The organism is Robertmurraya sp. DFI.2.37 (assembly GCF_029211245.1).
Taxonomy (GTDB): Bacteria; Bacillota; Bacilli; order Bacillales; family Cytobacillaceae; genus Robertmurraya; species Robertmurraya methanolica_A.
The window spans coordinates 1-44,503 of record NZ_JARGEJ010000041.1 but is presented as its reverse complement, the minus strand read 5'-3'; the positions used below and the strand labels follow the sequence as shown (position 1 = coordinate 44,503).

The following is a 44,503-nucleotide window of genomic DNA, read 5'->3' as shown; positions in this document are numbered from 1 at the left end:
ATGTCTTGAAGAAAACGAATAAACAAACACAGCAATTACTTAAAAATCAACTATCACAATGGGTTACAGGTTTACCCGGTTATATTAGGGCTTACCTGCCTGATTTGGTCTGCGAAAGTTGAGTAAAGATCTATTAGAATTTTTCTGGTTCATGATTAATGGTTTAATACGAATTAAATAAGAAGGAGGTTATTTGATGTGTTAATTCAAGCGCAAGATCTTGAGCTTGACGAAAATATTTTACATAGTTATTTAAGCATCGCACTGGGCGGCAATTCTTATTTGCATCCTTACATTGACAATTGTTATCGGGAGAGAGAATGGGAGTATTATGAAGCATTTCAAAATAGTGTTTTAAAAAGAAATGCGTTATTCACCATGTATTCAACAAAGAGTGAAGAGAAGATAAGGCAAGTAGCAGCGATTTTAGAATGGAGCATTCAAGTGCAACGATTTGCCCAAATTGAAAAATTGATTAAAAAAGGCTACAAATTTGTCTATCAATATTTTCATTTAAATAAACGAATTGATTTTGAGCATTTCATGAGAAGTTATGCAAAGAGGAAAAAGACAAAAGTAGTTAAGGAAATAGATTTAATTTATCATAATATCGTTCTTTGGTACCTCTGTAAACAATACGGGAAATCATTTAATAAGGAGAACGTTGCCTGGCGGTCTTTTCAGGATGTGTTATTGGCCACCTTCAATGAAGTGGAAATTCAAAAAGTCATGTTTTCCAAAAAAAGTTTGGCTGAGAATAAGAAAGAGATAGAGAGGTTATATAGAGAATACGAGATTTCGCGACATATTCGTTTCGATACGATCGGGACTTTTTTAGACTATCTTATTTCAATTCGATTAAAAAAAATCCAAGAAGCTAACCCAAATATAAGTGTTGAAGAAGCTGAGAAAAAAGTTTTTGAAGTTTCGCCAACTCGGTATATAGGAGCGATTGGAGGGTGGTTAAAGACGCTTCAGATTCACGAAATGGATGCGCTTAATCAAATCCCCTTTTCTAAAATGGAATTAGATACTGTTTTTTTGGAGCTTTTGTATGCGCAAAAATATCATTATATAACAAATGACGATCAAGATTTGTTTTTGATCACATGTCTTTATCAAAAATGTCTTGTTTCTCTTTACCACGAAACAAAGCAAATGTATTTAGAACAATCGAAAAGAGAGTACTATTTGGGATTAAAAGCAAAAGAGGCGCGTATTAAAGAGCAAGAAGCTGAACTTTCGAGGAAAGAAAGGGAATGGAAGTTGAAAAATCAGCAATTGCAGCGAGAGGTTGACGGACTTACAGAGGAACTTCGGCAAAAAAATTATACGATTCGGCAATTAGAGCAGCAAATTGAGAATTTGGAAGATTATTCTGAAGAGGTGTTTGCCCTTAGGACATATGCTTATAAGGTGGAGAGAACAGAAGAAAATGAGGAAGAGAACGTTCCTTCTCTTAATACGATGATTGAATTTATAAAATCAATGAATATTGTCGTAATAGGTGGTTCTCTTAATTGGCAACAAAAATTAAAAGAATGGCTTCCGTCTGTCGAATTGTTTGAAACGGATGAAATTACAAGAGATCTTTCCAGAATAAAAAGAGTAGATGCGGTTTTTATTAATACAGCGGTATTGTCTCATGCATTTTATAAGAAAGTGATGAAAGAGATGGACAAAAAAGGAACACCGCTTTTTTATTTAGGAGGGCATAGTAATATGGAAAAAACATTACTAGAAATCTACAAATGGTTAACGGAGTAAAAGTAAATTTCAATAAATGGTCACATTTACATCAGATTTGTGATTTTATACGGTTGCAACCGTAAAATTATTTTGTACTGATATTTAAACAATTTAATGATTATTTACGAATGAAAACTATTTCGTTTTAAATAATGTTCGTAATTAAACCGAAATAATTTGTCTTAAAGGTGAAATCATTCGTCTTTTGCATAGTCCTAGTAATCAATTCAAGAAACAAGATCATTTCCTTGATATATGTCTGCTGTGACATATGTTATAGAATACTTTTTTATATTCTGCAAAAATGAAAGCGAATTATATATGTCTAAAAAGACATATAAAGTTTTCATAGGGAGGAATGTTTGCTCATGACTTTGCAAAATAATGTTCACGTTGGGGAGGTTAAGGGATGAAGATAAATCGAAGAGAATTCGTAAAGCTTACCGGTGTACTGGGGGTAGGCTTGGCGATAACTGAGCTTGGATTTGATGTAAAGAAAATTAAAGCTTCAACAAAAGAGTTCAAATTGGAAGATTCTAAAGAATTTACATCAGTCTGTACATTTTGTTCAGTTGGTTGCGGAATGATTTGTCATGTGAAAGATGACAAATTAATCAATTTAGAGGGTGACCCTGATCATGTTATTAATGAAGGTTCGCTTTGTAGTAAGGGAGCTTCCATGTCAGTGGTGCCTAACTCTGATCAACGTGTGAAAACTCCATTATATCGCGCTCCTGGAAGTGACAAATGGCAAGAAATTAGCTGGGATGAAGCGATTGACAAAGTGACGAAGAAGATGAAGAAAGTCCGTGATGAAAATTGGATTACGAAGGATAGCGAAGAGGGGATAGAATATCTCGCTAATCGAACTGAAGCGATCAGCTTTGTTGGTGGAGCGCAAAACAATAACGAAGAATGTTATTTGTTAGCAAAAATGGCTCGAGCATTAGGTGTTACCTATATCGAGCATCAAGCCCGATTATGACACAGTCCTACAGTCGGCAGTTTGTCGGCTTCGTTTGGTCGCGGTGCGATGACAAATCATTGGATTGATTTAAAAAATGCTAAAGTTATCTTGATTGAAGGCAGTAATGCCGCTGAAAACCATTCTATGTCTATGAAATGGATTATGAGGGCGAAGGAAAATGGCGCAAAGGTTATTCATGTCGATCCTCGTTATACGAGAACTTCAAAAATAGCAGATATTTATGCACAAATTCGCCCAGGAACGGATATTGCCTTTTTAGGTGCCATCATTAACTATATTTTGGAGAATAAACTATACAATGAGGAAATTTGTAAGAACACATACAAATGCATTGTATTATACGAACGAAGAGTTCTCGTTCGATAATGGCGTATTCTCTGGCTATGATGAGGAAGAAAAAAAATATGCAACAGACTCATGGTCTTATCAGCTTAATGAGGAAGGAACGCCAATTATCGGTACGAGCCTGGATGATCCACAATGTGGATTTACAAAATTAAAGAAGTTTTATAGTCGTTACACTTTTCAAGTAGCTTCAGATATTACCGGCATTCCCGTTGAGACGATCAAATTGATAGCGGATACTTATGTGAATGCTGGACCAGGCACAATTATGTATGCTTTGGGAATGACACAGCATACGGTAGGTGTTCAAAATATTCGTTCGTTTGGCGTACTGCAACTACTTTTAGGAAATGTCGGGAAGCCAGGAACGGGTATTAATGCTTTGCGTGGTGAACCAAATGTTCAAGGTTCAACAGACTTTGCCTTACTTTTTAATTATGCTCCTGGCTATTTTAACTGGCCGAATTCAAATCAGCCTACACTGGATGATTGGACAAAGAAAAATGGAACATTTAGAAGAAGATTTTTTGTAAACCTTCTAAAAGCATGGTTTGGCGAAAATGCAAAACCAGAAAACGATTTTGGCTATGGTTGGCTGCCGAAAAAAGATGCAAATAAGAACTATTCGATTTATAGAATCTTTGAAACAGCGTTAGATAACACGATGAAATTTATGTATATCGTTGGGCAAAATCCGATGGTAACAAGTCCTAACTTGAACCTCGTCCACGAAGGCTTCTGTAAACTCGATATGCTTGTTGTAAATGATTTATTTATGACAGAAACAGCAAGTTTCTGGGAAAAACCAGGTGTTGATCCTTCAGAAATAAAAACGGAGGTTATTTTCCTCCCTGCTGCTTCCTTCCTGGAAAAAGAGGGAACATTAACGAACTCTGGCCGTCTTGTTCAATGGCGATATACGGGAATCAAACCGGTTGGTAAAGCAAAAAGCGATCTCGAAATATTCGATCTAATTTATACAAAAATGAGAGATTTATATAAAAATTCTACCGATCCAAAGGATGAAATATTTAAGAAGTTAACATGGGATTATCCTAAGGAAAATACAAGGATGGCGGATGCTGTATTAAAAGAAATTAATGGCTATGATTTAAAAACAGGCAAATTAGCGACGGGAATTAGCGCCTTAAAGGATGATGGCTCAACAAGCTCAGGTAACTGGTTATACGCAGGTGTATATACAGAAGAAGGAAATCATTCTATGCGTACTGGAAATAGCGATCCAAGTGGATTAGGTGTGTTTCCAGAATTTAAGTGGTGCTGGCCTGGAAATATTAAGATCATTTATAACAGAGCTTCGGCTGACATAAATGGAAAGCCTTTTGACGAAAAGAATAAATACATCTGGTGGGATGCCGCTGAAGGAAAATGGACTGGACATGATATACCGGATGTTGGGAATATCAATGATGGACCTGATCAACCAGGTGGACGAAAGCCGTTCAGAATGACAGGGGAAGGTGTTGGTCGCCTCATTGCCAATACTTATCATGATCCGGACGTTACTTATGAGCCTTTGCCACGTGATGTTTCAAGCGTTCCAGCAGATGGGCCGCTCCCAGAATTTTACGAGCCAGTGGAAAGTCCGACAACAAATATTCTGCATCCTGATGTCGCTATCAACCCTTGCTTAAAATATCCAAGGATAGAAGCGAAACAACCTATCGGGAAGAAAGAAGATTTCCCGTATGTCCTTTGTACCTCAAGTATTGCAGAACATTGGTGTGCAGGTTCAGTGACAAGAAATGTCCCGTGGTTGAATGAATTGGTGAAAGAGACATATATCGAAATGCCGGTGAAGTTAGCTAATAAATTAAGTGTGAAGAATGGTGACCGTGTGGCAGTTAGCTCAGCACGTGGTGAAATTGAGGTAAAAGTGATGGTAACACATCGCATTCAACCGTTGCAGATCAATGGTGAGGAAGTTACGGTGGTTTGGATGCCTTACAATTGGGGTTATAAAGGTTTAAGTACAGCTGCTAGTACAAATTTATTAACGATAGATGCAGGTGATCCAAACACATGGATTCAAGAAACAAAAGCTTGTCTTGTTAATATAAAGAAAGCTTAAAAAAAGCATAGGGGACTCAATATGACTATGACAAAACAACTTACACTTAAAGAAAAATGGTTGCAAGAGCGACCGTTTTTAGAGGAAATTGCCCGTTTTCACGAAGTCATTGAATCGATTCTAGGCCATGTGTCATTTAAGGTGGAGAACATAAAAAATTTAGATGCGGCGAAAGATGAATTTAATAGAGGAATACCCGTTTTAAAGTCTGAACATGTAACTGTCCCAATTTTTGAGCAAGCTTGTCGAGCGTTAAAGGCTTTAACATCATTGGCAGAGTATAAAGAAGTACCTGAACCGTTTCGAGCCAGTTGTTCGAGCTTAGGCAAAGTGATGGAACAGGATGAAGCTTTTATAAGAGCTGTTATTCATTCTTTAATGAATGAAGACTATCAAACTCTCGGTGAAATCATTGATAAACATCAATTGAATGAAGGGATCATTTGGTTTCTCGGCTGGACAGCGCTTTCTTATGTTTTACAACCACATCTATCAGAGCTGCAACAATGGGAAGAGCAGCAATCATGGAATAGGGAATACTGTCCTACTTGTGGGGCACTTCCTAATATGGCTCAATTAAAGCGGAGCAATAAAGGCAGAAAAAGACATTTAGTTTGTGGATGCTGTAGGTCACAATGGCTCTATAAAAGGATGGGGTGTCCTTATTGTAAAAATGAAGATCCGAATTTGCTGCGCATTATGGAAATAAATGAGGAAGAGGATATACGCGTTGATGTATGCAATAGCTGCAATAGTTATATCAAAGTCTATACCAATAAGGGAGAGGAAGAGGCTGCACTTCTTGATTGGATGACTTTACATCTCGATTTATTACTTCAGGAGCGTGGGTATGTAAAAATGGGTACTCACTTAATAAATATATAATGAAAGCTTACTTAGATAATGCAGCCACATCATTTCCAAAACCGCCTCATTCTTTAGAGAGAGTATTTGAAACGATTTCGCGTGGCGTTGGAACACCTGGTCGAGGCATGCATGAAATTTCAGCAAAAGCAAACGATGAGATTGTTGTGATAAGAAAGCAGTTAGCCAAGTTTTTTGGCGTTCTAGAGGATTTTCGCGTCGTATTTACTTATAGTGCAACAGATGCTTTAAACATGGCAATAAAGGGATTTGTTCGAGATGGTGACCATGTCATCATCTCAAGCATGGAGCACAATTCTGTCCTACGTCCGCTACGTGGTCTTGAATCACAAGGGAAAATTGTTCTAGATGTTATTCCTTGTGATAAAAAGGGATATCTCAATACGAAAGCTTTGTATGAAAAAATAAATGAAAAAACCAGATTAGTCGTTGTTAGTCATGCATCAAATGTGACAGGGGCAATTCAACCGATTGAAGAGATTGGGAAAGAAGTACGGAAACGCGGTGCTTTTTTATTAGTGGATGCCGCTCAAACCGCTGGTGTTTTACCTTTGCATCTTGAAAAACAGCATATCGATATGCTTGTTTTTGCAGGGCATAAAGGGCTATTTGCACTGCAGGGAACAGGAGGACTTGTGATTGGCTCTCGTATTGAAGGATTGAAAGCATGGAGAGAAGGAGGAACAGGTTTTGACTCTAAATCTGAATCACAGCCTGTTAATTGGCCGGAAGCTTTTGAGGCTGGAACGCATAATATTCCAGGAATACTGTCCCTTGGAGAAGGGCTTACCTTTATTGAAGATACTGGTATTGAGACCATTGCGGAGACAGAACTTACCCATTTACGTTACCTTTGGGAAAAACTATCGTATAACGAGGAAGTTATCCTCTATGGTCCTTCACCCGATGAAGCGAGAGTAGCCGTACTATCTTTTACAATCAAAGGCTGGGATCCAGAGGATATTGGACATATGCTTAATCAAAATTATGGTATATACGTGAGAACGGGTCTTCATTGTGCCCCGTTAGCTCATAAAACAATCGGCACATACGGTGATGATGGAGAAGGAACGATTCGAGTTAGTCCAGGTTTTTTTACGACTAAATTAGAATTAAAAGAATTTTTAAAGGCGATTAAAAATATAACGTCAACAAAAGTAGGTTGGTATTAAGGAAAGGAGTGAATGTATGGCACAGGAAATAGCAATGCTGCATGATATCTCGAAGTGTACCGCTTGTAGAGCTTGTATGGTTGCTTGTAAACAATGGAAAAACCTCCCATCAGATCCTACACCATTTGTGGGAGAATTCCAATCCCATAGTGATTTAAGCCCGACAACTTATAATTTAATAAAAATGAAAGAAACGTATGAAAATGGACAATTCCGTTGGGATTTCCTTAAGTTTCAGTGTATGCATTGTGGTGACCCAGCATGCGCGAAGGCGTGTCCGGAGGATGCATTAACTAAATTAGATAACGGTGTCGTTTCCTTTGATTATGATAAATGTGTCGGCTGTGGATATTGTGCAACTAACTGCCCATTCGGTGTTCCAAAAATTGATAAAACAACAAATAAGAGCACCAAGTGTGATTTGTGCGAGGATAGAATTGCGAATGGGATGGTGCCGTCTTGTGCACAAACCTGTACTGCAGATGCAATTTTGTATGGGACAAGAGAAGAAATGACAGCGATAGCAGAAAAAAGGCTAGAGGCGCTTAAGAAGGATTACCCAAATGCACAGCTTTATGGCGTCGACCAATCTAATGGTGTTGGCGGGACAACGATGATGTATGTTTTGACTGATCGTCCTTCGACGTTCGGGCTACCTGAAAATCCAAAAGTTCCTACGAGTCTAGCAATTTGGAAAGATGTCGTTCAACCAGCAGGTAAAATGATGTTAGGAGCAACTACAATGGCGGTTGTCGGTTCCATTATCACCCATGCGATGAAAAAAGAAAAAGGAGGAGTAGAAGGAGGAGAGGATCATGAGCAATAGGGGCAATCCGAGAATGGTAAAACGCTTTAATAAAGGTTTTATTATCTCCCATTGGGTAAATGCAGGCTCATTTTTTATACTCTATATTTCTGCCCTACCGATGTATACTGAATTTTTCGACTGGCTTTACCCTATCTTCGGTGGTCCAGCTGGAGCTCGTTTGGTGCACCGTATTGCAGCAGTGACATTTATGCTGCCGCTGCCGATTTTAATTTTCTTTGACCGCCAAGGGTTAAGAAGATGGAGCAAAAATATATTTTCTTGGAAGAAGCATGATTTTCAGTTTTTAACGCAATTTCCTAAAGAATTCTTTGGTTTGAAGGCAAAGACACCGAAGCAAGATTTCTTTAACGCGGGAGAAAAAATAAACTCTTGGTTAATGATTGTGACAGCCATTATGCTAATTGGGTCAGGAATTGTAATGTGGTTCCCGCTATATTTCCCTCATGGTTTTGTGTTGTGGGCATATCCAATCCATAATGTTGGTTTAGGACTTTCAGCCGCTGTGGCTATTGCTCATATTTATATGTCTATAAAACTAGCAAAACCATCATTAAATGGAATTTTTAAAGGTGATGTGACAGAGAAGTATGCAGAGGAACATCATGGCCGTTGGTATGATGAATTGAAGGAAGAAGAAAAAGAAAAACGTAAGCTTGGATAATGAACTGGAAAAGAGAGCTTGTGTCTTGGCACAAGCTCTTAATTATTGGATATGAACAGACTTCTAGATAAAAAATTGAACATTGTTAGGCGCCAATTTTGCTTAAGTTCTTCAGAGAAACAGTCTTTTTTGTAACCATGATCTGCTAGTAAAGAATAGATTGTGCCAATATATGCTGGACGCCATTTGTTCATGCTTGATTTTTTTAGCTACTCAAATTGTACGTGAATATTGACAATTTCAGAACGTGTTCCAATCCGAATTGGAGGCCCCCAAAAGCCAAAGCCGCTCGTAACGATCGAGTGCATTCGTTCCTTTTGCAGATGACCCCAATCATTCTCATACATTGCATTCGTGATAAGGTTACCGGGGAATACTTGTCCACCGTGAGTATGACCGGATACCATTAAATCAATGCCTTCTTGCTCGGCAATATCAAGCTCATATGGCTGATGATCAATTAAAATGGTCGGTCTTGTAAGATCGACCCCATTCATTAGGGCATTTAAAGGAAGCCTGTCGCGATCTGTTTTGTCTTTTCGACCGATAAGCGTCAATTGTTCTTCAATATCCACTGTATCGTCATATAACACATGAATACCACTGCGTTCCAATGCATCGATAAGCTCTTGCATCGTGCCATCATGTTTGTCGTGATTACCGAGTGAAGCGTAGACACCATAAGGTGCTTTGAGTTTCGTTAAGATTTGATCGATCTTCTGATCGAGAAATGGCTGGATATCATCATCAAAAATGTCACCTGGCAGAAGGATTAAATCTGGATGAAGTGCATTCATTTCTTTGACAAACCGCTCTGCGTGAGCTTTTCCGGAGAGCAGACCGAAATGAGTATCAGCTGCCATTGCGATCGTCAGATTATCAAGTGAGGAAGAACCTTTTTCAATTGTAATTTCATAGTTGTTAACAACAGGACTGTATGCGTTGAAGCTCCCATACCCCAAAAAAGATATGAGTAGACCAAGAGTAACGTAACCAGCCCATTTTTGCGTTCTTTTCCTCGGCAAACGGGTGAAACGCAAAAGGATAACCGTAATATGGGCAAGTGGTACTAAAAGTATTAACATATACAAGCAAGCCATCCAATACGCGCCAACAATATTCACAAATGTCAGCCCGGACATGCGGCCGACAATAAATGAACTTGCTGTCAATCCAACGATGATAATATAAAGCACCTTAAAGCGTCGACTTGATGATTCTGGTCGAATCCAGCGATAGCCTACCCTGCCGATATAGTAGACAATCGCGCCATACAACAACATGGCGATGAGTAAAATAAGAATGAACATATGTATTAGCAAACTCCTTTTTGACTATTATCTTTTAATTAGTATAACAGGACAATGGTAGTCAAGTATATTAATAGCTATTCTTCATATTTTCTCTCGGCAAAGTTCTTTTTTTCTAATCAGGAAAGCAAACGTGACCCATTTTTATTGGACGAATTAAGAGCGATCTAAAATATATTTGACAAGAGTTTCATCATATATTAAAATAATGACATAAGTAAGCGCTTCACTTATAATTTAATGATTATCAGGGTGTTACTGAAGAAGGCATAACCTGAATTTGCAAACAAGCAAGGGAACATTTTTTCTTGCATGCAGATTCGGGTTTTTTATTTTATTCTTGATTTGTGGTGGGAACATAAAAATAGGTTATTTTGTCCAAATTAAAAGGGTAAATTTTTTAGAATCAAGTGCAATGTTGAAATGAAAAGGGGGGATGGTGCTGTGATTCTTAAGAGAACACTGAACAATAATGTTGTACTGGCCAAAAACGAAAACCACCAGGAAGTTGTTGTTTTCGGAAATGGGATAGCCTTTAATCGTAAGCCGGGAGATATTATTGATGAGTCGAAGATCAGCAAGGTGTTTACCCTTCAATCCCAGAACCTTTCATTGAAAATGGCAAATCTGCTAAAAGAAGTTCCGGTTGTGTACGCTGAGATTGCCGAAGAAATTATTAAGTATGCAAGGACAAAAATCAAAACGCCAATAGGTGACTATCTTTTCTTGGCTTTGACAGACCATATTTACTATGCTGTTTCACGATATAAGGATGGCCTAGATATCCATAACGTATTGCTATGGGAAGCGAGGAAATTGTACAAGACAGAATTTGAGATTGGCCTGAAAGCACTCGAGATTATCAAGGCTAAAGTCGGTGTCGAATTCAGTGAGGATGAAGCGGGGTTTATCGCCTTTCATTTTGCCAATGCACAAATGGAAGGGGAGGAAGTCAACAGGACGGTGAAAATTACTCAATTCGTTCAAGATATTCTCGGAATTATAAAATACCACTTTGGAATTGAGTTCGATGAGGATTCCTGGAATTATGGAAGACTTGTCACCCATCTTAAATTTTTTGCACAACGAATACTTTCCGGTGATACCGGACATCAGGATGATGACTATTTATACGAGCAAGTTCAGCATAAGTATAAAAAAGCTTTTGAATGTATCAAGAAGATTGAAAAATATGTGGCAAATGGTTATGGGGTTTCTCTTTCAAAAGCAGAAATGGTCTATCTAGTCCTTCATATAAACCGTGTAACGAGCCGAAACGAAGGATAACGATACAAACAACTTAATTATTCAGGGTGTTACTGTAAAAGGCATTACCTGAAATGAAACAGAGAAGGAAACAGCAGCGATCAACAACGGTCGCAAGCTGTGGACTCTGTATTCATTTCAGGTTTTTTTATTGAAAAACTAAGAAAGATGACAGATAGGAGGAAAACTACAATGGCAGATTATAAAAATCTGGCTAAGTCAATTATCGATGGTGTAGGTGGAGAAGAAAATGTACAAAGCTTATATCACTGTATGACACGCCTACGTTTTAAACTTAAAGACGCAAGCAAGTTCAATAAAAAGGAATTGCAAAATACCGATGGTGTTATCACGGTTGTCGAAAGCAACGGTCAATTTCAGGTTGTAATCGGCAATCATGTTGCGGATGTTTTTGAAACGATTAAGAGCATGTACAAAATTGAAGTAGCATCTTCAGAGAAAGCAACAGATGAAAAGAAAGGCAATCCAATTGCCCGCATGTTTAATATCATGTCAAGTATCTTTACCCCGATAGTCCCATTACTGGCAGGTTCAGGTATGCTGAAAGCTCTGCTGGTAATCATGACAACCTATTTCGGGATGTCTGAAGAAGGCAGTACGTATTTGATATTAAGTGCAGCTTCTAACGCAGTATTTTACTTTTTCCCACTTGTGCTCGCTTTTTCAGCAGCGAAGGCATTTGGCACAAACCAATTTGTGTCATTTGCGATTATGGCGGCTCTACTTGAACCAAAGTTTACGGGTCTAATGAGTGAAGTTGGTGATGTCGTTGAATTTGCGAAACTTCCTATCGTTCTAATGGGTTATAGCGGAACCGTCATCCCTGCTATTTTAGCGATTTGGGCATTTTCATATTTAGAGCGTTTCTTGAATCGTTACATTCCTAATTTAATCAAAATGTTTGCGGTCCCAATGTTATCACTTCTAATTATGGTCCCACTCACAGCCGGTGTGATCGGTCCTGTAGGTGTATTCCTTGGGAACTGGATTGGTGATGCGATCTCTTACTTGAGTGGCACTAGTGGTATGGTGACAGGTGCTGTCATAGGAGCCGGCTGGACATTCCTTGTTATGTTTGGTATTCACTGGGGGATTGTACCAGCAATGCTTAACAACCTTAGTACAACCGGTTTTGATACGATTCGCCCACCGGTTGCGAATGCAACGTTTGCCCAAGCTGGTGTTGCATTTGGTGTATTCTTGAAAGCAAAAGATAAAAAGCTAAAATCAACAGCGATATCAGTGTTAATGCCTGCTATTCTTGCTGGTATCACCGAGCCGATTGTGTATGGTTTATCGGTTAAATACAAGCGTCCTATGATCGCGGCAGTAATTGGGGGAATGCTTGGTGGAGGTTTTGCAGGGGCAATGAATACAACGGTAATGGCATATGTTTTCCCTGCGTTAACTACTCTCCCTGCATTTATGACAGGAACGTTTGTGTATTACATTATTAGTATTACGATCGCATTTACTGTAACTGCTGCATTAACTTATATTTTAGGTTTTGATGAAGAAGGGACAGAAGAGCCTTCACCAAAAGAAGAACCGAAAAAAACGAAGCCCGTTGAGCGCTCAACAATTCTTTCTCCAATGACTGGACAAATTGTTCCACTTAACCAAGTAAATGATCCTGTCTTCTCTACTGAAGCGATGGGCAAAGGCATTGCTATCTTGCCAGAGGATGGAAAAGTTTTCTCTCCAGTTTCAGGGAAAGTAACAACCCTGTTTCACACAGGACATGCAATAGGTCTAACTTCAGATCTTAATACTGAAATCTTAATTCATATCGGCCTTGATACTGTCAAACTAGAGGGAGAATTCTTTAAAACACATGTCAACCAAGATGATGATGTTGAGCAAGGTCAACTTTTGATTGAATTTGATCTAGAGAAAATCAAGGAAGCTGGCTATGATGTGACCACTCCTGTTATTATTACGAATTCAAATGATTATACAGATGTCATAGAAACCGAGCAACAATCGGTTAAGAAGCAAGATGTATTGTTGACCGCAGTTGTTTTGTAAGCAATGAGGACCGCTGTGTAAATTCAGCGCAGCGGTTCTTAGTGAAAACTAAGGAGGTTTTAGTATGAAGGAATTTCCAAAAGATTTTTTATGGGGCGGAGCCATTGCCGCGAATCAGGCGGAAGGCGCATGGAATGAAGATGGTAAAGGACCGGCTATATCGGATGTGTATCGAAACGGGATAGTAGGCGGGCATTTTGATGGAGAAGTGCATGAAGAACACTTTTATGCCAGTCATGAAGCGATTGACTTTTATCACCGTTACAAAGAGGATATTGCATTACTTGCAGAAAGCGGGATTAAGTGCTTTAGAACTTCGATTGCGTGGTCAAGAATATTCCCCAATGGTGATGAAGAAGAGCCCAATGAAAAAGGGTTGCAATTTTACGACGATCTATTTAATGAGATTCTGAAATATGGGATTGAACCAGTGATCACTATTTCGCATTTTGAAATCCCTTTGAATTTAATACTCAAATATGATGGTTGGAAGAATCGGCAACTAATCGGTTTTTATGAAAGGTATGCAAGAACGATCATTACCAGATACAAGGATAAAGTTAAATATTGGATGAACTTCAATGAAATAAATCATTTTCATACCATTCCACTTGCAGCAGGGGGAATTTTGATAAAGGATGAAGAACAGAAATTGCAAGATATTTACCAGGCATCACATCATGTATTTGTCGCAAGTGCTCTTGCTAAGAAACTCTGCCATGAAATCTCACCAGATGCCAAAATGGGCTGCATGCTTTCTTTAAGTCCGATATATCCTCACACATGTAATCCGGATGATATTTTCGACTCTTATGAATTGAGAAGGAGATCGCTATTTTATTCAGATGTGATGATTCGAGGTTATTACCCAAGCTATGCGAAGCGGATTTGGAAGGAGCATGGAATCTCAGTAGTGATGGAGAACGGAGATCTGGAACTAATTAAGGAAAACACGGTGGATTATCTTGGCTTCAGTTATTACAGAAGTTCCACCCATAAAGCTGGGATGCCAATCCTAGGAAACACTGGCGGCATTATCGGTCTTGAAAACCCATATTTGGAAAAAACGGAATGGGGATGGCCCATTGATCCAAAAGGCTTAAGGTACGTATGTAATGAACTATATGATCGCTACCAAATACCACTATTCATCGTTGAAAATGGTTATGGTGGACGTGATGAAATTGACGAGAATGGCGAGATTCATGATGACGCAAGAATTGACTATATCCGTAAACACTTAATTCAATTGCAGGAAGCGATCGAGGATGGGTGTGAAGTTATCGGTTATACATGGTGGGGACCAATAGACATTGTCAGTGCTGGAACAGGAGAAATGGAGAAACGCTACGGTTATATTTACGTCGATAAAGATAATGATGGAAATGGGACACTGGAACGTAGAAAAAAGAAGAGCTTCGGATGGTACAAGAATGTGATTGAAACAGATGGCAGAGCGTTGTATGAGAGGAACGTAAAAAAATAACCTCATTTTTTGCCACACAAGAACCGAAAATCAAGATTATTGAAGGAGGGTTTATCTTGGAACATAAAAATAAGGCTGATTTTCCACCTCATTTTTTATGGGGAGCGGCTTCTGCTGCTTATCAAGTTGAAGGTGCATGGAATGTAGATGGTAAAGGTCCATCTGTTTGGGATATTTTTGTTCGAGAGGAAGGGAGAACGTATAAAGGCTCTAATGGAGATGTGGCTGTTGATCATTATCACCGTTTTAAAGAAGATGTAAAGCTGATGGCTGAACAGGGTCTTAAAGCTTACAGGTTCTCGGTCGCATGGAGCCGTATTATTCCTGACGGTAATGGAGAGGTCAATGAACAGGGTTTGCAGTTTTATGATGATTTAATTAACGAGCTTCTGAAATATGAAATTGAGCCCATTCTAACTCTGTATCATTGGGATCTGCCACAAGCACTTCTTGAAGAGTATGGTGGCTGGGAATCAAGAAAGATTATTGAGGATTTCAATCGATATGCGGTCATTCTCTACAAGCGCTACGGTGACCGAGTGAAATACTGGGTATCGCTTAATGAGCAAAATTATTTTGTAGGTTATAGTTATGACTCGGGGCTCCATCCACCTGGGATTCGTGATAAAAAGAGAATGTATGAAGCAAACCATATTGCAAACTTAGCCAACGCTACCGTCATTCATTCGTTTAGAAAATATGTTCCAGATGGCAAAATTGGACCAAGTTTTGCGTATAGACCGTACTATCCAATCAATTCAAACCCGGAAAATATTATGGCGTTTGAAAACGCAGAGGATCTCCTTAATTATTTTTGGATGGATGTTTACGCTTGGGGAACATATCCGACTGCCGCTTGGAAATACCTAGAGGAGAATGGCCTTACTCCGACAGTTGAAGAAGGAGATTTCGAATTATTGAGTTCGGCAAAGCCTGATTTTATGGGTGTAAACTACTACCGTACGACTGCTGTCGAGAAGAATCCATTGGTAGGCGGAGTCGGTGCGGGCGTGAAAAATACAACCGGCAAAAAGGGCTCTACGAAGCATTCTGGAGTACCTGGTATGTACAAAACGACTGACAATCCTTTCGTTGAAACCACGAATTGGGATTGGGAGATTGATCCAATGGGAATTCGTATTGCTCTTAGACGTATCGAAGCACGCTATCATCTTCCAGTATTAATTACAGAAAATGGACTTGGTGAATTTGATACGGTTGAAGAAGGTGATGTCATCAATGATGATTACCGCATTAAATTTTTGGAATCCCACGTATCGGCCATTCAGGATGCAATATCGGACGGAGTGAATGTAATAGGGTATTGTGCTTGGTCGTTCACCGATCTGTTAAGCTGGTTGAATGGTTATCAAAAACGCTACGGCTTTGTTTATGTCAATCGCAATGAAGTGGATGAAAAAGATTTGCGCCGAATTAAAAAGAAAAGTTTCTACTGGTACCAAGATGTGATTAAAAGGAATGGCTTGACGTAAAGGAAGAGTGCCTGTTTGTAACGGAGTCAATTCGTCAGGAATTAAAAACGAACGTTAATAAGTAAATTCGTTTAAATGAATGAACAGTTGTAGATGATGAAATCGATTCAAATGTGAGAAATAAAAAAGTGGAGGTTTATGAAGATGTTTCACTTGAGAACCAAATTCCCAGATAACTTTCTATGGGGAGGAGCCACTTCTGCAATGCAAGTAGAGGGAGCGAGTGATGTTGGTGGTAAGGGCTTATCTGTCTCTGATGTTTATATTTTTGATGAGAGCATGCCGAAAGAAAATTGGACGGATCAATGGCATATGATGACCCACCGACAAGTTGAAGAAGCTCAAGATCCTTCCAGTGATAAATATTATCCGAAGCGACATGGAGTAGACTTTTATCATCACTATAAAGAAGATATCGCTTTATTTGCTGAAATGGGATTTAAAGTATACCGAATGTCGATTGCATGGACAAGGATTTTTCCAAATGGAGACGAGCTGGAACCGAATGAAGCGGGGTTGGCTTTTTATGATCGCGTTTTTGATGAACTAGAGAAATATGGCATTGAACCGCTCGTTTCTTTATCACATTATGAAATGCCCCTATATTTAGCCACTGAGTACGGCGGTTGGGTAAACCGTAAAGTAATCGACTTCTATGTCCGTTTTGCAACGACTGTTTTTAATCGATACAAAGGTAAAGTAAAATATTGGATTCCTTTTAATGAAATAAATTGCGTGAAACATCATCCTTTTGTCAGTATCGGTGTTGTTGAGGAAAATCACCCTCATATTGAACAAGCAAAGTTTCAAGGGGCGCATCATCAATTTGTTGCCAGTGCTTTGGCAACTAAAGCTTGTAAAGAAATTAACCCTGTTGCAAAAGTTGGGTGTATGATTAGTTATCAACTCCTTGTTCCATATAGCTGTGATCCAGATGATATTCAAAAAACAATAGAGAAGCAGCGTGAATCCCTATTTTTTACAGATGTTCTGGCACGAGGTTATTATCCAGCATATACAGCAAGGATGTTTGCTGAAAAGAGTGTTAAACTCGAAACAGAGCCAGAAGATGAACAAATGATTAAAGAGTTTCCGGTTGATTTTATTTCCTTTAGTTATTATATGTCTAGTGCAGTAAGCGCCCATCCTGAAAATCTAGAAGGAGCAGTGGGGAATTTAATAACGGGAGGAATTAAAAATCCATACTTGCCAACTAGTGATTGGGGATGGCAGATTGATCCTAAAGGATTGCGAACCGCATTAAACCAACTATACGATCGTTACCAAAAGCCATTATTTATTGCCGAAAATGGATTGGGCGCAGCAGATGTTGTTGAAGAAGGCGATGTAATTATTGATGATTATCGCATTTCCTACTTAAGGGATCACATCAAGCAAATAAAAGAAGCCATCATAGATGGAGTCGATGTATTTGGCTATACGAGCTGGGGTTGTATTGATATGATAAGTGCTTCAACTAGCCAAATGTCGAAACGATATGGATACATTTATGTAGATCAAGATGATCTGGGCAGAGGAACGAAACGCCGTATTAAAAAGAAATCTTTTGAGTGGTATAAAAACGTAATAGCAAGTAATGGAGAGCAATTAGATTAAAGGTTTATAGGAGGATGAGTAAACATTGATAGAAAAAAATTATACGATCGTTGATGATGCAGGTATTCATGCGAGACCGGCGACATTATTAGTGAATAGTACTTCACCGTTTAAGTCGGAAGTAACTCTTGAATATAACGGTAAACAGGTGAATATGAAGTCCATTATGGGTGTTATGTCGCTCGGAATCCCAAAAGGGGCGAATGTCAAAGTAATGGCAAAAGGTGAAGATGAAAAAGAGGCAATGGCACGTATTGACGAAGTCATTACTAAGGAAGGCCTTGCCGCTGGAAAATAAGAACTAGCTAGATAGAAATGCGAATGCTGATTTTAAGGACCCGTTACTTGAAAGGAATTTTATCAAGTAACCGGTCTTTTCTTTTTTTATGACACGGTGTTTCCTGTCAATTTATTTTTCCTTTTATTTCAAACAAAAGTACTTTCGTAACGGAATTTTGACGTGAAAAGAGATTTGTCCCCTTCACAAAATCGGTCAATCCGTGTATCTTTTTTATAATTACGTTATGTTAAGCAATGTTGTGGCCGATTTTTGCCTCATTTTGTGTGAAGCCTTGTTTTCACACACCATGCAAAAAGTTCCTCTGATTCTATGATAAGAGAAAATTAGCACCGACATTAAACAAAGCCTATAATTATAAACCGATTCGGTCAAAAGAGGTTGGAAATGAATAAACGTTTTTTAACATTACCTGAATTAAAGCAACAGAAAATACTTAACGCAGGTTTTAAAGTATTTTCAAGTCATACTTACAAAAAAGCATCCATGCAACTGATTGCAGATGATGCTGGAATATCTAAATCTTTATTGTTCCACTATTTTCGTAACAAGCAAACATTATATGAATTTTTGTTTCAATCAGCTATGGAAATAATTCAAGGGGAAAAAAGAATCAAAATAGATAGAGGACAAGATTTTTTTGAACTAATAGAAAATGAAGTTAATCAACGTGTAAAATTAGTTGAGACGTTCCCGTTTCAATACAAATTTATTATGAGGGTATACGATGAAAATAATTTAATTAATAATGAAGAAATCAATCGGATTATATTGGAAGATATAAGTAGAAGAAAAACCGAAGTATTAAATCTTGTTGATAAATCTAAATTTAAATTTGAAGAGGACTTAGGGATACTCTATGATATCCTCCTAGATTTATCAAATGGATTTTATGTTAGAGTCTTTGATCAGGGTGAAACGAAGAAAGAAGTGGTATTAGAGGAGTTTCGTTTGTATTTAACAAGTTTAAAACGAAATTATTATCTGGAGGGCTGTTAATGAGGGAAAGAAGAATACAATCATCAAGGGGAGTCGTCTATTATTGGAAGAACGAAATGGTGGCATCAAATAAATTTGCGATTGTATTCTGTCACGGATTAACCGCCGATCATACCCTTTTTGATAAGCAAGTCGATCATCTTAAACCTGAATATCCGTTAATTACTTGGGATTATCCTTTACATGGAAAGTCGAGACCGTATGCAAATTTCAGCTTCAAGAACGTAAACGAAGAGTTATTAGCTATCCTTGAACAGGAGAGGATTGAAAAAATAGTTCTGGTAGGGCAGTCGGCAGGGGGGTATATCGCTCAGTCCTTTATTCAAGAGCATGGAGAGAGAGTGATCGGGTTTTTAGGAATCGGTACAACCCCTTTTGGTAAACATTACTATAAGAGTTCAGAACTTTTTTTTCTAAAACATTATTCGACCATTGCACGTTTATATCCCTATCGTTACTACTGTAAAGCTGTTGCGAAAAGTATTACTGTATCTGATGAAGCGAGAGAAAGTATGTACCGGTCATTAGTAAAATTGGGTAAGGAAGGCATGCTAAATGCTAGTAGTGCAGTATATGGAGAGTTTCTTAAGATAGAAGACGAAGTAAAATTTAATTGTCCTGTTTTGATTACTTATGGAGAATATGATCATACAGGGTATGTTCAAGAATACTGCAATCGATGGACTGAAAAAACAGGATATCCGTTGAAAATAATTTCGAATGCCTCTCATAATGCAAATTATGACAACTATGAGGAGTTTAATCACTTACTTATTCAGTTTGTCCAGTCCATTGAATGAACTTCACAACTGCAAATTAAATAGACGAGCAGCTATTTGATGTCCGCTTTAAAAAATTATTCAGCTTGAAATGTGTAAATAATGAAAAAGTGGAGAGGCAGAAAGCTTATAGGCCGTATAGAAAAAGGGTTTTAAGGATAGTTCCATTTCAAATGCTTAAGCAATCACAAGTCTCTTATTCAATCATGATCGTCTGCACAGGAAAATGGCGATTGAAAATTATTAGGTAAAAAAATAAAACTGCACTCTATATGTTAGGCTAACATTTGGAATGCAGTTTATGAATATCGGTATATTTAAATTGTCATTCTCATGATTTCACATAGCTTATTGTTAAAACAATTCTCCGGCATTCTTAAATACGATATTTCGTGATAATAGTACATTTTTAGTTGTATGCTCTCTAACTATTCCTTTCATTTTTTGTGTATAACCGATACAATCAAGTACAATCGTCTGGATGGAAGATTGTTCGAGATATTTAGTTGCGCGAATAAGTGATTGTTCGTCGAATTGGTAGGGAGAGCTGGCGACTGTTATTGTTTTGAAACCTGCAGTATGCCATTTTTTCTGAATAGAGTCCGCTTGTTCAGGCAAAGGAATGATGACACCTATTTGCTCTTTCTTTCTAAAAATACCTTGAGCTACATAGTTTAATAAATAATCTGGATAGATGATTGGGATTTTCGAGTCAAAAGGGGGAAATTCTCCTGTGCATGCAACAATAATTAATTGGATTTGATTTTGATTAAAATCATCAATGATTTGTTGAATAATCGGAATTACTTTTTCCTTTGCCATTGTGGCGGATGTTCCATCTTTAAGTCTTGAAATAAGTGTTGTTTGGCCGGATTCCGGTTTTATTTTTTGCAATTTTTCCTGATCAAAATCATCGAGAACCCCACGTTGGATAAAATCAACATTTGTTGGAAAGAATCTTTCTATCTCAGGTAATAGATCAGTTCTTGGAGCTTGCCCCATGGTAATCACACCAATTTGTTTTTTCACATTTATTCCTCTCCTTTAATTAAAGAGAAGTAGGAGTTACCCCTACTTCTCTTTCTTGTCATTATTCTTCTATCGAAATGTTGACACCGTTAGGACTAACAACAGAAATCGTTCCGTCTGGAGAAAGGTTGAATCCCTTTACCTTTGGATTGATGCCTGTTGCAATATCTAAGTAATCGAATTCAATTGTAGCGTAGTCATTTAAGATTTCTGTAACTGCCTCTTGATATAACTTAGCTCGCTCTTCTTGATCAACTGTCTCAGATACTGCTCTGTCTAATAATTCATCAACTTTTTCATTGGTGTAAGCTTTTCCATTTCCATTGCTCCCTACTTGGTCTGAGTGAAAGCGTGGGTTTAGGAAGAAATAAGGATCAGGATACCAAGACCATCCACCGATGTTCATTGGCGCGTTATTTTTAGAGATTGTTTCTGTTAATGTTCCCCATTCAGAGACTTTGATATTAACATCAATATTTAAATTTTTCTTCATTTGATTTTGGAATATGGTCGCATAGTTTTGACGTGTTTCTAGTACATATAGATCAATTTCAAATCCACCAGCATATTCAGTTTCATCTAAGATTTTTTTGGCTTCTTCTGGGTTATACTCTGGACGCAATGATTCGAAAGATTGATCATATCCCCAAGAGCTCTTTGGGAGTGGACCATATGCCGGAGTCCCGCCGCCCCATTGGTGAACACCTTGAACAATTTCGTCGATATTTGTAGCTTTTGAAATAGCTTCCCTAACTTTCGGATTTGCAGTAGGACCTTGTTTGTAGTTCATGTCAAGATATGTTATAGAAAGACCTGGAGTTGAAAGCAGTTCAAGGTTTTCATCACGTTCAATGACTTCACGATTTTGTCCCTTAATATCTGTCGCAATATCTATATCACCGGAACGTAAAGCATTCGTCATCATGGACTGGTCAGAAATAAATTTATAGGTTACCCCATCCAAATTAGGTTCTTCACCCCAATAATTTTCATGCTTTACTAAATCCACTTGTTGATCTGTTTTCCACTCTTTAAGCATAAACGGCCCCGTTCCGACTAAGTGCGCACCAAATTGATCACCCCAACCGTCAACCTCTTCTTTTGGTATGATGATATTTCCTTGGTCAGTCAGCATAGCTAGTAAAGCTGAATTAGGAGCTACTAAGTGGATTACGACTTCAAACTCGCCCACAACTTCGACACCTGCGACACCAGATAGACGGTTTTGTGCTGATTTATTAGCGGAGCGTTCTAAGCTATATTTCACATCTTCTGCTGTCATTAGTCTTCCATCTTGATATTCACCTGGTTGGAAGTGTACATCATCTCTCAATTTAAATGTGTAGGACATCATATCGTCAGCTGCTTCCCATTCAGTTGCTAATGATGGTACGAAGCTCTGTAAATCTTTGTCATAGACAATTAATGTGTCCGCAATTGAACGCATGATTTGAGATTCATATACGCCAGTATATAGGGTCGGATCTAAAGTGGCTGCATTAGATGATAGGCCGATATTCAGAACACCGCCACCATTACTTGAACTTTCACTTTCAGTACCTTCATTTTTCGTTGAATTTCCTCCAGAAGAACATGCTGCTAATACCATCGTAATGATCATAGACAATAGTGCTAATCTCCAAATTTTCTTTTTCACTAGTTTTCCCCCTTTTTAATTGATTCACATAGTGACACAAAAGTTCAGATAATGAATATATAAATAATTTACACAAAATTTTTAATAATGTAAATATAAATTGGCTGTTATAGTCGAAAAATTTTTAATTTTACTTAATTACTATTTACGAACAAAAAAAAGGATGATAACATTCTATTAATTCACATAATAAAACAATAGTTCAGATAATGAATCAAGGAGGGGATATTTTGAAAGGTTTTCTCTATAAAAGAATGCTGCAATTAATACCGACTTTATTAATCGTAGCGATTATCGTTTTTTTTATTACTAGGATGTTACCAGGTGATCCAGCTGCCGTTATGCTTGGACCACAGGCAAGTGCGCAAGATATTGCGGAGTACTCTGAAAAACTTGGATTAAATGAGCCACTTCACAAACAGTTTTTTGATTATTTAATAAGTTTGGCCACATTTGATTTTGGAAATTCACTTACGTATAATCGGCCAATTATGGATTTAATTATTGAACGTTTTCCTAACACTATTATTCTAGCAGTCAGTGCTTTATTGATAGCAGTAATGATCGGTGTGCCAGCGGGGATTATTGCAGCAAGAAAACAAAATACCATTATCGATTACTCTGTTACAACTCTCTCTTTAATTGGTGTTTCGATGCCGATATTTTGGTTAGGTGTCATGTTAGTTCTCTATTTTAGTGTTAATTTAGGATGGTTTCCCGCAACAGGAATGGGATCGCTTGAGGAAGGATTCGGGAACTTCATCCGCCATTTAATTTTGCCTAGTGTGGCGTTGGCGACTATCCCTACTGCTGAGTTCGCGAGAATTATTCGCTCAAGTATGCTGGAAACCATTTCACAAGATTATATAAAAACAGCACGTTCAAAAGGTTTAAAAGAATTCAAAGTGATTAATAAACATGCTTTTAAAAATGCGTTAACCCCTTTGTTAACAGTTATCGGATTGCAATTCTCTGGCTTATTAGGCGGGGCAGTATTAACCGAAACTATTTTTAGTTGGCCTGGAATGGGGTTATTGATCGTAGATGCGATAGAAAAGCGAGATTTTGTCGTCGTTCAAAGCACGGTTATTTTCATCGCTGTAATATACGTAGTGATTAACTTAATCGTTGATATCCTCTATAAAGTTGTGAATCCAAAAGTTAATCTTGACTCCAATAGTGGAGGTGGAAAGTAAGAATGAACACTGTTCAAGAAATCGAAGAAGCAAGAGACCTTCAATATAGAAAATCAAAAAAAGAACAATCCTTCATTCGTAAATTGTTGCGGAATCGATTTGCTGCACTTGGCTTATTTGTCATTTTACTGCTAACAGCAACAGCAATTTTTGCCCCCTATTTCGCAACTCATGATCCGTATGAGATGGATGTGACTAAAACGCTATTAGGACCTGGGGAAGAGGGGCATATTTTAGGTACAGACAGCTATGGACGTGATATTTATAGCCGGATTGTGTATGGTGCTCGAATTTCGCTATTAGTTGGGGTTGCCGCTGTATTATTTGGTGCTGTCCTTGGCTCATTACTAGGGTTAGTTTCGGGTTATTTCGGAGGAAGAACAGACGCAATTATTATGCGAATTATTGATGGTATGATGGCTTTTCCGTTCATCTTATTAGCGATTGTCTTGATGACTGTTTTAGGACAAGGGTTAGTGAATGTCATCATTGCGATCGGAATATCGAATATTCCTGGTTTTGCTAGAGTTGTTAGAGGTCAAGTCTTAACTGTTAAGGAATCTGAATTTATAGAAGTTACTCGTTCTTTAGGAGCTAAGCATGGAAGAATTTTATTTAAACATGTTGTTCCCAATAGTGTTGCTCCTTTAATCGTTTATGCAACGATGAGCGTTGCGGGAGCGATCATATCAGAGGCATCACTAAGTTTCTTAGGATTGGGAGTACAACCACCAACAGCATCCTGGGGTAGCATGCTTCAAGAAGGTAAAAACTTTCTCGTGCTAAGTCCAGAACTAGCAACTTTTTCTGGGTTAGTTATTTTAATTACAGTACTAGGTATTAATCTATTTGGGGATGGATTGAGGGACGCTCTTGATCCAAAAATGAAGTTATAGGATGGGGGTGGCAAAAGTATGTCAGAACCAATTTTAAGTGTAAAAGATTTACAAATCGAATTTAAATCTGGATCCATTGTTACGAAAGCGGTAAATGGGGTTACTTTCTCACTAAATGAGAATGAGAGTTTAGGCATTGTTGGAGAGTCTGGTTCTGGTAAAAGTGTGACAGCGACTTCCATCCTGCGTCTTATACCGAATCCTCCAGGGAAAATAACAGGTGGAGAGATTATTTTTAAAGGTAAAAACTTATTAACATTATCAAATCGGGAAATAAGAGAGATCCGCGGTAATGAAATATCAATGATCTTTCAAGACCCTTCAACTAGTTTAAATCCAGTATTTACAGTTGGGAATCAAATTATTGAATCGATTCGAACACATAAGGCTGTTTCGAAAAAAGAAGCAAGAGAATTAGCGATTAAAATGTTAGAGTTGGTCGGTATACCAGCTCCAGAAAAAAGGATTGATATGTATCCGCACGAATTTTCTGGGGGAATGCGTCAACGAGTGATGATTGCCATCGCTTTATCATGTGATCCAAAGCTTTTAATAGCTGATGAACCAACGACTGCATTAGATGTAACCGTACAAGCTCAAATACTGAATCTAATGAAGGAATTACAAGCAAAGTTAAACATGTCGATCATTATGATTACACATGATCTAGGAGTAGTATGGGAAACATGTGACAAAATCATCGTCATGTATGCAGGGAGAGTAGTAGAATCCGGGACGGTAGCGGAGCTATATAACAACTCGTTGCATCCGTATACATGGGGGTTATTAGACTCACAAATTACTGAATCTCAAAATAATTTGAAACCACTGGCTACAATCCCTGGTAGTCCGCCTGACTTGAGCTTTGAGGTCAAAGGATGTCCATTTGTAGAACGTTGTCCGTATGCTCAAACTGTATGTTTTGAGAAGACCCCTCAGTTAATGGAACCAACGAAGGGACATGCGGTTGCTTGTCATTTTCAAACATCAGATCAGAAGCTGGAACGAAAGGAGGATGCATATTTCGATGGAAGCGCTACTTGAAGTTAAGGATTTGAAAAAGCATTTTCCAGTCTCAAACTATATTCCTTTTAAAAAATCAACGCAAAGTGTTAAAGCAGTTGATGGTGTTAATTTTAAAGTCTATCCAGGTGAGACTTTAGGAATCGTCGGTGAATCAGGCTGTGGTAAATCTACGATGGCACGTCTTGTTAATCAATTGATCAAGCCGACGAGCGGTGAGGTTAATTTCAAAAAGAAAAACCTGATTGAAATGGATGCAAAAACATTAAGAGCGACACGCAAGAAGATTCAAATGATCTTTCAAGATCCTTATGCTTCTCTTGATCCACGCTTGAAAATTGGTGAACTAATCGCAGAGCCTCTTGTCATTCACAATGTAGGGAGCAAAGAAAGCAGGAGAGAACGAGTAGAAGAATTGCTTGAAACGGTAGGTTTAAACAAACGATATGCGGACCGATACCCTCATGAATTTTCTGGCGGACAAAGACAGCGTATCAATATAGCTAGGGCATTAGCTTTGCATCCCGAGTTAGTCATATGTGATGAGCCAGTTTCGGCGCTAGATGTATCGGTCCAAGCACAAGTTATTAATTTATTAAAAAAATTGCAAAAAGAATTTAATTTAACATATATTTTTATTTCGCACGATTTGAATGTCGTACGTTATATGTGTGATCGCATTGCCGTGATGTATTTAGGAAAAATTGTAGAAATTGGAACATACGAAGAGATTTACTCAAATCCTCGACATCCATATACAAAGGCTTTATTTTCAGCAATTCCTAAAGAAAATCCTTTTGAAGAAAAAGAGCGTATCATCTTAAAAGGGCAGGTTCCAAGTCCGCTCAATCCGCCTTCTGGATGCAGCTTCCACGAACGTTGCCCATTCGCGGTAGATATTTGTAAAACAACAGTGCCGAAAGTGGTAACACCTGAGAATACACATCAAGTATCATGTCATTTAATTAACTAATTTTGGGGGTATAAAGATGTCATTAAAATATGTAATGGAAATGTACGAAATAATGGATGACCAAACGGTAACAGGAGAAAAAGTGAAAGAGTATTTGTCTAACATTAGTGAAAACGGGCAAATCACTGTTCATACAATTGACGGAAAAGAGGGCTCAACTGATTTCATTAAAGTGGTGATTCCAGGGAAAAATGGAAAATCAAAAGGTGGAAGTGCGCCAACCCTCGGAATAATTGGAAGATTAGGAGGAATTGGAGCACGTCCAGAAATGATAGGCTATGTATCAGATGGTGATGGTGCATTAACGAGTATGTCATCTGCTGCAAAACTTTTGGACATGTCGAATAAAGGTGATCAATTAGAGGGTGATGTCATATTAACTACACATATTTGTCCAAATGCACCAACGAGACCGCATGATCCTGTGCCATTCATGGATTCACCAGTAGATATTTTAACAATGAATGAATATGAAGTGACAGAGGAAATGGATGCCATTCTTTCTGTTGATACGACAAAAGGAAATCAAATTATTAATCATCGAGGTTTTGCGATTACTCCGACTGTAAAAGAAGGCTATATCCTTAAAGTCAGTGATGACCTCCTCCATATTTATTCACAATCAGTAGGGAAATTACCGGTTACAATGCCGATCACTACCCAAGACATTACACCTTATGGGAATGGTGTTTATCATATTAACAGTATTCTTCAACCAGCCGTTGCAACAGACAAACCTGTAGTTGGTGTTGCAATAACGGCTGAAACTGCTGTTGCAGGATGTGGTACAGGAGCAAGTCGCGTCACGGACGTGGAAGAAGCGGTTCGCTATTGTATCGAGGTAGCCAAAATGTATGGTCAATCAAAATGCGATTTCTACGACGAACAGGAGTTCAATCATTTAGAAAAGTTATATGGGAAGATGACACATTTACAATCATTAGGAAATTAAATCATTTCATCATCTCGTGATTCAGTTTGACAAAATCTTAATTTAGTAAATTCTAAGATAAAAGCTTAAATGTAATACGGTTGTACATCCTAAAAATCGAATCAAGTAGGAGGCTACTGATACAATGACAAACAAACAAGAACTAAAAAACTATTTAATTCAAGAAATAGAAAACCATAAAGATGAATTAATCGACTTATGTAGTCAACTAATTAAAATTCCTAGTGAGAATCCACCAGGAGATTCAACAGAGATTACTACTTTTATTGATCAGTACTTGAAAAATGTGGGGGCAGAAACCACTTGGCATGAAGCTACAGATAAAATGTACAATCTGGTTTCAACGATTGGCGAAAATAAAGGTGGAAAGCATTTAATTTATTGTGGTCATTCTGATGTCGTTCCGACAGGTGATCATACAAAATGGGATTTCAATCCTACTTCCGGTGAAGTTGTTGATGGATGGTTGCTTGGACGTGGAGCTAGTGATATGAAGGCTGGTTTGGGGGGGATCATTTTTACATTTGCACTCTTAAAAAAGTTAAATATCGAACTCCCGGGTCAATTGACCTTAGCTATTGTTCCTGATGAAGAGACAGGTGGAGAATTTGGAGTTCCTTGGTTGTTGGAACGCAAAATTATTCAAGGAGATGGCTGTTTAATAGCGGAGCCTTCCTCTCGCTATAATCCTACACTTGGTCAGAAGGGTTCATACTGGTTTAAGCTCAAAGTATATGGAGAACCAGGGCATGGTAGTCTATCCCCGTTGGCTGGAAATAATGCCATTATTAATATGATTAATGCGATTAATGAAATCCGAAAATTATGGGAATTACATATTGACATTCCGGAAGAGGTTATGCCATTAATAGAGAGATCGAAGAGATATATGCGAGAAGTTGAAAAGGATCGTGAGCCTTTTCAAGCCGTACTAGATCATGTCACTGTAAATATCGGGAAGATTCAAGGTGGGACAAAATCAAATATGATTCCTGAGAGCTGTGAAGTAGAAGTTGATTGCAGGCTTCCGTTTGGTATTACTCAGGAGGAGGTAACAGCATTCTTACACGAAAAGCTCAATTCATTAGGAATTGAATATGAATTGACTCGTTTTGGCTTCCGTAGTAATGCCAACTACACAAGTGATGAAGAACCTATTTGTAAAGCCATTGTCGATAATATTACCCATGTGACAGGACATGATGCCTATGGTGTTATGCAATGGGCCAGTAGTGATGCTCGCCATTTTAGAGATCATCATATTCCGGTACTTCAATATGGACCTGCTTACTTACCAAGTATTCATGGTTATAATGAGAAAGTGAAGGTAGAGGATATTGTAAGATGCAGTAAGGTTTATATTGCTGCAGTCATTGACTACCTTTACGAACAAGAGACAATGTAAAATACTATGATGGTGCATATTGGCATATTTCTAATATGCACCATTTATTATTTTTAGGAGGCAATTCTTTAGATGTTGAAAACATTGAGCCTATCATTAGAGGTATTAAAAATGTTTACAAAAGAAAAACCAACTTGGGGAGGAAGAGAATTAGCTGCTGCATTAAATGAAAACCATACGAAAACCTATCGAATTTTAGAGACTTTCGAAAAGCACAAATTTTTAATCAAAAATAAAGAAACAAAGAAGTATTCTCTTGGGTTCGCAGTATGGGAACTTGCAAATACGGTATCAGAGCTTTTCAACATAAACGAACTAATACATCCTATTTTAGAAGATTTAAGTGAAAGCACGAATGAATCAACATTTTTGATGATAAAGGATGGAGATGAGGCGGTAACATTTGATGCGGTAGAAGCGAGAACAACGGTGAGATTTTCCGTTTCAATTGGAAGTCGCTCTCCCTTATATGCTGGCGCTTCATATCGCTCCATATTGGCACATATGCCGTCAGAATATATCGAGCAATATTTAGAACGGGAACTGATTAAATACACGGATAAAACAATGGTAGACCCAAAGGTAATTAAGGAAGATTTGGAGTTAATTCTTAAAAACGGATATGCAGTAAGCAAAGGTGAATATACGGAAGATGTGATTGCTGTTGCAATGCCGGTATTCTATAAAAATACGATATTTGGCTCCATTACTGTGTCAGGCCCAAAATACCGCATAAACGATGAACAGATCGAAATGTTTATTACAAAATTACAAGATGCGAAAAATGAAGTTGAAAAAGTGGTAGAAAAACACGGTGCCAACTTTGGTTTATTTTAAAGAGAACGGAGCATTAGTTTTAATATATCTAGCTCTCTTTGTGAAGAAAGGAGAAAGTAAATATGAGTTTAATAGAAAATGCACAGTCAGTTTTGCTACAAAACCTAACACTCAAAACAAATGAATCCGTTCTCATTATTACGGATGACGAAAAAGAGGAAATTGCCAACTTATTTTATCAAGCAAGTAAAAGGGTTTCAAAAGAAACGGTTCTAGTCAAAATGCCAACTCGAAATAAATCCGGTGAAGAACCTCCTCAAATGATAAGTTCTTTAATGAAATTTGCTGACGTTATATTATGCGTAACAGAACATTCGTTGACACATACAAATGCACGAAAGAATGCGTCCGAATCTGGTGCGAGAATAGCGACGATGCCGGGGATTTCAATAGATATGCTGGAAAATGGTGCAATCACAGCTGATTATAATGAAGTACAAGAACTTACGGAAATGTATGCTCACCGCTTAGATCAAGGTGATGAGGTCAGAATAGAAAAAGCTGGACATGTGCTGACTTTCTCTATTAAAGGAAGGAAAGGAATTAGAAGTACAGGGGTTTTTAAGGAAAAAGGAGAATCGGGGAATGTGCCGTCAGGGGAAAGTTATATAGCACCGATCGAAGACTCTGCAAATGGCAGCTTGCTAATCGATGGTTCGATCAGTAACATAGGAATCCTTGATGAACCGGTTATGTTAAAAATTGAAGCAGGTAGATTGGTTCACGCTACGGGTGAAAAAGGGCAAAAATTATTGGAATTATTAGGTGACGGAGCCGGTAGGACGATCGCTGAATTTGGAATCGGTACCAATAAAAAAGCGAGGTTAACAGGTAACGTTTTAGAAGATGAAAAAGTATTTGGAACTGTACATATTGCATTCGGAAGCAATAAATCCTTTGGTGGTAGAACAGAAGCTGGTGTACATATCGACTGCGTCATGAAAGAGCCGATTGTATGGATTGATGCGGAGAAAATATTATCTTCGCTTTAGTTTCATTTGTATTATCCCTTTTCAAAGAAGTGTTTTTTTACCGAGTGATTATTCAGTTGTAACGCTCTTTATTATGCTAAAAAAGGGTGGGCAACCATTCAGTGAATGATGAATGTATGATAGGCGAAAAAAGAAGAGTGGTGTAAACCACTCTTCCGAATGTTATTTGTCTGAAGCTAATTTGGAATAAAGCTTGAGGTTAATAAATTGCCCTTTCGACTTCTCTGCTTCTCTTAATGTTCCTTCATAATTAAACCCAAGTCTCTCAATTAGTTTTATGGAATTTCTGTTTTCAGGTTCAATTTTGGCTTCGATTCGATTTATGTTTAAATCGTTGAAGGCATAATGAATGAGAGAAGTCATGGCTTCCGCAGCGTAACCTTTCCCCCAATATTTCCTCCTCAGATCATAGCCAATTTCCGCTTTAGCATTGTCATAGTCGATAGCATTGAAGCCGCAAGTGCCTATTATTTCCTCTGATGCTAATTCGATGATTGAATAGCGAATCGCTTCATTATTTTGTGAGAGTGTATCAAATAATTGAATCATTTCTTCAACTTGTTTCATGCTTGTAAAGCGATCAATATTCATATATTTCGTTACTTCAGGATCAGACCAAATTTCAAAAAGTTGAGCTTTGTCTAAAACATTCATTTTTCTTAAAAATAAGCGTGGTGATTTAAGTTCTGTAATCAATATTTTACCTCCAGAATATGTTTTATGGGGATGAATATTGATATCTGCGCATAGTTCAGTCCCTTCATTCTTTAGTATTTTTAGTATAACATACAAGTTTTTTAGAAATCGCTTGTAAAATATAGCCCTTCTCTTTCGCAGTTAGAATGATGACAAAATATTTAGAGTTTCGAAAAATTTAATTGACAATTGGTTAAATTTAAACTATTATCACCTTAGTTTAGTTTATTTCACGTTGCTGCTTTTTAGTTAAAAGCAATGCTTCTGACAACATGTATTGAATATTTGCAACATTTTTATCTTTTTATACAACATTATCAAATCATATTTTTCTTCTTATCAAGAGAGGTGGAGGGACTGGCCCTTTGAAGCCTCGGCAACAGGTTCTGCGGAATACTGTGCTAATTCCAACAAGCGTTGTGCTTGAAAGATGAGAAGGGAGTTAAAAGCTCTCTTCTAAGAAGGAGAGCTTTTTATGTATGAACAATTCCAACTTAATAAATGGGAAAACTATCTAATTAGAATGGCAGGGAGAGAGTAGAAATGAAATATGGGTTTTGGTTACCGATGTTTGGCGGTTGGTTGCGTAATGTTGAAGATGAAAAGATGCCAGCAACCTTTGATTATGCGAAGGAGGTTGTGCAATCGGCTGAAAAATGGGGGTATTCGACTACTTTAATCGCAGAATTATATTTAAATGATATTAAAGGACCGGAACATGCCTCTCTAGAAGCCTGGTCCACTGCAGCTGGACTCGCAGCGGTGACCGATAAAATTGAGATCATGACGGCGATACGCCCTGGCTTTCACAATCCTGCCGTAGCTGCAAAAATGGCGGCAAATATTGATCGTATTAGTAACGGTCGTTTTACTCTTAATGTGGTTTCAGCATGGTGGGAAGAAGAAGCACGTCAATATGGTGGGGTTTTTACAGAGCATGATGAGCGTTATGCACGGACGGAAGAATTTATCGACGTTTTAAAAGGATTGTGGAAGGAAGAAACGTTCCATTATTCTGGTCAATTCTACAACCTAAGTGGCACGAAGCTTGCTCCAAAGCCTGTGCAAAAACCTAATCCAATTCTCTATGCAGGCGGGGAAAGCGAAAAGGGGAAACAAACCATTGCAGAAAAATGTGATGCTTATGTAATGCATGGTGGAACAGTTGAAGAAATTGAGGCAAAAATAACCGATATGAAGGTACGGCGTGAGCAAACGAGTAATGCTCCATTCAGCTCCTTTGGAATGGCTGCCTATGTAATTTGTCGAGATACAGAGAAAGAGGCTTTGGCTGAGCTTGAAAAAATCACGAACGTGAAAGACTCTAGCGCTTATGCTGGCTTTAAAGACTTTACGACTAAATCACAATTAGAGCAAGAAATTCAATTACAGGATTACTCGGTTTCTAATCGCGGGCTTCGACCAAACCTTGTAGGAACACCAGCGCAAATTGCAGAGCGCATTTTAAAGTATGAAGAAGTAGGGTTAGATTTATTATTATTACAGTTTTCTCCTCAACTTGAGGAAATGGAGCGATTTTCAAGGCAGGTAATGCCATTAGTCGAACAAAAACGGAGTTTAATAAAAAGCTAGAGAGGAGCGATAAGAATGAGTAAGGTATATGTCATCCATGAGAATCGTGAGTGGACAGTCCATTTAACTAGAAGGTTAGAGGAATTAGGTGTTCCATATGAAGAATGGCATTTAGATGAAGGGATGTTGGATTTATCAACAGAGCCACCAGAAGGAATTTTCTACAGCAGAATGAGTGCTTCTTCTCATACACGTGATCATCGTTTTGCAGCCGAATTTTCCGGGCAAGTATTGGCCTGGCTTGAAGCACATGACCGTACCGTTATAAATGGGCCGAATGCTTTAAGGTTGGAAGTGAGTAAGGTCTTACAATACTTAGAATTAAACAAGTCTGGAGTAAAAACTCCAAAAACGATTGCTGCCGTTGGCAAGGAAAATATCATAAAGGCAGCTCAAAACTTTGCCGGACAATCGTTTATTACGAAGCACAACCGTGCCGGTAAAGGGTTAGGCGTTCAATTGTTTCATAGCATAGAGGCTTTAAAGGCTTATGTGGAAGGAGCGGCTTTTGAAGAACCGGTTGATGGTATTACTTTAATACAAGAATATATTTACTCTCCTGAAAGCTATATTACTCGTTGCGAGTTCGTAGGAGGAAAATTTGTTTATGCTGTTAAGGTAGACACTTCGGAAGGGTTTGAACTTTGCCCGGCAGATGCATGCCAAATTGGAGATTTGTACTGCCCAGTAGGAGAAGAAGTAGAAGAGAAGCCTAAGTTTCAAATTATTGATCATTTTGAAGACGAAATCATAGAAAAATATAAAGAAGTTCTAGTAAGAAATAACATTCAAGTGGCGGGAATAGAATTTATCAGAGCTGCTGACGGAACAATTTATACGTATGATATTAATACCAATACAAACTATAATTCTGATGCAGAAGCGAAAGCTGGAAAATATGGAATGTTTGAATTGGCTTTATTCCTAAAGAAGACATTAGAAGAAAAGTGCGTACTAGTATAACAAAAAGGCAACGGGTGGTGTACCGTTTTTTCACCACAGTTGAAACATACGTAAAAAGGAGTGACTTCTCCCATTATCATCATGGGATTGTAGAAATTTTATTGCAGTCTTTCCTAAATAAATGGGATTAAATACAAACGTATTAGTAATTATCCCTTTTAAAGGTGAAATCATTAGTCACAAATTCTAATAAGGGTTTGTGGCTTTTTCATTATATAATAGTGTTGTCGAAGGTGAAAAAGTCATAACGATTAATGCTATTAAGAGAGGAGTTTGAGAATGTTAATAAAGCCGAAAAAATTACAGCCAGGTGATTGTGTGGCAACAGTAAGTCCTTCTTGGGGAGGAGCAGGTGAGCCACTACTTAAATGGCGTTATGAACAAGGTGTAAAAAGACTAGAAGACATTTTTGGATTAAAAGTTATTTCGATGCCAAATAGTTTAAAGGGAGAGGACTTTCTGTACGAGAATCCACAAGCGCGTGCGGAGGATTTGATGACTGCATTTACCGATAAACGGATAAAAGCAATTATTGTAAATATAGGTGGAGATGATAGTATTCGCTTACTTCCTTATATCGATTTTGACATTATACATAAAAACCCGAAAATACTGATGGGCTACTCGGATACGACTATTGCACATTTATTTTGTTATAAAGCTGGTGTATCATCTTTTTACGGTCCCGCGATTTTAACTGATTTTGCAGAAAATGTGGAAATGGATCCATATACAATTGAAATGGTAAAAAGGACGCTTTTTTCAAATGAACAGATTGGTGAAATTAAACCTGCAAAAGAATGGACCAGTGAGAGATTAGAGTGGACTGAAGAAAATAAGGAGCTTCGCCGAACGATGCGGAAGAACAGTGGTTATGAAGTACTTCAAGGGACGGGTATCGTTCAAGGGCATTTGATTGGTGGTTGTATTGAAGTTTTAGAGTTTGTAAAAGGAACGGAGCTTTGGCCAGAAAATAAATATTGGGAAAACAGCATTCTATTCTTTGAAACATCAGAAGAAAAACCAGAGCCAAACCTTATTAGATATTGGTTGCGAAATTATGCGGCACAAGGCATTTTAAATAAAGTTAATGGAATTATTTTCGGTAAGCCCCAGGACGAGGCTTTTTACGATGAGTATAAAGTGGAAATTCGAAAAGTGATGAAAGAATTTAATTTGGAAGACTTGCCAATTCTTTATAACTTAAATTTTGGTCATACTGAGCCAAAATTCATTTTGCCATATGGCGCCATGGCAGAAATTAATTGTGACGAAAAGACTTTTTCGATCCATGATAGTGCTGTGGAATAATTTAGAAAGTTGTATGCTCCATCTCTTTTCGGTCGAATAGCTGTCCAATTTTTTCACCTTCTTGGTAGAATGTCTATATTATTCGGACATTCAAGAGGAAAGTGCACCACGTTCTGTCCGAATAGCAGTTCGATTCGGACATTCAGTAGGAAAGTGCACCACGTTCTGTCCGAATAGCAGTTCAAATCGGACATTCAAGAGGAAAGTGCACCACGTTCTGTCCGAATAGCAGTTCAAATCGGACATTCAAGAGGAAAGTGCACCACGTTCTGTCCGAATAGCGATTCGATTCGGACATTCAAGAGGAAAGTGCATCAAGTTCTGTCCGAATAGCAGTTCAAATCGGACATTCAAGAGGAAAGTGCACCACGTTCTGTCCGAATAGCAGTTCAAATCGGACATTCAAGAGGAAAGTGCACCACGTTCTGTCCGAATAGCAGTTCGATTTGGACATTCAAGAGGAAAGTGCACCACGTTCTGTCCGAATAGCAGTTCGATTCGGACATTCAGTAGGAAAGTGCACCAAGTCCTGTCCGAATAGCAGTTCAAATCGGACATTCAAGAGGAAAGTGCACCAAGTTCTGTCCGAATAGCAGTTCGATTCGGACATTCAAGAGGAAAGTGCATCAAGTTCTGTCCGAATAGCAGTTCGATTCGGACATTCAGTAGGAAAGTGCACCACGTTCTGTCCGAATAGCAGTTCGATTCGGACATTCAGTAGGAAAGTGCACCACGTTCTGTCCGAATAGCGATTCGATTCGGACATTCAAGAGGAAAGTGCACCACGTTCTGTCCAAATAGCAGTTCAAATTGGACATTCAAGAGGAAAGTGCACCACGTTCTGTCCGAATAGCAGTTCAAATCGGACATTCAAGAGGAAAGTGCACCACGTTCTGTCCGAATAGCAGTTCAAATCGGACATTCAAGAGGAAAGTGCACCACGTTCTGTCCGAATAGCAGTTCGATTCGGACATTCAAGAGGAAAGTGCACCACGTTCTGTCTGAATAGCAGTTCAAATCGGACATTCAAGAGGAAAGTGCACCACGTTCTGTCCAATTAGCAGTTCAAATCGGACATTCAAGAGGAAAATCCATCCGAATAGCGATTCTATTCGAAAAGCCAGAAAAAGTCTTCTCCAAATCGTCGTAAAAAGTGAGCATCACATCGATTTATGAGATTGGAGGAAGACTTCGAATATATCATTTATTATTTGTTCATTATCAAATCACATCATCTTTAAGTAAAGGTGTTTGAAGGTTCCTGTTTTGTAGCAGCATGATTGTCGATCCATTTATCAACCTCTATCCCTTTCATCGGCTTGCTATAAAAATAGCCTTGCATGACGTGGCATCCCAGTTGTGTTAGTGACTCAACGTGCTCTTGTTTTTCAACACCTTCAGCAATGACTTCGAGACCGAGATTTTCAGCCATTAAGACGATCGCGTTGATAATGGCCCGTTTACTTGGTTTATCTAGATCATGTGTAAATAATCGATCTAGTTTTAGCGTATCGATGGGGATTAGATCTAGGAGGCCGATAGATGAATAACCAGTCCCGAAATCGTCCATGGAGACTTTTACACCTAAGGAACGAATATTATGGAGCTGGAAGATGACATCGTTCACGTCGTGTAGCACCATAGATTCAGTGATTTCTAATTCAAGTAAATGTGGATCCAATTTTGCTTTTTCGAGAATCGTGTGCACCCATTCGCTTAAGCTATCTAACTGAAAGAGACGTATGGAAAGATTAACAGAAACTGGATATATAATCCCTTTTGTTTGCCATACTTTGCATTGAATACACGCTTCCTCTAAAACCCAACGAGTTATCGACACGATGTATCCTGTTTCTTCTGCAATCGGAATAAATTCACTTGGGGAGATCGTTCCCAGCTTTGGGTGTTCCCAACGCAACAGTGCTTCAAAACCATATAAACGATTTTCTTTTACATTCCATTTTGGTTGATAGACGAGATAAAATTGTTTATTTTCAAGAGCGAGGCGAATATCTTTTTCTAATTCCATTTTTCGTACTTCTTTTATTCCCATTTCATCCGTATAGACACAATAGCGGTTCTTTCCTAATCGTTTAGCTCTATACATTGCTGTATCGGCTTTTTTCAGGAGAACAGAACTATGTGAGTTTTCGATAGAACCTACGCTTATTCCGATACTACTAGTAATATACAATTCATTTCCTTCAATGTAATAAACCCTTTTTATAACTTGTAATATATTTTCGGCAAGCTGTTCAGCACGTTCTTGTTCGCAATTTTCCACAATAAATAGAAACTCATCACCGCCGATTCGAAAAACATGCTGATCTTTATGAACGAAATGACGTAAGCGAACAGCAACTTCCTTTACTAGTAAATCACCTATATCGTGACCCAGCGTGTCGTTAATGGCTTTAAACTGATCTAAGTCAATGAACAAAACCCCGATATTTTGATAACCAACATTTTTTTCAAAAAAACGATTCATTTGATGACGATTGGGTAACTCTGTTAGTGTATCCTGATAGGCCATTTTTTCCAATACGTTACGGTCAAAGAACATTGCACCCCAAGAAACCAAGAGAATAATGATGATCGTTATCGTTACGCCATAAAGTAAAATAGGTTCGATTGCCTGGTTATGATGCATCATATCACTTTGAGTGTAGAATCTAGCCGCTCTCATACCTGTATAGTGCATGCCACAGATGGCAATGCCCATTATAATTGCAGATAACCATTTAATCCAACTAGAAGAGGACTGGTTGCGGAAACGAATGAACAAAAATAGTGCCGCATAAGAAGCGATAAGGGCAATAATAACAGAAGCTGCAACCAAAACGGGATCATATGAAAGCTCATAGGGCATAATCATTGCCTTCATTCCTACGTAATGCATTGCTACAATTCCAGAACCCATGAAGAGACCGCCTAAGGCAATTTTAAACATATTAATATCTTTAGGCATTGTAATGTATAGGGCAATGAATGAAGAAACGGTGCTTGCAACTAGAGAAAATAAAGTAAGCCAAATATCATACTTCATACTGGTATGGAGGTGAAATGACAGCATTCCGATAAAATGCATCGACCATATGCCACTCCCCATTACTACTGAGCCTGATAATAACCAAAAATATTTATGTTTTTTGCTTGAATTCGAAATCTTTGATGTGATATTTAAGGTGGAATATGATGCTAAGATCGCAATCAAAACTGAAAGCGCAACAATATAGTAATTATAACTGCCTTCCACATTCACTATAATAGTCAACTCCAAAATATAGATTTCTATCTGAGGACAACTTGTCCATTATTCCAATTTTAATCTTCCTTTCTGAACATTTTCTGAACAATTTATTTTAACACTCTTTTATAGAATACTTAGTATATTTTTGCTCGTTTTGATCAGGAACTTTGAAAAAATTAAATATCGTCTTAAGAGGTTCTATTGAGTAGGACGAATGAGAAGATCAAAATAGCGAAGAAATGGAAACTTAGGAAAGAAAATTAAGTGGCGTTACTAATTCAGCTGCTCAAATAATATTGATTGGTCGTTTTTCAACCTCCACTAAATTTTAAGGCAAGAATTTCCGAGTTTGTAATGATAGTGAACAACTTTCATCATTATGAAATCAATTTATTAACCATCTTTGTGTAATAAAATCAAATAAATAAAGATGCCGAACATGTTAGATTTTAACTTGTTCGGCAAAATGTATTATTGATGGGAATGATTTTCTGGTATTTTGTATTTCTCAAAAAGCCTTTGAAAAGCATAATTGATTAATGCAAGTAAATAGAAGATGAAGAAAATCGTTGTGGGAGTATATTTTTTCAACTTATAGTGTCCTAATTTTTGAAAAAAAGGATTCAAAAGGTATGCAAAGATAAAATCAATAATTAAATTAAGAAAAGCATACAATGAAAACTTCTTGTAAGTAAAATGGAACACCCACAAATTAATAGTAAAGAAAGGGCCTAATATAAAAGCTAGTGCATCAAAGACCATATATTTATAGCCACCTTTAACATGCCACCAATTAAAGATGGGATTTAAAAGAGTTTGGATTAAAAGGATGGAGGAACAAAACAAAGTCACGGGTAAGAATCTTTTGAAAGATTGTTTAGGAAGAAAAATGAATAAAATGGTCCATAAAACTATGGCATTAAATATTCTAAAAAAATTAATAAGCATAGCTGCCACCTCCAGTTTTTCTTAAAATGTGCTAATTATTTCGTTTATATTCTGAGTTCTCCTAAAAAGGACAAAAGGTTCTAAAAGAAAATTCGGTTTACTATATTGAATTTAGTTGAGGTATTTTGGAATAGTGGTTTTCAGTTATGTTTTTAGAAATAGAGCATGTAACAGTATGAGAAACATTGGCAACCATTTTTTTATGAGCGATGCTGTGGAGTTTGATGGAAAGCAAGGGAGCGGGCTGGCGGATTTGTGAGATAAAAAGAAAAAGGATAAATAGCAATTTAGTGGCTATCTATCCTTTTTCTATTCGTGAGAGTTTATGTTTTTCAAAAGTGTTGTTATTAAACTATCCTTCAACTAAAAAGTTATTTTTTGTCTGCCATTTCAACCATTCGATTTTACGAGCTTTCCTCGGAAGAAACTGACGAATATATTCTTCGTTATAACCAACGAGTAATCTTTTTTCATCCATAATAATTGGACTTTTTAATAATCTTGGATGCTTCTGAATGATTTCAAGTAATTCGTGTAAAGATAGTTCATCAAGATCCAAATTCATATCCTTATAAACTTTTGATCTTGTTGCGATAATTCCTTCAGTTCCGTCTAATGTCATTCGAAGGATCGCTTGCAATTCTCCTATTGTAAGAGGTTCTTTAATAATATTACGATCAACATAAGCAATTTCATTTTTTTTCATCCACTGTCTTGCTTTCCTTGTTGATTTACATTCCAAGCCATAAATGGTTACTGTCATTATGCATTCTCCTCATTAAATTTTTATAACACTATTTATTGTCGATATATGCCATGCTTTATTAGATCCATGCTAGTTGAAAATGCTTGTATAGCCTCTTCATCTGTTAACCCTTTTAATGTTTTCTCAACGAAATTATGAAAGGCAATAGCTGTAATGATTTTAAAGACATGTACTAGTTCATAGTGATTATTAATATTAAATCGACTTGTATCAATTAATTCGGTGATTTCTTTGAAAATTGTATGATCACGAGTTACATCAAACATATTGCTGAAGGAATTTTCTACTTTATTTGTCGTATATAAAAGAGCGTTTCGCAAAAAATTCCGTTCTTTTTCATTTGGTAAAATCGTAAGGAAGTGTTGATACATTTCCTTCATAGCCTCAATGATATCTCCATTATGTTTTTTTAATAATGTTAGAAAGTACACCTTCGTCTTGTTTAATTTTTCTTCTAATAAATATGAATAGAGATCTTCCTTGTCCTCAAAGTATTGATAGAAGCTGCCTCTTGGAATTCCGGCAGTTTTGATAATATTGGCAATAGAAGCTTCAAAAAGAGGAACTCTAGCAAATTCATTTTCTGCTGCTTCAATTAATGTATGAATTTTTTGTTGTGAAAGATTAAAAAACGTTTGTTTAGGCAATGGTCTTTCCTCCAACTTCGATCTATATGACGATGTGTCATATTTTCGTTGCTTTAATAATATATGACACACTGTCATATGTCAAATGATTTATGACATACTGTCATAATTTCATTATCAATAAAATGATGAATCGTTGAAATAGCGGATCGCTTCATTGTTATTTACTAATTTGCACAATGATGGGAAGTTCAATCGTGTAAAAATCAAAGAGATTGGAGTGGAGCTATCTGAAAGATTAGACGAGGAACTGTGGAGTATGGATTTTCCTTTATTTAGGAATGGCGTTCCTCTATTAATCGGGGTGATAGCTCATTAAGCCTTAATTTTAAAGGAGGAAAACGACGAATGGGATTTCGGGAGAAGATTGAAATATAGGGTAGTTTCTGTGAATTTTTCAGTGAACCTCAAAGGGGGGGATTGTAAGAACAGCAAAATCTTGCCGCTCACTGGACAATATGATGTTGGTTAAACATGCATGGGGAAGAGGGGAAACTCTTGAAAAGGAGCAAAGAGAGCTCCCTTTCAAGAGAAGAGATTGACTATCTATTTTTAGTTAATTGGCTGGACTCATATTCCATTCTCAGGTTGTCAAAGATTGTCTGCACAGGAAGAATGTCTTTAATTTCAGCGACTCTTGCCCCAGCAAAAACGAGGCCATTTTCACAATCTCCATTCATGGATGTGACTAAAGAATCCATCGTGCAAAAGCGATAGGAACAATTCTTCAAGCAATCAATACATTTCTTGATTTTCACCTTTTTATCGCCAGTAATCAGTTCAGAAAAACGGTTCTTAATCGCCCGTCCTTCCAGTCCTACAGTTGTTTTAACCATAACGATGTCTTCCTTTTTTGCCTGAACATATTTTTCTTTAAAAGAGAGTGGTGCATCACATTCATTGCTGGCAACAAATCGTGTCCCCATTTGAACGCCGGATGCTCCCATTTGTACCGCACAAGCGATGTCCTTTCCTGTCATAATTCCGCCAGCAGCAATCACTGGAATTTTTACAGCTTCAACTACTTCCGGTAATATCGCAAAAAGCGGTCGCTCAGTCCCTAAATGTCCACCTGCTTCATGACCCTCTACAACGACAGCTGAAGCACCGAGACGTTCTGACATTTTTGCTAGTCTAGCGGTTGAGACGATAGAGATGACTGGTATGCCCGCTTCTTTGCCCCAGCTATACATATCCCTCGAAATACCTGCTCCAGAAATAATAAAATCCACTTTTTCCTCGAGTGCTACCTTCATTTTTTCTGCAAAATCATTCATCGCAAATAGAACGTTTACTCCGATATAGCCCTCATTTTTAATGGCTGCTTTTGCCTTTCTTATATGTAGCTTCAATTCTTCGAGCGTAATGCCCGTTCCAGATATAATGCCAATTCCTCCAGCGTTTGCAACAGCTGATGCTAAACCACTTAACGAAATGCCTACCCCCATACCACCTTGAAGGATTGGAAATTTAGGAACCATATGGCCGATTTTTAATTGTGGAAAGTTCATAGGAAAACCCCATTTCTCAGGTATTTTATTTCTCCTTATTATTCAATGGTTGTAGGTAATTGAATAGTGACAAACATAATGTCTGGTCTTAAAAGTAGATGATAATTATTGATATGTCACAAAAAGTTCAAATGTACGCTTCTTTATTAGGATGGTTGGGATGATTATCGGGTGCAGTAATGATTCGTTGAAGGTATTGTGAGGATGAAGGGATTTTTAGTAGGTGAACGTCGTCATCCAAATTGTTTTACATAGCGATGTCAGGTATTAAAAATAATGGACTGCAGGAGTTCTCTTCTTTAATTAATTATTCGTCCTTCAATGATGAAAAAAGTTGACAAAGGCGTTTGTTTTGCCAAATTGGCTCTGTTTTTGAAAAAAAGATGATCTCACTTTGTGAAGCCTAGATTAAGCGAAGGAACTGAATATTCGTTTACAATCGTACCATTGCTTTTGAAAAGTGGAATTGGTAAAAAATAACACGATTGTTCAGAAGAGATGATGGTGCATACAATGGCATCAGAGGTGATGAAAATGGTTAAATTTTTTATAGATCCTGGACATGGTGGGTCGGACTCTGGCGCTGTTGGTAATGGCTTAAAGGAAAAGGATTTGACTTTAGCGATTGCATTAAAAATACGCAATTTACTCCTCAATTACGAAAATACCGAAGTAAGATTAAGTCGGGTTAACGATATATTTGTATCACTATCTGAACGGGCAAGATTAGCTAATTCATGGGGAGCTACTTACTTTTTGTCCATTCATATTAACAGTGGAGGAGGCACAGGTTTTGAGACGTTTATTTATAACAGCGCGAGCAGTGCTACACTTTCATATCAAAACGTAATTCACGCGGCAATTTTAAGTCAACTAGGATTACGCGACAGGGGGAAAAAGCGAGCTAATTTTGCAGTTTTAAGAGAAACGAATATGCCAGCCATTTTAACGGAAAATGGCTTTATTGATCACGCAATTGACGCGAATAAATTAAAAACAAATGCATTCTTAGATAAGGTTGCCGCGGGGCATGTGGCTGGATTGGTTAAAGCGTTTGCGCTTAAACAAAAGAGCGGGACACAGCCCGCTTCAACGCCGAAGCCTGTATCGAGACCATCTGGAGTTGGCGGAAGTCCAATTTCCGTGTTTCAGCAGTGGTTAAACGAAAAATATAAAACTGGTCTTGTTGTTGATGGAATCTATGGAGCTAAAACGAAGACCGGAGCTATTAAGGCGCTGCAAACAGAGCTTAATAAACAATACAATGCTCGTTTAGTTGTTGATGGAATTTGGGGTTCAAAAACAAAAGCTGCTATTCGTTCAGTGCGTAAAAGCGCAAGAGGAAACATAGTTTTTATTATTCAAGGCTTGCTCTATTGCTTAGGCTATAGCCCACAAGGCTTTGATGGAGTTTTTGGCGACAACACCATGGTTGCTATTAAAGCCTTTCAAAGGGATCGGAAGTTATCTCAGGATGGAATCGTCGGAAAGAACACGTTTGAAAAATTGCTTGCATAAGTTCAGAAACCTCCCTGATTAGTGGGGAGGTTTTCACTTGTTTATTTAGGATTTAACTTAAATTTGGGCTTTGTTAAATAATATGGTTGACTAAACGATTTTTGGGTCTATCAGTTCTGTTGAACACAAAAATAATCATAAATCAACACCAACTTGAATTGAAATAACTATAAAACAAATAGTAGTGGGATAAAGGAATAAACTGGCACCTATGTCAAGGACACAATAAAAAAAGAGATTAAGCAACTAGAAGATGATTCCTATATTGAATAGGGGTCATCTTTTTTAAGTCCCACTGATATCGATAGTTGTTATAGTAAAC

General features: G+C 37.8%; 37 protein-coding genes, 1 pseudogene and 1 riboswitch. Of the genes and pseudogenes, 28 read left to right on the top strand and 10 right to left on the bottom strand.

The window, feature by feature from the left end; all coding sequences use genetic code 11:
• Positions 1 to 198: 198 nt before the first annotated feature.
• The 7 genes from PZE06_RS18435 to PZE06_RS18410 all read left to right on the top strand — a co-directional run bounded on the left by PZE06_RS18435 (position 199) and on the right by PZE06_RS18410 (position 8,721).
• Positions 199 to 1,767: a hypothetical protein gene (locus PZE06_RS18435; protein WP_275791796.1), complete on the top strand. Its 1,569-nt coding sequence runs from the start codon at positions 199 to 201 to the stop codon at positions 1,765 to 1,767.
• A 391-nt stretch (positions 1,768 to 2,158) separates the two neighbouring features.
• A complete protein-coding gene (locus PZE06_RS32125) occupies positions 2,159 to 3,103 on the top strand; it encodes a molybdopterin-dependent oxidoreductase (RefSeq protein ID WP_483314077.1) in 945 nt (314 codons plus the stop codon).
• Positions 3,036 to 5,174 (top strand): molybdopterin-dependent oxidoreductase, encoded by a 2,139-nt coding sequence (locus tag PZE06_RS18430; RefSeq protein WP_483314076.1) that lies wholly within the window; start codon positions 3,036 to 3,038, stop codon positions 5,172 to 5,174. The genes PZE06_RS32125 and PZE06_RS18430 overlap by 68 nt, the downstream gene beginning before the upstream one ends.
• 21 nt (positions 5,175 to 5,195) lie before the next feature.
• Positions 5,196 to 6,059 (top strand): formate dehydrogenase accessory protein FdhE, encoded by an 864-nt coding sequence (locus PZE06_RS18425; protein ID WP_095311189.1) that lies wholly within the window; start codon positions 5,196 to 5,198, stop codon positions 6,057 to 6,059.
• Positions 5,981 to 7,231, top strand: coding sequence for an aminotransferase class V-fold PLP-dependent enzyme (locus PZE06_RS18420; RefSeq protein ID WP_170943610.1), 1,251 nt, complete (start codon positions 5,981 to 5,983; stop codon positions 7,229 to 7,231). The genes PZE06_RS18425 and PZE06_RS18420 overlap by 79 nt, the downstream gene beginning before the upstream one ends.
• A gap of 16 nt (positions 7,232 to 7,247) precedes the next feature.
• Complete coding sequence (locus PZE06_RS18415; protein ID WP_095311185.1) at positions 7,248 to 8,057, top strand: 4Fe-4S dicluster domain-containing protein; 810 nt, start codon at positions 7,248 to 7,250, stop codon at positions 8,055 to 8,057.
• The gene (locus PZE06_RS18410) at positions 8,047 to 8,721 is read left to right on the top strand and encodes a formate dehydrogenase subunit gamma (RefSeq protein WP_275791795.1); all 675 of its coding nucleotides are present in this window, start codon (positions 8,047 to 8,049) and stop codon (positions 8,719 to 8,721) included. The genes PZE06_RS18415 and PZE06_RS18410 overlap by 11 nt, the downstream gene beginning before the upstream one ends.
• A 209-nt stretch (positions 8,722 to 8,930) precedes the next feature.
• On the opposite strand, the gene PZE06_RS18405 is transcribed toward PZE06_RS18410, so the two are convergent.
• Positions 8,931 to 10,031, bottom strand: a complete 1,101-nt coding sequence (locus PZE06_RS18405; RefSeq protein WP_275791794.1) for a metallophosphoesterase — start codon at positions 10,029 to 10,031, stop codon at positions 8,931 to 8,933.
• A 444-nt stretch (positions 10,032 to 10,475) separates the two neighbouring features.
• Here PZE06_RS18405 and licT point away from each other — a divergent pair, with 444 nt between their 5' ends.
• The 8 genes from licT to PZE06_RS18365 all read left to right on the top strand — a co-directional run bounded on the left by licT (position 10,476) and on the right by PZE06_RS18365 (position 20,039).
• Complete coding sequence (gene licT / locus PZE06_RS18400) at positions 10,476 to 11,318, top strand: BglG family transcription antiterminator LicT (RefSeq protein ID WP_095311179.1); 843 nt, start codon at positions 10,476 to 10,478, stop codon at positions 11,316 to 11,318.
• Between the two features lie 171 nt (positions 11,319 to 11,489).
• Entirely contained in the window at positions 11,490 to 13,346 is a 1,857-nt protein-coding gene (locus PZE06_RS18395) for a beta-glucoside-specific PTS transporter subunit IIABC (protein ID WP_095311177.1), read from the top strand.
• Positions 13,347 to 13,410: 64 nt separating this feature from the next.
• Positions 13,411 to 14,832, top strand: coding sequence for a glycoside hydrolase family 1 protein (locus tag PZE06_RS18390; RefSeq protein WP_275791793.1), 1,422 nt, complete (start codon positions 13,411 to 13,413; stop codon positions 14,830 to 14,832).
• Between the two features lie 56 nt (positions 14,833 to 14,888).
• Positions 14,889 to 16,325 (top strand): glycoside hydrolase family 1 protein, encoded by a 1,437-nt coding sequence (locus PZE06_RS18385; RefSeq protein WP_275791792.1) that lies wholly within the window; start codon positions 14,889 to 14,891, stop codon positions 16,323 to 16,325.
• A gap of 144 nt (positions 16,326 to 16,469) precedes the next feature.
• The gene (locus PZE06_RS18380) at positions 16,470 to 17,942 is read left to right on the top strand and encodes a glycoside hydrolase family 1 protein (protein ID WP_095311171.1); all 1,473 of its coding nucleotides are present in this window, start codon (positions 16,470 to 16,472) and stop codon (positions 17,940 to 17,942) included.
• A 25-nt stretch (positions 17,943 to 17,967) separates the two neighbouring features.
• On the top strand, positions 17,968 to 18,240 hold the full coding sequence (locus PZE06_RS18375; protein ID WP_095311169.1) for a phosphocarrier protein HPr: 273 nt from the start codon (positions 17,968 to 17,970) through the stop codon (positions 18,238 to 18,240).
• A gap of 387 nt (positions 18,241 to 18,627) precedes the next feature.
• On the top strand, positions 18,628 to 19,239 hold the full coding sequence (locus PZE06_RS18370) for a TetR/AcrR family transcriptional regulator (RefSeq protein WP_095311166.1): 612 nt from the start codon (positions 18,628 to 18,630) through the stop codon (positions 19,237 to 19,239).
• Entirely contained in the window at positions 19,239 to 20,039 is an 801-nt protein-coding gene (locus PZE06_RS18365) for an alpha/beta fold hydrolase (RefSeq protein ID WP_095311164.1), read from the top strand. Before PZE06_RS18370 ends, PZE06_RS18365 begins: the two co-directional genes overlap by 1 nt.
• 333 nt (positions 20,040 to 20,372) lie before the next feature.
• Here the strand turns inward: PZE06_RS18365 and PZE06_RS18360 are convergent, their stop codons facing one another.
• On the bottom strand, positions 20,373 to 21,047 hold the full coding sequence (locus PZE06_RS18360) for an AroM family protein (RefSeq protein WP_095311161.1): 675 nt from the start codon (positions 21,045 to 21,047) through the stop codon (positions 20,373 to 20,375).
• Positions 21,048 to 21,108: 61 nt separating this feature from the next.
• The gene (locus tag PZE06_RS18355) at positions 21,109 to 22,668 is read right to left on the bottom strand and encodes an ABC transporter substrate-binding protein (protein WP_095311211.1); all 1,560 of its coding nucleotides are present in this window, start codon (positions 22,666 to 22,668) and stop codon (positions 21,109 to 21,111) included.
• A gap of 266 nt (positions 22,669 to 22,934) precedes the next feature.
• Between PZE06_RS18355 and PZE06_RS18350 the strand changes: the two genes are divergently transcribed.
• The 8 genes from PZE06_RS18350 to PZE06_RS18315 all read left to right on the top strand — a co-directional run bounded on the left by PZE06_RS18350 (position 22,935) and on the right by PZE06_RS18315 (position 30,978).
• Positions 22,935 to 23,900, top strand: a complete 966-nt coding sequence (locus PZE06_RS18350) for an ABC transporter permease (RefSeq protein WP_095311159.1) — start codon at positions 22,935 to 22,937, stop codon at positions 23,898 to 23,900.
• A 2-nt stretch (positions 23,901 to 23,902) separates the two neighbouring features.
• Complete coding sequence (locus PZE06_RS18345; RefSeq protein ID WP_095311156.1) at positions 23,903 to 24,796, top strand: ABC transporter permease; 894 nt, start codon at positions 23,903 to 23,905, stop codon at positions 24,794 to 24,796.
• A gap of 18 nt (positions 24,797 to 24,814) precedes the next feature.
• Positions 24,815 to 25,840 (top strand): ABC transporter ATP-binding protein, encoded by a 1,026-nt coding sequence (locus tag PZE06_RS18340; protein WP_275791791.1) that lies wholly within the window; start codon positions 24,815 to 24,817, stop codon positions 25,838 to 25,840.
• On the top strand, positions 25,824 to 26,792 hold the full coding sequence (locus PZE06_RS18335; RefSeq protein ID WP_275791790.1) for an ABC transporter ATP-binding protein: 969 nt from the start codon (positions 25,824 to 25,826) through the stop codon (positions 26,790 to 26,792). The genes PZE06_RS18340 and PZE06_RS18335 overlap by 17 nt, the downstream gene beginning before the upstream one ends.
• A gap of 16 nt (positions 26,793 to 26,808) precedes the next feature.
• Positions 26,809 to 27,744, top strand: a complete 936-nt coding sequence (locus PZE06_RS18330; protein ID WP_275791789.1) for a DUF1177 domain-containing protein — start codon at positions 26,809 to 26,811, stop codon at positions 27,742 to 27,744.
• 124 nt (positions 27,745 to 27,868) lie between these two features.
• Positions 27,869 to 29,149 (top strand): M20 family metallopeptidase, encoded by a 1,281-nt coding sequence (locus tag PZE06_RS18325; protein WP_275791788.1) that lies wholly within the window; start codon positions 27,869 to 27,871, stop codon positions 29,147 to 29,149.
• Between the two features lie 72 nt (positions 29,150 to 29,221).
• Complete coding sequence (locus tag PZE06_RS18320) at positions 29,222 to 29,986, top strand: IclR family transcriptional regulator (protein WP_275791787.1); 765 nt, start codon at positions 29,222 to 29,224, stop codon at positions 29,984 to 29,986.
• Between the two features lie 62 nt (positions 29,987 to 30,048).
• Complete coding sequence (locus tag PZE06_RS18315; protein ID WP_275791786.1) at positions 30,049 to 30,978, top strand: aminopeptidase; 930 nt, start codon at positions 30,049 to 30,051, stop codon at positions 30,976 to 30,978.
• Positions 30,979 to 31,140: 162 nt separating this feature from the next.
• Here the strand turns inward: PZE06_RS18315 and PZE06_RS18310 are convergent, their stop codons facing one another.
• Positions 31,141 to 31,674 carry a GNAT family N-acetyltransferase gene (locus PZE06_RS18310; RefSeq protein ID WP_275791785.1) on the bottom strand — a complete coding sequence of 178 codons (534 nt, stop codon included), beginning with the start codon at positions 31,672 to 31,674 and terminating at the stop codon, positions 31,141 to 31,143.
• 333 nt (positions 31,675 to 32,007) lie between these two features.
• Positions 32,008 to 32,111: riboswitch (SAM riboswitch) on the top strand.
• 106 nt (positions 32,112 to 32,217) lie between these two features.
• Here PZE06_RS18310 and PZE06_RS18305 point away from each other — a divergent pair.
• The 3 genes from PZE06_RS18305 (at position 32,218) to PZE06_RS18295 (ending at position 35,541) form a co-directional block, all read left to right on the top strand.
• Entirely contained in the window at positions 32,218 to 33,267 is a 1,050-nt protein-coding gene (locus PZE06_RS18305; RefSeq protein WP_275791784.1) for an LLM class flavin-dependent oxidoreductase, read from the top strand.
• Between the two features lie 15 nt (positions 33,268 to 33,282).
• Positions 33,283 to 34,230, top strand: a complete 948-nt coding sequence (locus tag PZE06_RS18300; RefSeq protein ID WP_275791783.1) for an ATP-grasp domain-containing protein — start codon at positions 33,283 to 33,285, stop codon at positions 34,228 to 34,230.
• Between the two features lie 279 nt (positions 34,231 to 34,509).
• Positions 34,510 to 35,541, top strand: a complete 1,032-nt coding sequence (locus tag PZE06_RS18295) for a S66 family peptidase (RefSeq protein WP_275791782.1) — start codon at positions 34,510 to 34,512, stop codon at positions 35,539 to 35,541.
• A gap of 1,237 nt (positions 35,542 to 36,778) precedes the next feature.
• Here PZE06_RS18295 and PZE06_RS18290 read toward each other — a convergent pair.
• The 5 genes from PZE06_RS18290 to PZE06_RS18270 form a co-directional block, all read right to left on the bottom strand.
• Complete coding sequence (locus tag PZE06_RS18290; RefSeq protein ID WP_150917635.1) at positions 36,779 to 38,797, bottom strand: bifunctional diguanylate cyclase/phosphodiesterase; 2,019 nt, start codon at positions 38,795 to 38,797, stop codon at positions 36,779 to 36,781.
• 465 nt (positions 38,798 to 39,262) lie between these two features.
• The gene (locus PZE06_RS18285) at positions 39,263 to 39,739 is read right to left on the bottom strand and encodes a hypothetical protein (protein WP_150917632.1); all 477 of its coding nucleotides are present in this window, start codon (positions 39,737 to 39,739) and stop codon (positions 39,263 to 39,265) included.
• A gap of 352 nt (positions 39,740 to 40,091) precedes the next feature.
• Positions 40,092 to 40,502, bottom strand: a complete 411-nt coding sequence (spx, locus tag PZE06_RS18280) for a transcriptional regulator Spx (RefSeq protein ID WP_150917629.1) — start codon at positions 40,500 to 40,502, stop codon at positions 40,092 to 40,094.
• Between the two features lie 35 nt (positions 40,503 to 40,537).
• Complete coding sequence (locus PZE06_RS18275) at positions 40,538 to 41,152, bottom strand: TetR/AcrR family transcriptional regulator (RefSeq protein WP_150917626.1); 615 nt, start codon at positions 41,150 to 41,152, stop codon at positions 40,538 to 40,540.
• Positions 41,153 to 41,694: 542 nt separating this feature from the next.
• On the bottom strand, positions 41,695 to 42,663 hold the full coding sequence (locus tag PZE06_RS18270) for an NAD(P)H-dependent flavin oxidoreductase (protein WP_150917623.1): 969 nt from the start codon (positions 42,661 to 42,663) through the stop codon (positions 41,695 to 41,697).
• Positions 42,664 to 43,197: 534 nt separating this feature from the next.
• Between PZE06_RS18270 and PZE06_RS18265 the strand changes: the two are divergent.
• Positions 43,198 to 43,737 (top strand): annotated as a pseudogene (locus tag PZE06_RS18265) (N-acetylmuramoyl-L-alanine amidase family protein); the annotation flags it as partial.
• Positions 43,738 to 43,806: 69 nt separating this feature from the next.
• A complete protein-coding gene (locus PZE06_RS18260; RefSeq protein WP_225315222.1) occupies positions 43,807 to 44,181 on the top strand; it encodes a peptidoglycan-binding domain-containing protein in 375 nt (124 codons plus the stop codon).
• Positions 44,182 to 44,419: 238 nt separating this feature from the next.
• On the opposite strand, the gene PZE06_RS18255 is transcribed toward PZE06_RS18260, so the two are convergent.
• Positions 44,420 to 44,503, bottom strand: an 84-nt coding sequence (locus PZE06_RS18255; RefSeq protein ID WP_275791704.1) for an IS3 family transposase, incomplete at its 5' end; no start/stop codon positions are given.

What these genes read in the sequence shown, in the direction of transcription:
- PZE06_RS18430 (WP_483314076.1), top strand. Translation starts at nt 3,036, where the DNA reads ATGAGGAAATTTGTAAGAACACATACAAATGCATTGTATTATACGAAC.
- PZE06_RS18425 (WP_095311189.1), top strand. Translation starts at nt 5,196, where the DNA reads ATGACTATGACAAAACAACTTACACTTAAAGAAAAATGGTTGCAAGAG.
- PZE06_RS18415 (WP_095311185.1), top strand. Translation starts at nt 7,248, where the DNA reads ATGGCACAGGAAATAGCAATGCTGCATGATATCTCGAAGTGTACCGCT.
- PZE06_RS18410 (WP_275791795.1), top strand. Translation starts at nt 8,047, where the DNA reads ATGAGCAATAGGGGCAATCCGAGAATGGTAAAACGCTTTAATAAAGGT.
- PZE06_RS18405 (WP_275791794.1), bottom strand. Translation starts at nt 10,031, where the DNA reads ATGTTCATTCTTATTTTACTCATCGCCATGTTGTTGTATGGCGCGATT.
- PZE06_RS18395 (WP_095311177.1), top strand. Translation starts at nt 11,490, where the DNA reads ATGGCAGATTATAAAAATCTGGCTAAGTCAATTATCGATGGTGTAGGT.
- PZE06_RS18390 (WP_275791793.1), top strand. Translation starts at nt 13,411, where the DNA reads ATGAAGGAATTTCCAAAAGATTTTTTATGGGGCGGAGCCATTGCCGCG.
- PZE06_RS18380 (WP_095311171.1), top strand. Translation starts at nt 16,470, where the DNA reads ATGTTTCACTTGAGAACCAAATTCCCAGATAACTTTCTATGGGGAGGA.
- PZE06_RS18370 (WP_095311166.1), top strand. Translation starts at nt 18,628, where the DNA reads ATGAATAAACGTTTTTTAACATTACCTGAATTAAAGCAACAGAAAATA.
- PZE06_RS18365 (WP_095311164.1), top strand. Translation starts at nt 19,239, where the DNA reads ATGAGGGAAAGAAGAATACAATCATCAAGGGGAGTCGTCTATTATTGG.
- PZE06_RS18355 (WP_095311211.1), bottom strand. Translation starts at nt 22,668, where the DNA reads ATGATCATTACGATGGTATTAGCAGCATGTTCTTCTGGAGGAAATTCA.
- PZE06_RS18345 (WP_095311156.1), top strand. Translation starts at nt 23,903, where the DNA reads ATGAACACTGTTCAAGAAATCGAAGAAGCAAGAGACCTTCAATATAGA.
- PZE06_RS18340 (WP_275791791.1), top strand. Translation starts at nt 24,815, where the DNA reads ATGTCAGAACCAATTTTAAGTGTAAAAGATTTACAAATCGAATTTAAA.
- PZE06_RS18335 (WP_275791790.1), top strand. Translation starts at nt 25,824, where the DNA reads ATGGAAGCGCTACTTGAAGTTAAGGATTTGAAAAAGCATTTTCCAGTC.
- PZE06_RS18330 (WP_275791789.1), top strand. Translation starts at nt 26,809, where the DNA reads ATGTCATTAAAATATGTAATGGAAATGTACGAAATAATGGATGACCAA.
- PZE06_RS18325 (WP_275791788.1), top strand. Translation starts at nt 27,869, where the DNA reads ATGACAAACAAACAAGAACTAAAAAACTATTTAATTCAAGAAATAGAA.
- PZE06_RS18320 (WP_275791787.1), top strand. Translation starts at nt 29,222, where the DNA reads ATGTTGAAAACATTGAGCCTATCATTAGAGGTATTAAAAATGTTTACA.
- PZE06_RS18315 (WP_275791786.1), top strand. Translation starts at nt 30,049, where the DNA reads ATGAGTTTAATAGAAAATGCACAGTCAGTTTTGCTACAAAACCTAACA.
- PZE06_RS18305 (WP_275791784.1), top strand. Translation starts at nt 32,218, where the DNA reads ATGAAATATGGGTTTTGGTTACCGATGTTTGGCGGTTGGTTGCGTAAT.
- PZE06_RS18300 (WP_275791783.1), top strand. Translation starts at nt 33,283, where the DNA reads ATGAGTAAGGTATATGTCATCCATGAGAATCGTGAGTGGACAGTCCAT.
- PZE06_RS18295 (WP_275791782.1), top strand. Translation starts at nt 34,510, where the DNA reads ATGTTAATAAAGCCGAAAAAATTACAGCCAGGTGATTGTGTGGCAACA.
- PZE06_RS18285 (WP_150917632.1), bottom strand. Translation starts at nt 39,739, where the DNA reads ATGCTTATTAATTTTTTTAGAATATTTAATGCCATAGTTTTATGGACC.
- spx (WP_150917629.1), bottom strand. Translation starts at nt 40,502, where the DNA reads ATGACAGTAACCATTTATGGCTTGGAATGTAAATCAACAAGGAAAGCA.
- PZE06_RS18270 (WP_150917623.1), bottom strand. Translation starts at nt 42,663, where the DNA reads ATGAACTTTCCACAATTAAAAATCGGCCATATGGTTCCTAAATTTCCA.